We start from the raw sequence: 57671 nt of genomic DNA on the forward strand, positions 1-57671 counted from the left end.
TGCATGTGTTAAGCACGCCGCCAGCGTTCGTCCTGAGCCAGGATCAAACTCTCCATGAATGCATTCCACATCCACAAAGACCACACACCCACACACACGCGGGCATGCACAATCCTTGCCGAAAAAAATCAAAGAAACCCACCCAACCAAAAACAGGCCAGGTACGGGCATCAACAAACTTGGCGTTGACTAAATGGCACGCTGTTGAGTTCTCAAAGAACGAACGCTTCCATCGAACCCCTCCCAGGGCCCTCCGGGCGCTTCCCTCTCGGTGTCCCAGACTCTACCAGAAGATTTCCGGTGGATTTCTGGGGGCTTCTCAAGGTCTTCGGCCGAGCGAATTCCCTGCGAAGCGGAGTAGAGACTAGCTGTTGGGATCCGGTCTGTCCAACCGGGCAACTGCTCGAATCCACGAACCCTCGATATCGCGCGTCAACGCTTTTTCGAGGCGGGTGGAACAGTACCAGTCGGAGAGGGGGGCCACGCACCCGCCCCCGTGATCGTCTCCTCGTACGGCGTCAGTCGTTCGTGAAGGCCGAGGGAGGCGTCTCCAGGTCTTCCAGCTCGATGCCCGGGGCGGCGAGGACGACGTCTCCTGCGAGATGGACCGTGTGCTGCTCGCCCGTCTCCAGGTCCGCCGCACGGTAGGTGTCCACGACCAAGGGGCCGTTGTCAGTGGCGTGTGATTCGCTCTTCAGCATCGCCCAGGACTGGTCGTGTGTGCGCGGGGCGAGGACGGGGGTCGTAAACGTGACGAGGCGTACGCGGGTGGCGCCGGCTTCGGGGGCCGGGCGCAGGAGCCGGGTGAGGGCCACGAGGAAGGCCGGTGAGGGGCCGCTGAAGGCGTGGGCCGGGACGTTGTGCTCTGCGGCGTCCGTCCCTGACGGGCCTGAGCGGACCCAGGTGACGCCTTCGAGAGCTGCGCCCCTCACCTGCCAGTCGCCGTACCGCAGTTGGAGGCGTACGGGGCGGCCCAGCGCGTCCACAGTGAGATCGGTCGAGCCCAGATGCTCTCCCGTGGGGGCGGTGGTCTGGGAGAAGTACCGCCAGCCCGTCGGTCCCACCGCGCACTGGAAGTGTTCGTCGCCCAGGGGGGTTCTGTCGTGGGTGTCGTGGAGCGAGTAACGGCCGCGGGGCATCTGTGGTGTCCGGTGGGTGCGGGGACGGGGCAGGCCCCCGCCCTGAGGGGCGGGGGCCTGCCAGCAGGTCCGGCACTCGGTCGGTCGCGGTCCCGCCCGTGCGGGTCGGGCAACCGGCCGGTGACGGGAGCCGGCTCAGTACCGGTAGTGGTCCGGCTTGTACGGGCCCTCGACGGGGACGCCGATGTACGCGGCCTGGTCCGGGCGGAGCTCGGTCAGCTTCGCGCCGAGCGCGTCCAAGTGGAGACGGGCCACCTTCTCGTCGAGGTGCTTCGGGAGGACGTAGACGCCGGTCGGGTACTCCTCGGGCTTGGTGAAGAGTTCGATCTGAGCGATCGTCTGGTCCGCGAAGCTGTTGGACATCACGAAGGACGGGTGGCCCGTGGCGTTGCCCAGGTTCAGCAGACGCCCCTCGGAGAGGACGATGATCGCCTTGCCGTCGGACCACGTGTAGGTGTGGACCTGGGGCTTGATCTCGTCCTTCACCACGCCCTTGATGGACTCGAGACCGGCCATGTCGATCTCGTTGTCGAAGTGGCCGATGTTCCCGACGATGGCCTGGTGCTTCATCTTGGCCATGTCGGAGGCCATGATGATGTCCTTGTTGCCGGTCGTGGTGATGAAGATGTCGGCCGTCTCGACGACGTCCTCGAGCCTGACGACCTGGTAGCCGTCCATCGCCGCCTGGAGCGCGCAGATCGGGTCGATCTCCGTGATCATGACGCGGGCGCCCTGGCCGCGGAGGGACTCGGCGCAGCCCTTGCCGACGTCGCCGTAGCCGAAGATCACGGCGGTCTTGCCGCCGATGAGGACGTCGGTCGCACGGTTGATGCCGTCGACGAGCGAGTGGCGGCAGCCGTACTTGTTGTCGAACTTCGACTTCGTCACGGCGTCGTTGACGTTGATCGCCGGGAAGAGCAGCGCGCCTTCCTGCTGCATCTCGTAGAGGCGGTGGACGCCGGTGGTCGTCTCCTCCGTGACGCCGCGGACGTCGGAGGCGAGCTGCGTCCACTTCTGCGGGGTCTCGGCGACGGTGCGGCCGAGGAGCTCGAGGACGACGCGCTCTTCCTCGTTCTCCGCGGTGTCAGGAGCGGGCACCTTCCCGGCCTTCTCGTACTCGACGCCCTTGTGGACGAGGAGCGTGGCGTCCCCACCGTCGTCGAGGATCATGTTCGGGCCGCCGGTCGGGGCGTCGGTCCAGGTGAGTGCCTGCTGGGTGCACCACCAGTACTCGGTGAGCGTCTCGCCCTTCCAGGCGAAGACCGGGATGCCGCTGGGCTTCTCGGGGGTGCCCTTCGGACCCACGGCCACGGCGGCGGCCGCGTGGTCCTGGGTCGAGAAGATGTTGCAGGACGCCCAGCGGACCTCGGCGCCGAGCGCCACCAGGGTCTCGATCAGTACGGCGGTCTGCACCGTCATGTGCAGCGAGCCGGTGACGCGAGCGCCCTTGAGCGGCTGCTTTGCGGCGTACTCCTTGCGGATCGCCATGAGGCCGGGCATCTCGTGCTCAGCGAGCGTGATCTCCTTGCGGCCGAAGGCCGCCAGGGAGAGGTCAGCGACCTTGAAGTCCTGGCCGTCAGTGGTCATGCGAGCTACTCCTCGATGTCGAGGTACGTGGCTGGTCCTTGCTGCGGCGCGGGGATGGCCGAGGTGCGCACAACGCACGGCGTACCCGGGGTCCGGGCACACTGCTCCCCTGCTCGCAGCTCAGTCCGTCGGAGGCCCTCTCTCCCTCGGTGGCCCTTCCTCGGGCCGGCCGACCGCCATCAGCAGCGACGACTGCGCTCTACGAATCTACACCGCTCGTCCAGTCGAACGGATTGCCCCGGGAGCCATCAAGACCGCACTGCCGATGGTTTTCGGCCGCGCGCGCACTTCGGTCGACCGCCAAGTCGCAGCAAAAATAGGGACAAAGGAGGGCTTTGCCGGCCCGGAGGGTACGTGATCAGTCCCACCGGTGCACGAGTGCGACCGCCTGCGCCCCTAGCGCTCCGTCCTCGCATCCATTGCACCCCCTTCGCGAAGGATGTCCGGCTCCAGGTAGATGACGCGCGCGATCGGGACGGTCTCGCGGATGCGCTGCTCGGCCGCGTCGATGGCACGAGCGATCTCGACGGCGGTGTCGTCGTGCTGCACGGCGACCTTCGCCGCCACGAGAAGCTCCTCGGGACCGAGGTGGAGGGTGCGCATGTGGATCACCTCGGTCACGGTCTCGCCGTCGACGAGGGCCGCGTGGATCTTCTGTCGCTCCGCCGGGTCGGCGGACTCGCCCAGCAGCAGCGACTTCGTCTCGGCCGCGAGGAGCAGCGCGATCAGGACGAGCAACGTGCCGATGCAGAGGGTGCCGATGCCGTCCCAGACGCCGTTCCCCGTCAAGAGCGCGAGCCCGACGCCGCCGAGCGCGAGGACGAGGCCGACGAGGGCTCCCAAGTCCTCCAGCAGGACAACGGGCAGTTCCGGCGCCTTCGCGCGGCGGACGAACTGGCCCCAACCCAGCTTCCCTCGTACTTCGTTGGATTCCTTTATCGCCGTACGGAAGGAGAAGCTCTCCGCGACTATGGCGAAGACCAGCACGCCGACCGGCCAGTACCAGTGCTCCACCTCGTGCGGGTGCTGGATCTTCTCGTAACCCTCGTAGAGCGCGAAGACGCCGCCGACCGTGAAGAGGACGATCGAGACGAGGAAGCCGTAGATGTAGCGCTCGCGCCCGTACCCGAAGGGGTGCTCCTCGTTCGCCTCCTTCTTCGCCTTCTTCCCGCCGAGGAGGAGGAGTCCCTGGTTGCCCGAGTCCGCGAGGGAGTGGACTCCCTCGGCGAGCATGGAGGAGGAACCGCTGAAGGCGAAGGCGATGAACTTGCTCGCCGCAATGGCCAGGTTGGCGCCGAGGGCGGCCATGATGGCCCTGGTACCGCCGGATGCACTCACGCTGGGGACATCTCTCTTCCGTTCTCTGTCCGCCGCGGTAAAGCTGCGGCCGGGAAACGACCCGCCCCGTCAGCGGGCCACCGTGGCGCGGAAGAGCGTACCGTCACCGACGGCCGCCACCGGTTCGGTCGCGGGAACGTACACAGACTGTCCGCATCGCAGGGGGAGTTCGATGGGTTCGCCCTCCCTCGTGCGGCCGGAGAGCAGGGCGGTTCCTGCGGTGCAGAGGACGATCTGTGCAGCTTCGGCGGTGAGTTGACGCGCAGCAGCGCCGGGGGCGAGCAGGTGCCGGCTCAGCCGGAACTCGTCGGCAGGCGTCTCGTAGACCTCCTCGCCGTCCGGAGACGCTTCGGGCCGGAGCACGGCAGGGTCCGCGGGGGTGAATCGGACGATCCGGAGCAGCTCAGCGACATCGACGTGCTTGGAAGTGAGCCCGCACCGCAGGACGTTGTCCGAGTTGGCCATCAACTCGACGCCGAGGCCGGAGAGGTAGCAGTGCGGCACGCCGGCTCCGAGGTAAAGAGCCTCGCCCGGCTGGAGCCGCACGTAATGCAGGAGCATTGCGGCGATGACGCCGGGGTCGCCCGGGTGGTGCCGCGCGATGTCCGCGTAGGCGGCGAACTCCTCGGCGCGGGGGCCTCCTTCGGTGGCGAGGCGAGCGGCACTGGTCGACGCCTCGTCCACAGTCGCGGCGATGGCGTCGCGGTCGGCGGTGAGAACGGCGGTGAAGACCTCGCGGAGGGCGTCCTCCTCGGGGTTGGCGCGCAGGATGTCGGTGTAGGGCTGGAGGCTGTCGACGCCGAGTTCGGCGAGGAGGTCGGCGGCCCCGGCAGGGTGCCGGAAGCCGCACAGGCCTTCGAACGGCGAGAGGGCGCAGAGGAGTTCGGGTTTGTGGTCGGCGTCCTTGTAGTTGCGGTGCGGCGCGTTGCGGGGGACGCCGTCGGCCTCCTCAGCGTCGAAGCCGCTGCGCGCCTGCTCCCGGTCGGGGTGGACCTGGAGCGAGAGCGGGGAAGCGGCGGCGAGGACCTTGAGGAGGAAGGGCAGCCGGGCGCCGAAGGACGCCACCGTCCCGGCGCCGAGCTCCGCTTCCGGATCGGAGGCGATGACGTCGGGGAGCGGCGGCTCGCCGCTCCTGTCGGCGAGACGGGACGGGGCGCCCGGGTGGGCACCGAGCCAGAGTTCGGCCTGCGGTTCGCCGGTCGGCTCGGTCCCGAGAAGCTCGGGGAGCGCGGTGGTCGAGCCCCAGGGGTAGGGCCGGATGGTGTTCGCGAGGCGGTCCATGTGCGGTTCCGTTTCATGGCTTACGTGGCGCGGAAAGGTGGAGCCGAGAATTCCGGGTGGGCGCCGGGGCTCCGTCGCGGCCTGTCGGGCAGCGCGATGGGCCCACCAGCGGCTCTATGGTGCACTGCCGCCGGTGAGCGTGAGGTAGACGGTGGTGAAGTCCGCGGTGGCGATCAGCTCCCCCAAAGTCTGCAACGGGCCGAGGTCCGCCGCGGGCGCCAGTTCGCTCACGGACGTTCCCCGTTCGATGGCGAGTTGACGCGCGGCCAGGAGAACCGGAGGCGGGCCGGCCTCCGTTTCGCCGGTGTCGTGAAGCAGCACCAACCTGCTGCGTACCGGCTCCGGTTCGGTGACGCGGTCCCGGAAGAAGTCGTTTTCGGAAGTGGTGGCGCCTCGCAGCACGGGCGCCTGGGCGGCGAGGGACTCCGGAAGCCTCCCGGTGAGCGAGGGGACGCCGGGGAGGGCGGCGAGGCTCTGTGCCCAGTGGGCGGCAGCGGCATCGGCTGCGGGGCCGTGGCTCCACAACAGGGGGACGGTGCCGTCGAGTTCGAGAGCGAAGGTCTTCGCCGGGTTGTCGTGCTGGGGTACGGCAGGACCGCAGGCGCCGGCCACGGTGTCGAGTCGCTCGGCGAGGGACTCGACGGCGGAGGGTGGCGCCGCTGCGAGGCCGAGGCGGTCGGCGAGGAGGAACAGCGGGGCGGCGAGCGCCCACAGGGTGCCTGGCGCCGCCTTGGTGGCGTCCGGCTCCGGGGCCTGTTCGGCGAGGCTTCGGAGCGCGGCGGGTGCGGTTCCGGGAGCGGAGACGTACGGGACGAACAGCCCCCGGTCGCCCAACACATCGGCGAGCGGGCTGTGTTCGGGGGCGACGGCTACGACGGTGCAGCCGCGGCGGTACGCCTGATCGGCGAGGCCGCACAGGCCCGGCTCGGTGCCGTTGGGCGTGGCGACGACGAGCAGGTCGACGGGTCCGGCCCAGCCGGGCAGGGACCAGCGGAACGACGCGGGGTCCGCCGTCTCGCTTCCGGCGGTGAGACGGATGACCGGCGCGGAGCCGTTGCCGAGGGCGTCGAGGAACCGGGCGAGCGCGGCGGCCGTACTGGGCGGCCCGGCCAACAGGAGGGTGCGCGGCCTGCCTTCGGGGCGCAGCGCGAGCAGCCCGGCCTCCTCGGAGGCGCGCACCGCGCTCCGTACGCGGCCCCCGGCACCTGCCGTACTCGGCAGCAGCTCGGCCGCGTCCGCCTCCGCGAGCGCCTCCGCCGAGTCGAGGAGGAACTCGTCGAGCATGGTCGCTGGCTCCGATCGGCGGCGCGGTGGGTGTGGTGCGGTCGTGCGCGGGCCGGCTCCGGTTCTGCGGCCCCGCCGTCGTCAGTCGGAACGACGGGCCTCGTCGACGAGGAGCACGGGGATGCCGTCGCGGATCGGGTAGACCAGGCCGCATGCGCCGCCGGTGCAGTGGAGTTCGTCTGCCTCCTCGCGCAGCGGTGCGTGGCAGGCGGGGCAGGCGAGGATCTCCAGGAGGCCGGCTTCGAGCGGCATGTTCCCTCCAACTTCGGGCAGCGTGCAGTGCCGTCAGCGTACCGCCGGCCGCGGCGGGGCAGGGGGCCAGTCCCCTGCGGTCGCGGCCGGCGGTGCCCAGCGGTGCGGCGAGGGTCAGGCCCGCACGAGATCGAGGACCTCGTCCCTGATCCGCTCCACCGTGGGAGTGTCCTGCGCCTCGACGTTGAGCCTTAGGAGCGGCTCCGTGTTGGAGGGACGAAGGTTGAACCACCATCCGTCGCCGAGAACGGTGAGGCCGTCGAGCTCGTCGAGGGTGACGCCCTCGCGCCCGGCGAACGCTTCCCTCACCGCTGCCGTGCGTCCCTGCTGGTCGGCGACGGTGCTGTTGATCTCGCCGGAGGCGGGGTAACGGTCGTACTCGTGGACGAGTTCGGAGAGCGGGCGCTGCTGCTCGCCGAGGGCGGCGAGTACGTGGAGGGCGGCGAGCATGCCGGTGTCCGCGTTCCAGAAGTCGCGGAAGTAGTAGTGCGCCGAGTGCTCGCCTCCGAAGACGGCCCCGGTCTCGGCCATCTGCTGCTTGATGAACGAGTGGCCGACGCGCGTGCGTACGGGCGTCCCGCCGTTCTCCTTGACGACCTCGGGCACGGACTGCGAGGTGATGAGGTTGTGGATCACTGTGGAGCCGGGCGACTTGGCGAGTTCACGCGCGGCCACGAGTGCGGCGACGGCCGACGGCGGGACGGGCTCGCCGCGCTCGTCCACGACGAAGCATCGGTCGGCGTCGCCGTCGAAGGCGAGGCCGATGTCGGCGTCGGTTTCGCGCACGCGCTGCTGGAGGTCGACGATGTTCTTCGGGGCGAGCGGGTTCGCCTCGTGGTTCGGGAAGCTGCCGTCGAGCTCGAAGTAGAGCGCGTCGAGTTCGAGCGGGAGGCCCTCGAAGACCGTCGGGACCGTGTAACCGCCCATGCCGTTGCCGGCGTCGACGACGACCTTCAGCGGTCGGATGGCCCCGAGGTCGACGAGGGAGCGGAGGTAGCGCGCGTAGTCGGTGAGGAGCTGCCGCTCCGTGATGGTGCCCTCGCCGCTCTCGGCCGGCGGCATCGGCGTGCCCTCGGACCACTCCTCGACGAGCGCCCGGATCTCCGCGAGCCCCGTCTCCTGACCCACGGGGGCCGCGCCGGCGCGGCACATCTTGATGCCGTTGTACTGCGCGGGGTTGTGGCTCGCGGTGAACATCGCTCCCGGCAGGTCGAGGTAGCCGCTGGCGAAGTAGAGCTCGTCGGTGGAGCAGAGGCCGATCTCGGTGACGTCCGCCCCTCGGGCGGCGGCGCCGCGCCCGAAGGCGCGCGAGAGGCCGGGCGAGGAGGTGCGCATGTCGTGCCCGATGACGATCGAGGTCGCGTCGGTGACCTGCACGAACGCTGCCCCGAAGAGCTCGGCGAGCGCCTCGTCCCACTGGTCGGGCACAACGCCGCGCACGTCGTACGCCTTCACGATCTCCGACAGGTCAGCCACGTCAGCCCTCTCCTGTGTACTCGGGTTGCCGCTGCCCGTGCATGCACCGGCGGCGCCGGCGGGGCCCGGGAGGATCGGCGGGGGACCAAATCTACCCGTCAGGTCGGAGAGGCACGCGCAGGGCGGGGAGAGCTGCTGCGCAGTCAGGGGAGTTGGCGCGGCGCGGAATCGAGGGCCGCCCGTTCAGGAGTCGGGCGAGCGGAGCACCCGCAGGTGGCCGCGGCGGGCGACCTCCATCGGGTCGGCGTCGCTGCCGCGCGGGCCGGCGGCGCGCTCGCCGGCCTGGGCCGCCTGCTCCCGCCGGGGGGTGCGCGCGGCCTCGCGGACGGCGTCGGCGAGTGCTTCGAGGTCGTCGCTGCTGGGGCGTGCGGCGGCCGCGTCGATGGAGAGGCGGACGACCTCCCAGCCGCGAGGGGCGGTGAGGCGTTCCGAGTGCTCGGAGCAGAGGTCGTAGCAGTGCGGTTCCGCGTAGGTGGCCAAGGGGCCGAGGACGGCGGTGGAGTCCGCGTAGACGTACGTCAGCGTCGCTACGGCGGGACGGCCGCATGCGGTGCGCGAACAACGACGTACGGGACTCACGGTGTTGGACCGTACCGCACTCCCCAGCGGGCTGCGACGACTCCACCGGACGTCCACCCGGCCGTGTCGCCCCGCTTCATCCGGTACGCCCCGGTCTGTCGTTCGGGCCCCGGCAGGGCGGGAGGCACGGCGTGCAGGGACCGGTACCCCCCGCCTCACCGGGAGGTTCCGGGAGAGTACAGCCGCCCGCGATTCCGGGGCCGCGGAGCGGCGCCCTCGCATAACCTTTCGGTGACGAAGCCCCCGCCGCAGCCCTGCGCACCAGCACCGACAGCCAGCGGCGAGGGCGGAGGGAGGGCTAGGCTCGACTCGATGGACAGCCCCTCGCAGCCCCAGGCCGAAGGCCCGCGCGCACCCCGCCCGCACAGCAGGGACCGCCACGGCCGCGGGATGCGCGGGCCGGTCGCCCCACCCCAGGTGCCGCTCTCGGTGACCCGCTCCGACGCCTTCGACGACCTGGTCCGCGACTCCGTCAACCGTCTCGAAAGGCACTGGCCGCAGCTCGCGAGCGTGGAGTTCGCCGTCCAGGAGGTACCGAGGGGCGATCACGGCGAACTCGACGAGGGCGTGGAGGCCGTTCCGCTCGGGCAGTCGGTGCCGGGGCGGGACGGCCGGCCCGATCGCGTCGTCGTCTACCGGCGCCCGGTGGAGATCCGCACCCGCAGCCTCGACGAGCGGGCGCTGCTCGTCCACGAGGTCGTCGTGGAACAGGTCGCCGAACTCCTCGGGCTCGCACCGGAGTCGGTCGACCCGCGCTACGGGGAGGATTAGAGCGGGCGCGCCTCCAGGGTGCGCGGGATCAGTCGCCCGTGAGGATCGAGAGGTCCTCTCCCGAGTCCGGCACCCGTACCGTGCCCCGGTCGTCCGGCAGGGTCTGCACGGTGAACATCGGCACCTCGCCCTTCTTCGCCTTCTTGGAGAGCGTCCGCGCGCCGAACACCTCTCCGCCCGAAACGCGTTCGACCGTGACCGCGTAGGCGCCCGAGCCGCCCTCGGGGCGCGGCGGCGTGAACGTCTTGGTGGTGCCGCCCTTGATCTGCACCGTGGTGCTGCGCGGCTCTCCTCCCCCGCTCCCCTTCGACGCCGTCACCTTGACCTTCGCGCCCTTGCCCGGCGCTGTCAGCGAGAGGGACGAGGCGAAGGGCGAGCCGGACGCGCGGTTGTCGGCCGCCGTCGCGCGGTCGGTGATCCGCGGGGTCGAGGGGATGAAGGCGGTCTCCTGCTTCGCGCCCTTCCCCCTGGTGACCCGGGCGGCCGCGACGACCGGGGTCTCGCCGCCCTCGCCCGAGGGCGAGAGCACGAGCGAGCCCGTCTCGCCCTTGGTGAGGTCCTTGAGGTCGACCGCCGTCGTCATGCCTCCCTTGACGTGGAGGGTCTCGTAGCCGGCAGGTGTGATCGTGCCGGAGGGCCCGGCGAGGCGGACCTTGAGGTCGGCGTCCTCCTCGCCCGGTGCGAAGACGACGAGGCGCACGGAGGTCGCGTCACCCGGAATCCCCGGCAGCACCGCCTGGGGCGCCGCGTCGCCTGCCGGCGGGAGCCAGTCGCCGCCTGCTTTCTCGTCGTCCGCCTGCACCTGGGCGGCGACCCTGCCCGTACGCGAGGTCACGTGGAGCGCGACGTTGGTGACGGGTCCGCCGGTGAGGGCGGAGAGGAGCACGGGCACGGTCGTGCGCGGCGGGACGTTGATGCCCTCGCCGCCCGTTGCCGACTCGCGGCCGTCCCTGCCGTACGGCTCCAGGTCGACGACGGCGCCTGTGTCGTCGGGGTTGGTGAGGTGGACGTAGTCCTGGCGCTCGTCCGAGGTGCTGACGCCGGGGAACCAGAAGGAGGTGTCCGGCGCGGTGCATGCGAGCCCGTGGAGCCCGCGCCCGGCGCCCGCGCTGACGACGGTCGTCTGCTGCACCGTCCACCCCGGCGCGAAGCGGCCCTCCGCGTTGCCGGCGAGTGCGGGCGCGTCGCTCCGCTCGGTCGACGAGGTGACGGGGGTGCCCGGCGAGGTGAGCGGGAGGACCGGCTTGTCGGCTTCCTTTCCCTTCTCCTTGTCGTCGTCCTTCTTCTTGCCCTTGCCGTCCTCGGTGCCGTCGAGTTCGGCGAGCGCGAGCGGACGGAGCTCGGCCGTGCCCTTGCGGCTGTCGGCGCCCTCGGGCGAGTAGGCCGTGTACGCCGACTCCGCCACCTCGGAGTCGCTGGGGCGCGGGCACACGAGCGTGGTGCGCTCGACGGACTTCCGTGCGACGGAACCGCCCCGGTCGCCGCCTTCGCCGGGCGCCGCGACGGCGGCGACGCCGGTCACGGCGGCGAGCGCGACGACGGTTCCGCCGACGGTCAGGATGGTGCGGTTCACTGCTCACTCCCGTCGCGGTAGCCGGGGTGCGGGGCACCCGCTCCGCCGTGGTCTCCGTATGTTCCGGTGCCGTAGCCCTGCCCGTAGTACGGGTCGGTCTGCGGCGCGTACTGCGGCTGGGCCGGGTCGGGATACTGCTGGGGGTCGTACGCCGGGGGCGGGTAGCCCTGGTGCGCGTACTCGTCGGGGTAGCCGGTGGCGTACTCCTGCGTGTACTGCGGCTCTTCCTGCACGTACTGCGGCTGTTGGGGCACGGGCGCCGGCTCCGGTGGCGGCGTGTCGTCGGCCGGGGGCACGTCGTCGGAGGCGGCAGCGGCGCGAAGCCGCCTCGCCCTGCGGCCCTCGCCCTGCGCGGGCTCGGGCACGGCGGGCGCCTCCGGCAGGTCGTCGTCGACGGTCCTTCGGCCGCCGGGCAGCGCGAGGACGAGAACCAGGACGAGGAGGAAGCCCTGCGCGCCGACCCACGCCTTGTGCGTCAGCGGCGTCTCGTAGGTGAGGTCCAACCGGCCGCCGGATGCCGGGAGTTGGAAGCCCTGCGCCCAGTCGTCGACGGTGATGGGGGCCAGGGGCTTGCCGTCGAGCGTCGCCGACCAGCCTGCTGCTGCGGTGTCGGCGAGACGCAGCACACGGCCGTCGGGCCCTGCGGGAATCTGCGTGTGGGCCTCGACGGGGCCGGCGGCCACCGCGACCGGCGCGGCGACCGCGCCCTTCCCCTCGCCCGGGACGATCACCGCGCGCGAGACCTCGCGCTCGACGCGCCAGAGCGCGCTGCCGTCCTCCTGGCTGAGCCGCGTGAGTCCCGGCGTCGTGTCGAGCACGCGGCGCATCTCCCGCGGCGCGCCCTCGCGGACGAGGAGGTAGCGCACCGCGTAGTCGCCGAGCTGATCGCTCTGGTCGGCACCCGAGCCTGCAACGAGGTGGGAGACGACGCGGTCGAGGCGGCTCTGACCGCCGCCTGACTCGGCGAGCTCCGCGTCCCCGAGGCGGGCCCCCGAGCCGCGTACGAGGGTGTACGAGACACCCTCGCCGTGCCCGGCGAGCACCAAGGTCCGTGCCTGGTCCCGGGTGTTGCTCTCCTCCGCGACGAACGCCGGCACCTGCACCGGGTCGCGCCGCAAGAGCGGTCCGTCGGCGCCGCCGACCATCCAGCCGACGGCCGAGACCACCGGCCCTGCCGCAGCCGCCACCGCGACGAGCACGGCGGCCGGCTGCCGCCAGCCGAAGCTCTGCGAGGCGACCCGCGAGCGCGCCCCTTCGGCGCCGATCGCGGCGGCGGTGAGCAGCGCGATGCCGTAGACGAGGGTCGCGGGCCCGGCCCAGCCGGAGCCGTTGGCGAGCCCCGCGAAGAGCAGCCCGGTGAGGGCGACGCCCCAGGCCGCGCGGACCGTCGGCTGCCGCTCGCTGCGGAGCAGCGCGGCGAGCGCGGCGAGCACGATGCCGACGAGGACGACCGCGCCGGTGGTGCCTGGGCCGCCGGGGCTGAGGGTGAGGAGGTCGAGCGCAGAGGCGGAGCCCGCGCCGTGGTCGAGCCCTGCCTCGTCGAGGAAGCGGGCCGGGTCGCCGAGGAGCGAGAGCGACCACGGCGCCAACACGACCATGGGCGTCAGCAGCCAGACGGCGCACCGCGAGAGGGCCGCGCCGAGCCCCGCGCCCGTACGCCACCGCACCACCACGAGGGCGAGCGAGAGCACCAGCGCGATCGGCCACACCACGGGCGTGAACGCGGTGACGAGCGTCAGCAGCAGCGCGTACGCCCACGCCGCACGCCAGCTCGCACGCCCCCGGAGCCCGCTCGCCGCGACCGCCGCCCTCGCCAACAGCGGGAGGAGCACGGCGAGTACGGCCGTACCGATCCTCCCGGTGGCGAGCGCACCGGTCGCCGCCGGGAGGAAGGCGTAGGCGACGCTGCCCCAGGCGCGGATGAGCCGCGATCCGACGAGCGGACGCGAGGCGAAGTACGCCGCCAGCCCGGCGAGCGGGACGGAGCAGACGAGGAGGAGGGTCAGAGCGAACCCGGTGCTCCCGAAGAGGAGGGTCGCGACGGCGGCGACGAGTGCGAGGTAGGGCGGCGCCCCCTGCGTGCCGCCGACACCGACCGGGTGCCAGCCGTCGAGGTAGCGCCCCCAGAGTTCGCCCACGCTCTCCGGTGCGGGGAGGAGCGCGCCCCCGGCGAGCGCCCCGCCGCCGAGCAGCGCGCGGCAGGCGACGAGCGAGACGAGCAGCAGCACGGCGAAGAGCACGGGCGCCGGCTTCCGCGCCACCCGCTTCAACCGCGCGAACTGCTCGACCTCCAGAAAGTCGGCGTCCTCGTCCCCGGGGCCCGATTCGACGGCGCCATGCCGGCCGCCGGCCGACGCCTCGGGCGCCGCACGTCCGCCGAAGTTGCTGACCACCTGCTCGACGGTGGCCCGCACCGTCGCGCCGGGCGGCGGGAAGAGCGGACGCAGCTCCTGGTGCGGCACCTGGGGGCGCCCGCGCCGGCGCCTGGCCGCGAACAACCGGCCCGGGCGCATCAACACGGAGGCGAGACCCGCGACTTCGTCGAGTGCCTGCTTCGGGACCTTGCCGACGAGATAGGCGAGCGTCCGGAGCAGGGTGCCGAGCACCAGCCGCAGCGCGACCCAAGGAAGCTTCCTGCCGGGTGCGTTGGCGAGGAGCGTGAAGACGGCGCCCGACTTGTCCACGCGGTGCGGGCTCGCGCCTCCGCGCCCCGCCCGTCCCACGCAGTCGACGGGACGCCGCTCCCGCGAGGCGGCCTCGGCGTGCCGGAGCACGGCGTCGGGCACGACGAAGACGCGGTGCCCCGCCGCCTGCGCCCGCCAGCAGAGGTCGACGTCGTCCCGCATGAGCGGCACGTTCCGGTCGAAGCCGCCCAACTCCTCGAAGACGTCCCGCCTGATGAGCATCCCGGCGGTGGAGACGGAGAGCACGGGACGCACCTGGTCGTGCTGCCCCTGGTCCTGCTCGCGCCGCTCGACGCCCGTCCACCGGCGTCCGCTGTTGGCGATCGAGACGCCCGTCTCCAGCAGTTGCCTGCGGTCGTACCAGCTACGGAGCTTCGGCCCCGCGACGGTGATGCCCGGGTCGGAGTCGACGACGCGGAGGAGGTTCGCCAGCGCGTCGGGCTCGGGCGCGGAGTCGTCGTGGAGCAGCCAGAGCCACTGCACCGGCTCCCCGTGGGGGAGTTCGGGCATCTCGTACGCCTCGTCGTGCCAGGTCCGCGTGACGGGGTCCCAGCCGCTGGGGCGCTTGAGGTACGGCAGGTCGTCGGGGGTGAGGACGCCGGCCGTGCGTGCCGCCTCGTCGACGGCGGTACCGAACCCGGACCGCCGGGCGAGGTGGAGCACCCGCTCGGCGCCGAGGGAATCGGTGAGGATTCCGGCGGAGTCGTCCCCGCTGCCGGTGTCGGCCGCGATGACGTTCTGCACCGGACGCTCCTGGCCGAGGAGCCCCGACAGCACCTCCGGCAGCCACCTGGCGCCGTCGTGCGAGACGAGCACCGCGGTGACCACGTGCCTGGGGAACTCGGGTGTGGCCGCCTGGTGTTGGGCGGCCGCTTGGTTGTGCAGGGACATCGGGGTACGGGCCCTCCCCGGGTACGGGGCCCGGCGAAGCCGCTGGGCCCGCAGCACCGGAAGACGCTGTGGTGGACTTCGGTGAACGCACGGGTCCCGTGTGCTGGGGGTGCGCCTCGGACGGCCCCACACTAACGGCTCGGTGCACTACGGAGGTCCGCCTCCCGACGACGGACACGTCTCCCCGTGGCCTGCCCGGCGGTCGGCGGGCGGTCGTCGCTCGGCTCGTACCACTCGCCGCTTTACACGAACGAGCGGGAAACCAAAGCGCCTTCCGTCAGAGACGGAAGGCACCCATCAGATCGCGGCCTTCTTCAGGCGGCGTCGTTCACGCTCCGACAGGCCGCCCCAGATGCCGAACCGTTCGTCGTTGGCGAGTGCGTACTCGAGGCACTCGGAGCGTACTTCGCACGCGAGGCAGACCTTCTTCGCCTCGCGAGTAGAGCCGCCCTTCTCGGGGAAGAACGATTCCGGGTCGGTCTGCGCGCACAACGCGCGCTCCTGCCAGCCGAGCTCTTCGTCCGCCTCTTCGACCAGCAGTTGCTGGAACAGCTCGGTCATTCGCGCGCCCCTCGTCTGTCCTTTGCGTCCCCGTGATGCTGCCGTTACCGATCGACGCCCTATCCGGCGCCCCGGGTCACGAACAACACGGGTGAGATTACAAGTGTGGCCATCCGGGCCAGTCAAGCCGAGATCTGCTATTGGGCCCGTTATTCACTCTGCGGAACCAAGGCGACTGAGTAAGTGTACAAATCACTCAAAGATGCACGCCTAACGACCGACAAGGTCGCAATCCGGTCCATGTTGAACTCAGTCGAATCTCATTCGAACTGCTTCAAGCTTCACAGAATCACGCGTTCCGCACTTCCCGATCGCGCCACGCGGCGCCCGTCGAACCGACCCTGATCACGACGGGATCACGGAATGGCAACGACGCTTCGCCGAGCGACTGCTGGCCCATTGCACCAAGGGCGCGGGAACAAACCTTTCACTGGTGGTCGCAACCGGATGCAGTGAATCATTAGCCCCAAAGGGGACATCCTGTTGACAGGCAAGGGAGTTGAGGGCTCTCCTTGTCCGCATGCCAGCGACCCGCTCACTCCACCCGGCACACGCCCGCCGGCCGTTCGGCACCCGGTCGGACGCGGTGAAGAGCTGTTCCTGTCGCTGTCTCCCGCGCTCCTGTCCGGTGCTCTGACCTCCCGACAGTCGACCGCGCCCGTTCAACTCCTTTATTGCGCCGTGGTGTTCGCCACGCAGCGCGTCAGCCGTCCTTGTGCACCCCCGTGTTCGCCACCGGTGCGACGGGTCCGCGCGCGCCGCGACGACCGCTGACGGGCACCGGTGCACCGGCTTGCGTCCGGCCCCGAGCGGCGCGCCCCACACCTCCTCGAAGGCATCCCCACGTGAACAACGACGTCGAAATCGCCGGCGACGCCCTGGCGATCCCGCACCTGCTGCCTGCTCCCCCGAAGCACCCCGCGACGCTCTCCGCGTTCGCCGCGCTGCTGCGCACGCTCGCCGATGAGCCGGAGCGCTGGCGTCCGCTCGTCCGCTACGACGCGACGCTGCGCTGGTACCACCGGCTGGCCCAGGGGCCGGGATACGAGCTGTGGTTGTTGAGTTGGCTGCCGGGGCAGGGCAGCGGGCGGCATGACCACGGCGATTCCCGCGGGCTCTGCACCGTGCTTCAGGGGGAGCTCACCGAGCGCTCGGTGCGCCGCGGCGACGGAGGCGAGGAGAGCCGCGTGCTGCGGCCCGGTACGGCTCGCGCCTTCGCACCCGGATACGTGCACGACGTGGTCAACAGCGCGCTGACGCCAGCCGTCAGCGCACACGTCTACTATCCGGCGCTCACCGAGATGCGGATGCGCTGCTCCTCGGCGCCGGGCCGCGCCGAGCCCGCACGGCTCCCGGCGGGCGCCTGACCGGGGAGCCGCTCGGGCTGCAAGACTGGGGCGCATGCAGCGCATCGTGGTACTGGCCGGGGGCATCGGCGGTGCCCGCTTCCTGCGGGGCCTCAAGGTCGCCGCGCCGGAAGCGGAGATCACCGTCGTCGGCAACACCGGCGACGACATCCACCTCTTCGGACTCAAGGTCTGCCCCGACCTCGACACCGTGATGTACACCCTCGGCGGCGGCATCAACGAGGAGCAGGGCTGGGGGCGAACCGGCGAAACCTTCGCGGTGAAGGAGGAGTTGGGCGCGTACGGCGTCGGCCCGCAATGGTTCGGACTCGGGGACCGGGACTTCGCGACGCACATCGTGCGCACTCAGATGATCTCCGCCGGGTACCCGCTCAGCGACGTCACGCAGGCCCTGTGCAGCAGGTGGGAGCCGGGCGTCCGGCTGCTGCCGATGACCGACGACAGGGTCGAGACCCATGTGCTCGTCGACGATCCGGAGGGCGAGGGGCGCAAGGCCGTGCACTTCCAGGAGTACTGGGTGCGGATGCGCGCCGGTGTCGATGCGCACGCCGTCGTCCCCGTCGGCGCGGAGTCGGCGAAGCCGGCGCCCGGCGTGCTCGACGCGGTGGCCGACGCCGACGTGGTGCTCTTCCCCCCGTCGAACCCGGTGGTGAGCGTCGGAACCATCCTCGCCGTCCCCGGGATAAGGGAGGCGATCGCCGAGGCGGGGGTGCCGGTCGTCGGGCTGTCGCCGATCGTGGGGGACGCTCCTGTGCGCGGCATGGCGGACAAAGTCCTCGCCGCCGTCGGCGTCGAGACGACGGCCGCCGCCGTCGCCAGGCACTACGGTTCCGGGATGCTCGACGGCTGGCTCGTCGACACGGCCGACGTGTCCGCCGTGGACGAGGTCGAGGAGGCCGGCATCCGCTGCCGCGCCGTTCCGCTGATGATGACCGACGACGAGGCGACCGCGGCGATGGCACGCGAGGCGCTGGCGCTCGCCGAGGAGGTGTCGGCATGACGGAGACGGCCGGCTACCGCGTCTGGGCGCTGCCCGGCATCCCCGAAGTGAGCCCGGGTGACGACCTGGTGGCGCTCGTCGCGGAGGCGGCCGGAACCGAGGGGCTCGTCGACGGCGACGTGCTCGTCGTCACGTCGAAGATCGTCAGCAAGGCCGAGGGCCGCGTGCTCCGGGCCGACGACCGCGAGGCCGCGATCGAAGCGGAGAGCGTCCGGCTCGTCGCGCGTCGGGGGCCCGCGCGCATCGTGGAGTCGCGGCACGGGTTCGTGATGGCCGCCGCCGGTGTCGACGCCTCCAACACCCCGAAGGGCACGGTGCTGTTGCTCCCCGAGGACCCGGACGCCTCGGCGCGGCGGCTCAGGGAGGGGCTGCGCGAGGTGCTCGGGGTCGACGTGGGCGTCGTCGTCACCGACACCTTCGGACGCCCGTGGCGGGAGGGTCAGACCGATGTTGCCGTGGGCGCGGCCGGCGTGCAGGTCCTGGAGGACCTGCGCGGCGGGGTCGACACGCACGGCAACCCGCTGGGCGTCACCGTCACCGCCGTGGGTGACGAACTCGCCGCGGCCGGCGAGCTGGTGAAGGGGAAGGCGAACGGCCTCCCCGTCGCGGTGGTGCGCGGGCTCGCCCGGCATGTCGGCGGTGAAGTGGGCGGCTCCGCACGGCTGTTGGTGCGCGAGGCGGCCGACGACATGTTCCGGCTGGGGACTTCGGAAGCCGTACGCGAGGCCGTCGCGATGCGCCGCACCGTGCGCGAGTTCGACGGGCGCGAGGTGGACCCCGGCTCGGTGCGCCGCGCCGTCGACGCGGCCGTGACCGCGCCCGCACCGCACCACACGACGCCGTGGCGGTTCGTCCTGCTGGAGACGGCCGAGACGCGGACCCTGCTCCTCGACGCGATGCGGGAGGCGTGGGTCGCCGACCTGCGCGCCGACGGGAAGAGCGAGGAGTCGATCGCGCGCCGCGTGCGCCGGGGCGACGTGCTGCGGAACGCGCCCTACCTGGTGGTGCCCTGCCTCGTCGCCGAGGGTGCGCACGACTATCCCGACGCACGCAGGTCGGCGGCCGAGCGGGAGATGTTCACCGTCGCCGTGGGCGCCGGCATCCAGAACTTCCTCGTCGCCCTCGCGGCGGAGCAGCTCGGCTCGGCATGGGTCTCCTCGACGATGTTCTGCCGCGACGTCGTGCGCGAGGTGCTGCGGCTGCCGGCGGAGTGGGACCCGATGGGGGCCGTGGCCGTCGGCCATCCGGCGGGCGAGCCGCGGCCCCGACCGCCGCGCGACGGTGGGGAGTTCACCGTCGTGCGCTGATCACAGGCGGGTGATGTCGCCCGGCTGCCGGCGGGGCCGGCGGCGCGGTGGATGGAGCCCGGTGAGGGTGAGGAGGCGGGCCGCGCGGTGGCGTTGGCCGCGGTAGGGCTCGAGCAGGGCGAGCATGCCCGCGTCGTCTGTGTTCCGCTCGCCGGTGAGGGCGTAGCCGACGGTGCGGGGGAGGTGGAGGTCGCCGACGGTGACCGCGTCGGGGTCGCCGTTGCTGCGCTGGAGCGCCTCGGCGGCCGTCCACGGGCCGACACCGGGGATCGCCTGGAGCCTGGCGAGGGCCGCGGGCAGCGCCATCGCGGCGGCCTCCTCCATCCGTGAACTCCGCCCTGCCGCGCGGACGATGGCGTCGGAGCGCTTGCTGTCGACGTTGGCGCGGTGCCACTCCCAGGAGGGGATGCGCACCCAGGTGCGCGGCTCGGGGACGACGTGGAGCGAGGGGTGCGGTCCGGGTGCCGGCTCGCCGAACTTGCGGACGAGGTGCCGCCAGGAGCGGTACGCCTCGATCGAGGTGATCTTCTGCTCCAGTATCGCGGGGACGAGCGACTCCAGGACGCGGCCCGTACGCGTCAGCCGGAGACCGGGGTGCCTGCGGTGCGACTCGGCGACGACGCGGTGGCGCGGCACGAACTCCTCCGGCGCGTCTCCCTCGCCGAGCAACGCGGGGAGCCCGTCGAGCACTTCCTGCGCGCCGGCACCCCACGCCTCGGCGCGCACCCGGCTCGCAGCAGGCGTGAGACGCAGCGTGGCCGGGCCGCTCCGCAGGCGGGTGGTGCGCCAGACGGAGCCGGCGTGCACCTGGAAGGTCGGGTCGTACGGGCCGCGCGCGAGCACGGCGAGGCTGCCCGGCAGGTCGTAGGCGCCGGGCGGCGTCCAGGTACGGGTGAGGTGCACGGGAAAAGCGTAGGCGGCCCCACTGACACCCGGACCGACGGGGGCGTACCGGCCGGAAGCGGACGAACCCCCGGCGCCAACTCGTCCCCGCCTACTGGTCGGAGGAGAAGCGCACGGCGCCTGCCGGGATCTGCGCATCGCACCAGACGCGGATGCCGCTGCGCAGCTCGTTCCCCTCGCCGATCACGGCGCCGTCGCCGACCACGGCACCGTCGAGCACGGTGTGCGCCCCGATCGTGGCGCCGGCGCCGACGAGCGAGTCGCGGATCTGCGCGCCGGGGGCGATGCGGACGCCGTCGAGGAGCGTGCTGCCCTCGATCCGTGCGCCGGCGCCGATCGCGGAGCGCGCGCCGGCGACGGTGCCGCCCGTCAGCTTGGCGTCCCCCGCGACCTCGGCCGTCTCCAGGATCAGCCGCTCGCCGCACCGCCCGGGGACGGCGGGCGACGGGGCTCGGCCGAGTACGAGGTCGGCGGAGCCGCGGACGAACGCCTGCGGGGTGCCCAGGTCGAGCCAGTAGGTGGAGTCGACGAGCCCGTGGAGGTGGGCGCCGGCGTCGAGGAGGCCGGGGAAGGTCTCGCGCTCCACGGAGACGGGTCGGCCGAGCGGGATGGTGTCGATCACCGAGCGGTTGAAGACGTAGGCGCCGGCGTTGATCTGGTCGGTGACGATCTCCTCCGGCGTCTGCGGCTTCTCGAGGAACGCCGTGACCCGTCCGTCGGCGTCGGTCGGGACGAGGCCGAAGGCGCGGGGGTCGGTGACCCGGGTGAGGTGGAGGGTGACGTCGGCGCCCGAGCCGGTGTGCTCGTCGACGAGGCTGCGGATGTCGACGCCCGAGAGTATGTCGCCGTTGAAGATGAGGACGGGCTCGTCGGGCGCCGAGTGGAGGCGGTCGGCCACGTTGCGGATCGCGCCGCCGGTGCCGAGGGGTTCGCGCTCGGTGACGTACTCGAGGTGGAGGCCGAGGTGGGAGCCGTCGCCGAAGTACGGCTCGAAGACCTCCGCGAGATAGGAGGTCGCCATCACCACGTGGTCGACGCCGGCCGCGCGGGCGCGCGCCAACTGGTGGGTGAGGAAGGGCACACCGGCGGCCGGCACCATCGGCTTCGGGGTGTTCACGGTCAGCGGACGCAACCGGGTTCCCTTGCCTCCGACAAGAAGGATCGCTTCCGTCACCTGTCGTCTCCGCTTCCTGCCGGGGCCTGGCCTGACGGCCGGCGGCCAGTGTATGCATCCCCGCGCACGCCGGCGCGGGCCTTCGGACCGCCGGGTCCGCGCGGGAGCCGGCCGTCGGGCCCCGGCAGTTCACCAGCGAGGTCAGCGGCCCTGCAACTTCGCTGCCGCGGTGCGCACGTCTCCTAGCTTTGCGTAGAGCTTCGCCCCCGGGCACTCGGTGTTGTATCCGTCCCGATGGCCGGAGACCGTACGGAACTTGACCTTCTCCCCCTGCGGGTACTTCTCTCCCTCGGACACCAGAGTCGTGGTGCCGCCCGCATGGACGCCGTTGATGCCGAGCTTCCACGCCGTCAGCCGGGCGAGCGAGCCGACGGCCTCCGGCGAAGGCTGGTCGCTGGTGTAGGTGCCGAGGACGGCGACGCCCGTCGTGTCGGTGTTGAAGCCGTAAGTGTGGGCGCCTTGCACGGGCTTGGCCACACCGCCCGCACGGCCCTCGTAGATGTTTCCGCACTTGTCGACGAAGAAGTTGTAGCCGACGTCGCGCCACTTGAGGCTCTTGACGTGGTAGCGGTAGATGCTCCGGAGGATCGACGGCACCTGGCTGCACGCGTACGCGTTGTCCGTCACGGTGTGGTGGACGAAGGCGGCTTTCGTCTCCCCGGTGTAGGCGGAGTCGGGCTCCCTGAGCCGCTCGTCCGCGCCCCATCCCTTCCGGGTCGTGATCCGGGGGCGCGGGCCCGCGTGCCCGCCGCCGCCGGGGTATTCGGCCTGGGTCTGCTCGCGGCTGAGCGCGGGCAGGGAGGTGTCGTCGGTGCGGGGTTCGGCCGGGCCGCGCCCCTCGGTGGTGCGGGCCTCGCCCGCCTCGTCCGCGGGCTCGGGGCCCGGGTCGACGAGCTCGACGCGGAGGCCGTCGGGGAGTCGGCGCTGGGCCGGCGCCGTGTCTCCGCCGGTGCGCGGCGACGGCCCGCCGGGGACGACTCTGACCTGCACGCCGTCCGCCGGCCCCGTCCACAACGGTGCGGTCGCGCCCGGGAGTTGACCGGTCGTGCGCTCCCCCGCGCGTTCGTCGGGCGAGACGCCGGGGTGGACGTCGAGGGTGCGCCAGCCGCTCCAGGCGCCGTCGTCGACGGCACGGGTGCGGACCTGTGCGCGCCCGACGAGCGGCTCGTCCGCGTCGTCCCAGACGACGCCGACGAGCGAGAACGGCTCGACCGTCCGCGCGGGGAGGCCGCTCGCGCCGCGCCCCGAGCCCCTCCCGTGGTCGAGCGAGAGGGGGAGGGAGCTGGTGGCGCCGGCCGGCTTGCCGCGCGGGGCGGAGCGCGGGCCCGGGTCGGGTACGGCGGCAGCGGTGGCCGCGGGGAGGAGGGGGAGCAGGAGGACTGCCGTGCCTACGGCGCTGAGAGAAGACAGAGGTGCACGCATAGAGCGATCTTGGACATACAGGAACAGAAGTGTCTATTCATCATTTGACGGACCATCGTTCGGCGGAGTCCCCCGGCGCAGCTCCCTGACGCCCCGACGGCCGCGGGCTTCCGTACCCTTGCTGCGATGAACGCCATCGAACGCACCCCGGACGACCTGCTGCGCACCGCCCTTTCGACGGACCCGTCGGGGCCGCTGATGACCTACTACGACGACGCCACGGGCGAGCGCGTCGAGCTCTCCGCCACGACCCTCGCCAATTGGGTGGCCAAGACGGCGAACCTGCTGGAGTCGGAGCTCTCGGCCGAGCCCGGCGACCGTCTCGCCGTCCTGCTGCCGACGCACTGGCAGACCGCCGTCTGGCTGCTCGCCTGCGCGGCGACGGGCGTCGTCGCGCAGGTGGGAGGAGACCCGGCGCGCGCGGACCTCGTCGTCAGCGGTCCGGAGACGCTGGAGGAGGCGCGCGCCTGCCGCGGTGAGCGCGTGGCGCTGAGCCTGCGCCCGCTCGGCGCGCGGTTCGCCGAGCAGCCGTCCGGCTTCCTCGACTACGCGGTGGAGGCGCCGAGCCAGCCCGACGCGTACGCGCGTCACGCGCCCGTCGCGCCCGGCGCAGCGGCGCTCGTGCTCGCCGACGGCGAGGAGTTCACCGGGGGCCAGGTGGTGCAGCGGGCCGTCGCCGACGCGGAGGAGCTGGCGCTCGGCTCGGGTTCGCGGGTGCTCACCTCGGGTTCGTACGGCGGATGGCCCGGGTTGTCGGCCGGGCTCTACGCGCCGCTCGCCGCCGGGGCCTCCGTGGTGCTCTGCCCGCGCGTCGACCTTCTCGACGCCGGGGCGCTGGCGGCGCGGCAGGAGAGCGAGCGGACCACGATCACCGTCTGACAACGGACGAAGGGTCACACCGCAGCCAAGATCAACCTCACGTACAACCCTCGGCGGGTCAGGCGCGTCTGCGTACTTAACCGGCGCGCACGACGGCGTGTACGCCCCCGCGTCGCGACGTGAGGAAGCATCAGACGTGACGGAACCCGGCCCGCGAGACGCCGCAACCCCCGGCGACATACCGGGAGTTGGCCCGTCCTCGGCAGACACCGCCGAGGACGGCGGAGTCGCGGCCGGGGACGCGCAGCCCCCGGGCGACGGGGTGCAGGAGCAGGGCGACGCCCCGGGCGAGGAGTCCGCGCCCCTGGAAGCCGAGGGCGCCTCATCCGAAGCGGTGGACGCACCGTCCGCCGACGAACCGGAACCCGAACCCCCGGAGCCCGAGCCGCCGGAGCCCGAGTCGGCATCCGACGCCAACTCCCGTGCATCACGGACGAGTTCGCCCGCGACAGCCGACGAAGACCCCCCGCTCGGCGGCGCGCAGGGCCAGGCCGAGCCACCCCGGAAGCGCCGCCGCTGGCTGCGCCGGACCGCCATCGGCCTCTCGCTCCTGCTGCTCGCCGCTGCCGCCACCGGCTGGACCTTCTACCGCCAACTCGACGGCAACATCCGCACCGACACGGACACCGCGCACGAACTCGCCGAGCACGAGGAGGAGCGCCCGGCGCCCCGGCCGGGGCCCGCGCTGAACATCCTCCTCCTCGGCAGTGACAGCCGCGCCGGGGACAACGGCGACTACGGCAGGGACGAGGGCGCCGCGCGCGCCGACACCGCGATCCTGCTCCACATAGCCGGCGACCGGAAGAGCGCGACGGGCGTCTCGCTCCCGCGCGACCTCATGGTGGACATCCCGGCCTGCACGGGCCACGACGGCTCCGCGACGCGGGCGCAGTTCGCGCAGTTCAACTGGGCGTTCCAGTACGGCGGTCCGGCCTGCACGATCCGCACCGTCGAGAAGCTCACGGGCATGCGCGTCGACCACCACGCCGTCGTCGACTTCCAGGGGTTCAAGGGGCTGGTGGACGCCGTGGGCGGCGTCGAGATCTGCCTCGCCGAACCGGTGCACGACACCGACGCACGGCTCGACCTCCCGAAAGGGCGGCAGACCCTCGAAGGGGAGGACGCGCTCGGCTACGTACGCGCCCGCCACGGCATCGGCGACGGCAGCGACACCGAGCGGATGGCGCGCCAACAGGTCTTCCTCGGCTCGCTGGTGAAGAAGATCCGCAGCAACGAGGTGCTCCTCAACCCGACGCGCCTCTACCCGCTCCTCGACGCCGCGACCTCGTCCCTCACCGCGGACGACGGCCTCGACTCACTCGGGGACCTCTACGACCTCGCCCGCGACGTGCAGTCCCTTCCCGCCTCCGAGGTCCGCTTCCTGACGGTGCCCCGGCAGCCGTACGGACCCGATCCCAACCGGGACGAGCTCGCGCGGCCCGCTGCCGACCAACTCTTCGCGCAGCTCGACGAGGACCAACCGGTGCGGGTGTCAAGGGAATCGGAGGGCGAGGAGGAAGGACGCGAGGAGTCATCGGAACCGCCGGCTTCGTTGGACCCGTCGGAACTCTCCGAGCCCTCTGCACGCTCCGACCCTTCGGAGACGGGGAACGCGCAAGGAAATGAAGGAGATTCCGCGAAGGATTCGACGGTGCAGAGGCCGGACGATCCCGCTGGAACCCCTGATCCTGCGGGCTCTCCGCAGCACGAGGGAGGTGACGGGGACAGCGAGGAGGCCGAGGGGCCGTCGTACCGTGGCACGACCGCAGCGCACGACGTCTGCTCGGCGAATGACGCGGTGAATGAGGCGAATTGACCGTTTCCACGCCAGTGGAATGTGTCACGAGCGTCGCTCGCCGCCGAACCCGCCGGATAGTGTGAGCGCTCCGGTCTGGCCCGGAGCGGCAGCAGCAGCCGGTAAATGGAGGACTTACGCAATCGTGGACGCGCAAGGCCGTGGGCAGGCGGGGGATATCGACCCCGCGGATCAGTGGGTGTTCGACCCGAACACCGGCAGCTACCAACTGCGCCTGAATCCCGTAGCCGACGACTCTCCGCATTCGTACGGTGACGGCGGCTCTCCTGGGCCGGGTCGCAGAAATCCGCGCCGCTCCGCATCCTCGCCCGCCGAGCCGCGTTCCGAACGGGGCCTCGATCCGCAGGGAAGTTCCCGGGATTCCGGTGGTGAGGACGCCAAAGTACCGGCGCAGCGCAGCGGTTCGGACGGCGAAAGCAGCCACCGCTCGGGAGGGCACGGACGTCGGAAACGGAAAGCGGCGCTGAGCGGCAAGCAGAAAGCGCTGCGCTGGACGGCGGGGTCCGTCGGGGTGCTCCTCGTCGTCGGCTGCGCAGGGGGCTATTACCTCTACGAGCAGTTCAACGGCAACATCAACAAGGTCGACGTCGGGATAGACAACGCCGCCGTCACGGACGGCCCGGTCAACATCCTCATCATCGGGACCGACGCCCGCTCCGGCAAGGGCAACACCGGCTACGGCGACAACGGAAGCGTCGGCCACGCGGACACCACCTTCCTCTTCCACGTCTCCGAGGACCGCTCCAACGCGACGGCGCTCTCCATCCCGCGCGACGTCATCACGGACATCCCCGACTGCCCGACCAAGCAGGAGGACGGCTCGACCAAGAACGTCCCGGGCCAGCAGGACGTCCGCTTCAACACCAGCCTCGGGCAGAGCGAGAGGGACCCCGGCTGCACCTGGCGGACGGTGGAGGAGCTCACCGGAGTGAAGATCAACCACTTCATGATGGCCGACTTCAACGCCGTCAAGGAGCTGTCGACGGCGGTCGGCGGTGTCGAGGTCTGCGCCGCCAAGGACATCGACGACCCCAAGTCTCACCTGAAGTTGAAGGCGGGGAAGCACACCGTCGAGGGCGAGCAGGCGCTGGCGTTCGTGCGGACGAGGCACACCGTCGGCTTCGGCAGCGACCTGAGCCGCATCGAACTTCAGCAGCAGTTCCTCAGCTCGATGATCCGCAAGATCAAGTCCGGTGACACGCTCACCGATCCGTCGAAGCTCTACAAGCTCGGCAACGCCGCGACCAAGGCGCTCACCGTCGACACCGGGATCGGCAGCGTCAAGAAACTCACCGACCTCGCACAGGACCTGAAGCGCGTCAACACCGGCAACATCACCTTCGCCACGGTCCCGGTCCTCGACAACCCGCAGGACCCGGCGACGGTCATACTCGACGAGCAGAAGGCGAAGCCGCTCTTCAAGATGGTCCGCGAGGACAAGTCGCTGACGAAGAACAAGAAGAAGAAGCAGGAGAAGGCCGGCGGCGACAAGGCCAAGCCCTCTCCCCCGTCCGAGGTGAACGTCAGCGTGACCAACGGCGGCGGCCCCGCGGGCTCCGCGCAGCGCACGGCGGTCTGGCTCCTCAACGAGCAGGGCGTGGCCCGCGCCGAGAACGGCGGCAACGCACCGAAGCAGGTCGCCAAGACCCGCATAGAGTACGGACCCGAACTCGCAGGTGAGGCCGCCGCGTTGGCGAAGATGCTGAAGCTCCCGAAGTCGGCGATGAAGGAGGTCGCGGGCGACGGCGGCGACGGCGTCCAACTCACCCTGGGCCGGGACTTCACAGCCCCCGGCGAGCCCGTCTCCGCTCCCGACAAGGCGCCGGACGGCGTGCAGCGGGTGAACGCGGACGACAAGGACATCTGTGCAAAGTAGAGCTCGACGCCCGGGCGCCGTGACCAAGCAGCCCGGGTCGGCACAACCGGATACGACACGGAGGTCCCGTGCAGCAGAAAGGCGTCCCCGGCAGACGTGCGCCCAGACCGGCGCCGACAGCCGCGGAACGGGGATGGGACGACTCCATGTACCCGGATCATGACCAGGCACGGGGGGAGGGACGGGTCGCCCGGGGGAACGCCGGCGGCTCGGCCACCGGCGCTGCGCCGCCCGGCACCGACGACCCGTACGACGTGGGCTATCAGAACGGCTACGACGACGGTTACCACGACGGCACGGGCAAGGAGCCGCCCAAGAAGAAGCGGCGGTTCCTCCGCTGGTTCGTCCTCGTCCTCGCCGTCCTGATACTCGGCACCGCGGGCGCGGGCTACCTCTACTACCAGCACCTCAACGGCAACCTGGGCAAGGATTCGCTCAACCTCGGGGACAACAAGCTCGACCGCTCCAACCCCAACGCCGCGGGGCAGACGCCGCTCAACATCCTTCTGCTCGGCTCCGATTCACGGGAGTCCGACAAGAACGTGGAGCTCGGCGGCTCCAAAGGCGACCGCGACCGGCCGCCGCTCGCCGACGTCCAGATGCTGGTGCACGTCTCGGCCGACCGCAGCAACATGTCGGTGGTCTCGATACCGCGGGACACCAAGGCGACGATCCCCAGGTGCACGGACCCGAAGAGCGACGACGTCTTCCAGAAGACGACCGACAAGATCAACACCAGCCTCCAGCACGGCGGCCCGGGGTGCACCGTCGCGACGTGGGAGGAGCTCACCGGCGTCCCGATCGACCACTTCATGATGATCGACTTCGCGGGCGTCGTCTCGATGGCCGACGCGGTGGGCGGAGTCCCCGTCTGCGTCGACAACAACGTCCACGACCCGCAGTCCAAGCTCCGCCTCACCAAGGGCAAATCGACGATCAAGGGCGAGCAGGCGCTCAGTTGGCTGCGCACCCGCCACGGCTTCGGTGACGGCACCGACATAGGGCGGGCGAAGGCCCAGCACATGTACATGAGCGCGATGGTGCGGCAGCTCAAGGCCGGCACGAAGCTCACCGATCCCGGCAAGCTGCGCGCGCTCGCCGAGGCGGCGACGGAGGCGCTCACGGTCGACGACGGCCTCGGCTCCGTCAAGAAGCTCTACGACCTCGGCAACGACCTCAAGCGCGTCCCCACCAAGCGGATCACCATGGCGACGATGCCGTGGAGATACGGGCCCAACGGCTATGTGCTCCCCAAGCCGGGCGACGCGGACCGTGTCTTCTCCCTCGTCCGCAACGATGTCGCACTCGACGGCAAGGACAAGAAGGACGGCAAGGACAAGAAGCCCGCACAAACCGCCTCACCCGACCCGACCCCCTCGTCCTCGCCCAGGGCGGAGATCCCCGTACGGGTGATGAACGGCACGGGCACCGCGCTCCAGGCCCCGATCACGGGCCGCGCCGGCGTCATCGCCGGGGTCCTCACGGGGAAGGGCTACTCGCAGGCGATCGCCGACCGGACGCCCAAGTCCCAGGCCGACACGACGATCAGCTACCCGACGGAGGACGACAAGGGCAACGCGCTCGCCCTCGCGAAGTCGCTCGGCGTCCCCGAGCGCCTGGTGAAGCACTCCTCCGCGGTCCAGGGGATCACCCTCGTCGTCGGCACCGATTGGCGCGAGGGCAACGCGTACCCGAAGGACACCCGGCCGGGCGACGACAAGGGCGGGGACGACGAGAAGGAGCAGCAGGCCCCCGACAGCGCCGACGCGCTCCAGGGCGACGACGAGGACCAGTGCATGAACGTCAACCCCAACTACGTGACACAGACGCTGGGTTGACGAAAAGGGGCGCCCGGTGCACGGGCGCCCCTTCGTCCGTCCGCGGTCACGCTTCGACGCTGACCGGCTCCCTGCGGCTGGCGATCACCCTGCGGGCGAGCTTCTTCGGGCTGGTGAGGAACCCCCACCCCCAGCACATGTGCATCGTCGCCAGCGCCACCGGAATGCGCACCCGCGCGCCGACCGGCAGCCCCTTGCCCGCGGGCAGCGAGCCGGCGACTATCGCGGCGAGGTAGCCGCCGGGCACCACGAGCGCCCACGGCGTCAGGGCCGCGCCCGCGACGATCCCCGCGGCGACGGCGCAGAGCGCCACGGGCGGCGCGAGGTACCGCAGGTTGATCGAGCCCGCGTGGTAGCGCGTGACGACGTGGCGCCAACGACCGTAGTTCTTGTACTGCGTGGCGAGCGAGCGGATGCTCGGGCGGGGGCCGTACGAGACCTTCAGCTCGGGCGAGAACCAGACGAGGCCGCCCGCGCTGCGGATGCGGTAGTTCAGCTCCCAGTCCTGCGCGCGGATGAACTCCTCGTTGTAGCCGCCCTGTTGCTCCAGGACCTTCCGGCGGAAGACACCGAGGTAGACCGTGTCGGCCTCGCCGGCCTCGCCGCCCGTGTGGAAGGCGGCGTTGCCGACGCCGATCCGGGAGGTCATCGCGGCGGCGACGGCACGTTCCCAGTCGGTCTCCCCGACAGCGTGCATGATGCCGCCCACGTTCGCCGCGCCCGTCTCCTCCAGCAGCCGCACGGCCGTGGCGATGTACCCGGGCGAGAGCATGCCGTGCCCGTCGACGCGCACCACGACGGGGTGCCGCGAGGCCGCGATCGCCGCGTTGAGGGCGGCCGGGGTGCGCCCCGTCGGGTTGGGGACAGTCGCCACGCTCCGGCTGCCGCCCGCGTTCTCCGCGACGAGCTCGGCGGCGATCTCGTCGGTGCGGTCGTGGGACGGGCCGAGCGCGATCACGATCTCCAGCTCGCCCGCGTACTCCTGCGCCAGGATCTTTTCGACCGAGGTACGCAGGTACCGCTCCTCGTTGAGGACCGGCATGATCACGGAGACTGCGGGCAGTTCGGGGTCTCGGGCAGCACGTTGAGTCACGGCGCCACGTTACCGCGATCGGGGGACGCGCCCGCACGCCAGCCGAGTGCCCGGAAGCGGTGGGGGCGGCGTGTGCATCAGAGCCGGAGATCGTACGGGCATACCTTGGCAGAAATCCCGCCGTTGCCCGCCCTCCGGCTGGTATACCCGCCGGAGGCCCGCAGCGACCGGCGGGCCGCCGCCGCTCCACGACGACCCCGACCCCCGCACCGCCCGCGACCGGAGAAGGTCCCCCCTTGCCCGCACGCGCCAACTCCCCGCGCCCCTCCCGCAACGACGCCGCCCGCACCCGGCGCCGGCCCCGTTGGGGCCTGCGCCTCGCCACCGGTGCGTCCGCTCTCGTGCTCCTCACCAGCGGGGTGGGGCACGCCGTCGTCAGCGACCTCGACGCCCAGGTGCACCGGGTCGACCCCTTCAAGGGGCTCACCGACAGGCCCGACAACACCGACGGCCTCAACTTCCTCGTCGTCGGCACCGACGGTCGCGAGAAGATCACCGCGGAGCAGAAGAAGAAGTACAACCTCGGCGGGGCCGGCTGCGACTGCACGGACACCCTGATGCTCGTCCACCTCTCGGCCGGGGGCGAGCGGGCGAGCGTCGTCAGCCTGCCCAGGGACACGCTCGCCGACCTCCCCGCGCACAAGGACAAGCACACGGGCGAGGAGAAGGGCGCCACCCGGGCCAAGCTCAACTCCGCCTACACGGCCGGCGGCCCGAACCTCACGGTGCGCACCGTGGAGCAGCTCACGAAGGTGCACATCGACCACTACATGGAGGTCGACTTCACCAGCTTCATGCGGACCGTGGACGTCCTCGGTGGCGTACCCGTCTGCACGGACCGCCGGCTGCGGGACAGCCACTCGGGCCTCGACCTGCCCAAGGGGACGACCAACCTCGAAGGCGGCGAGGCGCTCCAGTACGTGCGCGCCAGGCACGTCGACGGCGGCTCCGACCTCGCCCGCATCCAGCGGCAGCAGCGGTTCCTCGGGGCGCTCGTCGCCAAGGCGACCGACAGCGGCGTGCTGATGAACCCGGTGAAGTTCAACAAGGTCGCCTCGACCGTCCTCGACTCCGTCAGCGCGGACGGGGGATTCGGCCCCGACGAAATGGTCGCGCTCGGGCGCGCACTGCGCGGATTCACGCCTGCTTCGGCCGAGTTCGCCTCGATCCCGCTCTCCGACCCCGACCACCGGGCGCCGGGGCTCGGCTCCACCGTCGTCTGGAACGAGCAGAAGGCCGACCGCCTCTTCTCCGCGCTCCGCGACGACCGCCCGCTCGCCTCCGTCACCGAGGACGGGTCCGGGGCGCGGGACGCGGAGGCCGGGGGCGGGAAGAAGAGCGGCAAGGCTCCCGCGTCGGCCGAGGTCCCGCCGAGTCAGGTCCGCGTCCAGGTCGAGAACGGCACCTCGGAGCAGGGCCTCGGCATGAGGGTCGACGCGGCGCTGCGCAAGAGCGGCTTCGCGACCACCGGGGCGCCGCGCACCGCTCCGGGCGACGGCGGGCAGAAGCGGACGACGATCGCCTACGACCCGCGCTGGGACCGCTCGGCCCGCTCCCTCGCCGCGGCCCTGCCGGGTGCCGAGTTGAAGAAGGACGAGGGGCGCGGGCCCCAGATGCGCGTCCTCCTCGGCGAGGAGCACCACACGGTGCGCAAGGTCGTCGCGGACGATCCGTCGAGCGGCGCCAAGCGGCTCCACGCCACCACGGGGGACTCCGTCGGCTGCGACTAGTACTCCTCCGGGGTTCGCGTCCGAGCTGATGCGCCGTCGGTAGCCGCAGCGCCGTGTGGTCGCTCGGCGGGGTCCGGGCCATCGGGACGCGCAGACCCACCGGGGTACCGGGCCGACTGTGCCCTGCGGTCCCCTGCCTTGGACCGGGCGCTCAGCCAAAGCGCGACCAAGGTGATCAGGGCGCAGACCGCGAGGTAGCAGGCGACCAGCCAGGGACGGCCGCCGGTGGCGGCGACCAGTGCCGAAGCGACGAAGGGGGTCGGGCCTGCGATCAGCACCCCGTTCGCCTCACGGGCCACCGCGATTCCGGTGAACCGGTACCGGGTGTCGAAGAGTTCGGCGAGGTAGGCGCCCTGTGCGCCCGCCATCGCGCCGAATCCGATGCCGTAGCCCGCCATCATCGTCAGGCACACCACCCACGGCTCGCGCGTATCGAGCAGGGCGAAGAACGGGAACGCGACGCACGCGACGAAGGCTGCGCCGAGCGCGAAGACCTTGATCCGTCCGATCCGGTCGGTCAGCGCACCGAACAGCGGGGTGGCGACAACGGCCGTCACGGACGCCAGGACCAGGGCGACCAACCCGACCGTCTCGCTCATCTCCAGCGTCTTGGTGATGTAGCTGAGCGCGAAGGTGTTGAGGACGTAGGCGTTGGCGTTGTGACCGGTGATGGTGAGGAAGGCCAGCGTCGTCTCGCGCGGCTGGCTGCGGAACAACTGGGCGACCGGGGCCTTGGAGCTCTTCGTCCCCTGCCCTGCCGCGCTGTCTCCCGACCGCTGCTGCTCGGCGAAGGCAGGCGTCTCGTCCAGCGAGCTGCGGATGACCATCGCGACGGCGAAGATCAGGATGCTGCCCAGGAACGGGAGCCGCCATCCCCAACTCATCGCGGTCCCGTCCGGCAGGCTCTCCACGGCGAGAAAGGCGAGCGTGGCGAGCAGCAGCCCGACCGCGGTGGCCGCGTTGGGAATGGAGGTGTGGAAGCCGCGGCGGCGGGCGGGCACGTACTCGGCCACCATCGTGGTGGCGCCCGCCAGTTCGGCACCCGCCCCGATCCCCTGGAGCAGCCGCAGCAGGACGAGCAGGATCGGTGCCAGCACACCGGCGGTGCTGTACGTCGGCAGCAGCCCCATCAGGACGGTGCTGGCGCCCATGAGCACGATGGTGGCAACGAGCGTGGGCTTGCGGCCGATCCGGTCGCCGTAGTGGGAGATGAACACGCCGCCGAAGGGCCGGGCGAAGAAGCCCACCGCAAAGGTGGCGAACGCGGCCAGGGCGCCCCCGGCCGACGATGCGCCGGGGAAGAACAGCGGGCCGATGAACAGGGCGGACGCCGCACCGTAGAGCGCGTAGTCGTACCACTCCATGACCGTGCCGACAGCCCCGGCCATGGTCGCGCGGCGGATCATGCGCGCGCTCGGCGCGCTCGCGGTCTCCCCGGTCGCTTCCGCGCCCTCGGCTGGTATTTCGTGCTTGTGCATGGTGGGCTCCTCGCGCCGATCCGGTTACAGCACGCCGAAGCGCTGGTAGGCGGCGGTCGCGGTGGAGCCGTCGCGGACGGCCTGCTGGAACCGGTGCTCGCCCGCGCGCTTGGCGAAGGCGTCCTCCACCACCTCTTCGGCGACCGTCTGCGGGACGACCACGACGCCGTCGCAGTCGCCGAAGACGAGATCGCCCGGCTCGATGCGCACCCCGTCGATGCTGCACGGGACCCGGTGCTCCACGATCTCGTGCCGCCCCTTGCTGTCGTAGGGGATCGTCCCGGCCGAGAAGACCGGAAAGCCGAGCTCCCGGACTTGCCGGGTGTCCCGTATCAGACCGTCCGTCAGGGCGCCTGCCGCGCCCCGTCCGGCGCTGACGCTGGACAGCAGTTCCCCCCACACCGCGAGGTCGGTGGCCCGCGCGGTGGGGGTCACGAAGACCTCGTCCTCGCCGACCGCGTCCAGCGCCGCGAGCAGGCCGCGGAAGGGTTCCGCAGGGGTGTCGTAGACGCGCTGGATCGTTACGGGGAACGCCCACCCGGCCAGTGCCTGGTCGTCCTCGAGCGGTCGGACGGGCGGGGAGAGTGCCTGGTGGCGCAGGCCGGCGTCGTCGAGGGCGTCGCAGAGCACGGCGGCGGTGAGTTCGGCGCGGACCCGGGCCAGGTCAACGGCGGGGCGGACGGGATGAGTCATGGAACAACCTTGATCGTCGACTTCAATCACCAATCGATTGGTGATTTTCGGTTATGCTCATCTTCTGATCACCGCCTGTCAACCCTTCCCCGGCCCGTCGTCCCCGAGGAGCTGCTGCCATGCCAGCCCACTCCGGCCTGTCCCAGCTCAGCAGCCTGGACGCCCCCATCGGCAACGCCCGGCTGTCCGAGCAGATCTACGAGCGTCTCAAGGCAGCCATCACCAGCGGCAAGCTCGAACCCGGGGTGCGGCTCAGGGAGCAGGAGATCGGCCATCGGCTGTCCGTAAGCCAGGCACCCGTCAGGGAAGCCCTGACACGGCTGACGCGCGAGCGCATGGTCATACAGATGCCCCGGCGCGGAAGCTTCGTGGCGGAGATAAGCCAGGAAGAAGCCCGCCACGCCTACCAGGTGCGCATCCCGCTGGAGCGGGTCGCCGCCGAGCTTGCCTGCCGCAACGGCGGCGGGGAGCTCGTCGCGGACCTCGAGGCCGACCTCGGCCGGCTGCGCGAGGCCGCTGCCGCGGACGACGTGGCAGCGATGGTCGAAGCGGATGCGTCTTTCCATCGCCGCGTCTGGCACGCGGGCGGCAACCCCTTGCTGCCGGACATCTGGGCGATGGTCGAAGGGTGCATGCGCGGCTTCACCGTCGTCAGCAACCGGCTGTACTACCCGGATCTCTCCTACATCGCCGAGACGCACATGCCGCTCGTTCAGGCCATCGCGGCGGGCGAACCCGCCCGAGCCGCCGACCTGTTCGAGGAACACGCGGTGACCGTCTGGCAGCGGATCGAGGACGCCCGTCCCTGAGCGGGCGTCCCAAGGCGTGGCTCCGGCCTGCCAGGCAGCAGAGCCACGGCGGAACCACTCGTCTAAGCGGCGCCTGGCTCGGCCCGCTGCTCCGCCGGGCGGTCGCGGAGCTCCTTGATGGCGCGGCGCCTGGCGAGGCGGTGGGTGCGGCGGATCTGCGCCTCCTGGAAGCGCCTCCGGTCCTTCTCCGTCTCGGGGAGGACCGGAGGGACGCTGCGCGGCCTGCCGCTCTCGTCGATCGCGGTGAAGACGAGGTAGGCGGAGCCGACTTGCTGCGCGGGCGTCGACTCGTTCCAGCGCTCGGCCATGATGCGGACGCCTATCTCCATCGAGGTGCGCCCCGTCCAGTTGCACTGCGCGTGGACGTGGACCAGGTCGCCGACGCGGGCGGGTTCGAGGAACGCCATCTCGTCCATGGACGCGGTGACCGCGGCTCCGCCGGAGTGCCTGCCCGCGACCGCGCCGGCGGCGTCGTCGGCGAGCTTCATGATCACGCCGCCGTGGACCGTGCCGTAGAGGTTGGTCTCGTTGCCCGTCATGATGTGCGAGAGCGTGGTCCGGGAGGCGGCGGTCGGCTTGCCGGGGAGGGGTTCCTCGGGCTCGGGGGCCGAGTCGGGGGCGAGGTGCGTCATGTGCCCACCATATGCGGGGAATGATCCGTCACCGAGCCGAGCGCTTTGCATCAGAACTGCTACAGGCGTGCCCTGAAGCGGTACCCGCCCTGTAAGGCGGCGGGGCGTAAAGGGCACACTCTCCTGCATGAATCAGTGGCCCGACGGTCGGAACGGCGGCCAGGGGTACCGGTACGGAAGCGGAAGCAACTCCCCCAACCCGGACCCCACACGTGTCATGCCCCACACCAACGGACCGGGAGTCCCGCCTCAGTCCAGAGGCCAGGATGCCGGATGGAACGAGTCCGGGTACAGCGAGGGGCAGGTCTACGGCGGAGGCGGGGGCGGCCGCGGAGGCGGTCCGTACGACGATCCGTACGGGAAGCCACCGGCCAACTGGGGCCGCCGGATCAAGATCGGGCTCATCGTACTGATCGCGGTGGTGCTCGTCTGGTCGGTGGCCACCTACTTCTGGGCCGACTCCAAGCTGCGCCGCGAGGTGGACCTCGGCATCGTCGAGGACCGTCCCGACGACGGCAAGGGCACCAACTACCTCATCGTCGGCTCGGACAGTCGCGAGGGGATGTCGGAGCAGGAGAAGAAGGACCTCCACACCGGTTCGGCCGAGGGCAAGCGGACCGACTCGATGATGATCCTGCACGTCGGCGACAACGGGAACACGATGGTCTCGCTGCCCCGCGACTCCTGGGTCGAGCGCCCGCCGTTCACCGGCTCCGAGTCCGGGAAGCACTACGAGTCCTCCAAGCTCACCAAGCTCAACGCCACCTACGCCGAGGACGGACCCGAGCTGCTGGTGCGCACCGTCGAGCACAACACGGGGCTGCCGATCGACCACTACGCGGAGATCGGCTTCGGCGGCTTCGCGAAGATCGTGGACGCGGTCGGCGGCGTCGAGATGGACATCCCGCGGGACATCAAGGACGAGAAGTCCGGCGCCGACCTGAAGAAGGGGAAGCAGACCCTCGACGGGCAGCAGGCGCTCGCCTTCGTCCGCACCCGGTACGCGCTCCCCGGCAGCGACCTGGACCGTACGAAGAACCAGCAGAAGTTCCTCGCGGCGATCGCCAACCAGGTGGCCACGCCTTCGACGGTGCTCAACCCGTTCACGCTCTACCCGACGGCCGGCGCGGGGCTCGACTCGCTCGTCGTCGACAAGGACATGAAGCTCTGGAACCTCGGTTCGATGTTCTTCGCGATGAAGGGCGTCAACAGCGGCGACGGCAAGTCGATGAACATGCCGATCAGCGGCCCGGCGCCGCAGGGGTCGCTCCAGTGGGACAAGGAGAAGTCGAAGAAGCTCATGGAGCAGCTCAAGAACGACGAGAAGGTGACGGTCAGCTCCGACCAGTGAGCCGAGCCGTACGACGTGGGGCCCGCCGGCCTGCCGGCGGGCCCCACGCGCGTCCGCTTCAGCGGATGCAGAGGCAGAAGGGGTGGCCCACCGGGTCGAGGTAGACGCGGAAGTCGCGGCTGCCGCCGAAGTCGCCCTCGGCGAGTGTCGCGCCGAGGGCGAGGACCTCCCGCTCGGCCGACTCCAACTCGGCGCGAGGGACGTCGAAATCGAGGTGGAACTGCTGCGCGTGCTCCAGGCTCGGCCACTGCGGCGGGATGAAGCCGGGGGACTTCTGGAACGCGAGGCGGCGGCCCTCGGGGGCGTGCACCTCGACCCAGTCGTCCTCGTCGCGCTCCTTCACCTCCCAACCGAGGACCGCTGCGTAGAACTCGGCCAGGCGGAGCGGGTCGGGGCAGTCGAGCACGGTGACGCCCATCGTTGCGACGGCCATGACGGGTTCCTCTCGTTGGCGGCGGAGCGGGCCGTTGGAGTATGCCCCGCCGAGGGCCTCCGCGGCAGGCTTTTTCCCCAGTCCCGCGTCCGTGTCAGAGAGTCGGGCGGCCGAGGGCGCGGAACGTCCAGCCGGCCTTGCGCCACAGCTCGTGGTCGAGGGTGTTGCGGCCGTCGAGGAGGCTGCGTACGGAGACGACCTCGCCGAGCTCGGCCGGGTCGAGCTCCTTGAAGTCGCGCCACTCGGTGAGGTGGAGGAGCACGTCGGCGCCGCGGGCCGCGTCGACCGCCGTCGGGGCGTAGCCGAGGGTGGGGAAGAGAGCGCGCGCGTTCTCCATGCCCTTGGGGTCGTACACCGTCACCTGGGCGCCCTGGAGCTGGAGTTGGCCGGCGACGTTGAGCGCCGGGGAGTCCCGGACGTCGTCGCTGTCGGGCTTGAAGGTGGCGCCGAGGACGCCGATCCGCTTGCCGAGGAGGGTGCCGCCGACGGCCTGCCGGGTGAGCTCCACCATCTGCCCGCGGCGCCGCATGTTGATCGAGTCGACCTCGCGGAGGAAGGTCAGCGCCTCGGAGGCACCGAGTTCGCCGGCGCGGGCCATGAAGGCGCGGATGTCCTTCGGCAGGCAGCCGCCGCCGAAGCCGATGCCGGCGCGGAGGAACTTCCGGCCGATCCGCTCGTCGTGGCCGATCGCCTCGGCGAGCTTGACGACGTCGCCGCCCGCCGTCTCGCAGACCTCGGCCATCGCGTTGATGAACGAGATCTTCGTGGCGAGGAAGGAGTTGGCCGAGGTCTTCACCAACTCGGCGGTGGGGTAGTCGGTGACGACGAAGGGGGAGCCCTCGGCGATCGGCCGGGCGTAGACCTCGCGCAGCAGCTCCTCGGCCCACTCGCTGCGGACGCCCGCGACGAGCCGGTCGGGGTGGAGGGTGTCGTGGACGGCGAACCCCTCGCGGAGGAACTCCGGGTTCCAGGCGAGCTCGACCTCCCGCCGGGCCGGGGCGAGTTCGGCGAGGCGCTCGGCGAGGCGCTCCGCGCTGCCGACCGGCACGGTGGACTTGCCGACGACGAGCGCGGGGCGGTCCAGGTGCGGCGCGAGGGAGTCGAGCGCGGCGTCGACGTACGACATGTCGCAGGCGTACTCGCCGTGCTTCTGCGGGGTGTTGACGCAGAGGAAGTGGACGTCGCCGAAGTCGGCGAGCTCCTCCCAGGAGTCGGTGAACCGCAGCCGCCCGCTGGCCCCCTCGACACCGGCGACATGAGCGCGGAGCAGGTCGCCGAGGCCGGGCTCATACATGGGCGGGAGCCCCTGCCGCAACTGCTCGATCTTCTCCGGGACCACGTCGAGGCCGAGCACCTCGAACCCGAGCTCGGCCATGGCCGCGGCGTGGGTGGCGCCGAGGTAGCCGAGACCGATCACGGTGACCTTGGGCGAAGCCATCGGGTACTCCTTAGTGCGCTTCACAGGGGGCGGACGCACCCTACGGGTGTGGGCGGACCGCTGCCCGCGCAGCATAACGGGGCGCCCGCTGTCGCCAACCTCACGTATCGGCGACCGCGGAGCGGCCAGTAAAATTCGGTTACTTGCCAGTAATCTGAAGCACTGCTCGGAGGAGTGAGACACCTTGGCGTCAGCGGGTACGTCAGCAGGAAGCGGAGCAGGGGAGTTCGACCTCTACCGTCCGGCGGAGGAGCACGAGATGCTCCGCGAGTCCGTACGCGCCCTCGCGGAGGCGAAGATCGCCCCGCACGCCGCCGCGGTCGACGAGGAATCCCGCTTCCCCCAGGAAGCGCTCGACGCGCTCGTCGCCAACGACCTGCACGCGGTGCACGTCCCCGAGGCGTACGGCGGCGCGGGCGCCGACGCGCTCGCCACCGTGATCGTCATCGAGGAGGTCGCGCGGGTCTGCGGCTCGTCCTCGCTGATCCCGGCCGTCAACAAGCTCGGCTCGCTCCCGGTGATCCTCTCCGGCAGCGAGGAGCTGAAGAAGAAGTACCTCGCGCCGCTCGCCAAGGGCGAGTCGATGTTCTCCTACTGCCTCTCCGAGCCGGACGCCGGCTCCGACGCGGGCGGCATGAAGACGAAGGCGGTCCGCGACGGCGACACCTGGGTGCTCGACGGCGTCAAGCGCTGGATCACCAACGCGGGCGTCTCCGACTACTACACGGTGATGGCCGTCACGGACCCCGAGAAGCGGACCAAGGGCATCTCCGCGTTCGTCGTGCACAAGGACGACGAGGGCGTCTCGTTCGGCGCCCCGGAGAAGAAGCTCGGCATCAAGGGCTCCCCGACGCGCGAGGTCTACCTCGACAACGTCCGCCTCCCCGCCGACCGCATGATCGGCGACGAGGGCACGGGGTTCGCGACCGCGATGAAGACCCTCGACCACACGCGGATCACCATCGCGGCCCAAGCGCTCGGCATCGCCCAGGGCGCCCTCGACTACGCCAAGGGCTACGTGCAGGAGCGCAAGCAGTTCGGCAAGCCGATCGGCGACTTCCAGGGCGTGCAGTTCATGCTCGCCGACATGGCGATGAAGGTGGAGGCCGCACGGCAGCTCACCTACTCGGCCGCCGCCCGCTCCGAGCGCGTCTCCCTCGGCAGCACCGCGGACAAGGAGGACCTCACCTTCCACGGCGCCGCGGCCAAGGCGTTCGCCTCCGACGCCGCGATGGAGATCACCACCGACGCCGTCCAACTCCTCGGCGGCTACGGCTACACCCGCGACTACCCGGTCGAGCGCATGATGCGGGACGCGAAGATCACGCAGATTTACGAAGGCACGAACCAGGTCCAGCGGATCGTGATGGCGAGGAACCTGCCGTAGCAGGGTTTCGCAGGTCAGCGGCGGTTCCTGCTGGCTCGCCCGCTGTCCTCGGCCACCGGTCCGTTCGGGCCTCTCGCCTGCACGAACACTACGGCCTCCGGCACGACGCCGGGGGCCGTAGCGCCTGCTCAGTGACGACTCAGACGGGGCTGATTCCGGCCTGAGCCCTGATGGTGTCCACGGCTTCCTCGGTGAGCCAGCGAAGGGGAACGACGGTCCACTTGTCGTTTCGGCGCATGACCACGGCGTTACCGTCTCTGGTGCGTCCGACGTGAACGAAACCGTGATCACGTCGCAAGTCCTGCGCCAGGTTCTCGCCGTGGATCACGGGCATTACTTCCCTTCGCGGTCCTCGTCATCAGCCACGCTGCTGTGCTCGTCCCCGTTCTGGGACACACCGGTATGGGGATCGGTCACCTGCTCCCGATCAGCATGCGGGTCCCAGTCGTCCTCGCCCTTCTTACCCATTCTCAGCCATTCCTTCTGTCGAACACTGAACAACCTGGGGAGCCTGTCCCCGGGCCGTGGTGCACCCCGGTGCGGCGGGGTCCTCGCAATTTGGGATCACGTCACGGAGGATGCCGACCCTTCTCGATCCGCTCGCCAAAATCCTCAGCCGTGGCCATCAGTGCCCCTCCGGATGCCGCCGCAGGAAGACGTTGCAGTCCGACACCGTGGTCCAGTCGCCACCGGCACGCGCCCGATCCCGCACGTTCGCCAGCTCCCTGCAACCGGCACAGCCCTGAACTGGTTTTGGTTCGAGGTCCATGCTCAGCGGAAGCTCTACCGGCCCACCTGGGCACGTCCTCGGTTCGCTCATACCGACACCCCTTTGAGCAGGCACACCGCGAACTCCCAGTTCCGTTCCGTGGAACTCGTGCTGTTCACCATTGAGGCAACCTCCCAGCAATCCGTGAGATTCGATGATCCCCCGGAACGGAGTGGGTTCCTCGCATTATTTGCGTTGTTGGGTAGACGATCATGCGCGGCAGTCTGCGGCCCACTGTCCGATCAGTGCTCTGCCTTCCTCGCCGAACAATGCGTGATGCTCATACATGCGGAACACTGCGAGGTGTTCCGCAATATCCCTGGCGTCCTGGAAGATGATACGCCCGGTGAATGTCTCGACAGTTGCCAGCCGTTGATCGTAGACGGTGAAGATGTTCATTGGTCCGCGACCGACAACCGTCCCTGTGGGGATGATCCCGATACGCACGTTGGGCAGATGGGAGATTGAGACGAGCCGGTCCATCTGGACGGCCATCGCTGCACGCGGGACCACGGCCCATCTGACGGCTTGTTCCGTGAGCAAGAACGTGAAGCGTTTCGTGCCGTCGTAGAGGACTGCTTGCCGCTCCAGCTTCCTCGCGACCGTCTTGGTTGTGTCCCCTGGGGAGTGGCTGAGGCTGGCCCTAATGTATTCAGGCGTGGCCAAAAGTCCCGTCATCATCGCAGGCAAGAAGTAGCGAAGTGTTGTGGCTTCCCCTTCGAGGACCGCCAGCTCGGCTTGTCGTTTTTCCAGCCCTCTTCGCCAAGATGCCCGCTTGCCTTGCCACTCCGTGTTGGCAAGGCGCGCGAGGGCTGTAACTTCCGCCAGGAGTTCCGCAGGCGCATCGAGGGCTCCAAGGATCAACTCAACATCGAAAAGGCCGGGGGTGACTCGCCCCGTTTCAATGTTGCTCAGCTTGGTCTGAGAAATATTGCAGCGCCGAGCGAGCCAGACCTGGGTACGCCTTGCTCGCTTGCGCATGCTGCGGAGTGTTTCTGCCAGATCAGCTTTCGACTGGCCCAGCCGGTCAGGGTCGAGCGTCAAGGCCCTTCACATACTCCTCGAAAGGGACTGCGTGCTCCAGGACGACCCGCTTCCACTCCCGATAAGGTCCCGCATCACCTTCGTACGTTTCGCGGTTGATCTGCGTTCCGTCCGGACGAAAGTTCAGGTGCGCGATGCGGGCATCATCGAATATCCACCAGTCACGACCCGAGAGCGGCAACCCGAAGTCATCTCGTGTCACATCCAAAATGCGGATGTCTTCCCCTGCCGCAATGTTTCCAGGGATGCCCCAGGCGAATTGGTACCGCTGGTAGTCGGTGAGCGGCTGCCGCACGATGCGGACACGGCCGATAGTCTTGCCGGATTCGACATATGCTCGTACCCGTTCGTGCCAACGGGAATTGTGGTCGGTGGGCTTGTCCTCGCCGCGCAGGAAGCGGGCTACGTTTTCCTGCTCCTTGGGCATGGTGTACGTGGGCTGCGCCTCGAACCGCCACGCCTCGTAATCAAAGGCGTCGAAGAACCGACGCCAGTCGTCACCATCCAAGAGCACGGACAGCCTCCCTCAGAACATGCTCGGGGATCTCCACCAATCCCTCGCCAGTGGGCGGCGTGAACACGTCGGACACGTCGCCCTGGACGACGAATGAACCGCTCTTGGCCCGGTAGACGTTCGGGCAATCGTCGTCGTCGCAGTCCGGTCCGCCGACGCTGCCGGTAAGGCGGGTCAGTTCCTCACGCGCCATGGTTCCCCTCCTCAGCCACAGGGCCGTTCCCTGCCGCCATGAGGACGGTAGGACGGACCTGGGGGCCGGTCTACGGCACATTGCAAATATTTGCGATGTCGGGTAGACGATCATGGGGGAATGCCTGGGGAGGCACTCCACGAAGAGGTGTTCGTGCAGATCAGAGCCCTACCTTCGGTAGTGTCGCCGCCCCCGAGGCGCACCTCGGCCCGATCAGCGGCCCGACTCCGTGCCCTCCGCGAGCTTTCGCAGCGCGGCGTTGAGCGTCGGACGGTGCCCGGGGCAGGGTCTTCGCGGGCGGTAGGTGTCCGCGCTGCCGTGCGCGGGAGCGCGCGCACGTGCCTCACCCCTCCTCCCCCACCCCCGGCACATGCACCCGTGCCACCGCCACGTACTCGTAGACGGCCTCGCGCGAGACCGTGCGCAGTTCCGCGAGGTGGGAGCGTTCGGTGTCGGAGCCGAGGGCGTCGACCGCCTTGAGGGCCCGGCGGCCGGTCTCGGCCAAGTGGTGGGAGGCGGTGAGGAGTTCGGCGCGGAACATGGCCTCCATGGCGGTGGCGCGGAGGCGTTGGGCCTCGCGGCGCATCTCGTGGAGCTCGGCGTCCGTGGCGCCGCGGTCGTCGTTGCGCGCGAACCAATGGTCCATGCGGCCGCGGCGGTAGTCGGCGAGGGCGCCGGCGAACACCGCGTAGGCGTCTATGCGTTCGTCGCGCAGCCGCTCGACGCGGGCGAAGCGCTCGGCCCGCCGGGCCGCGCGGAGCTGGAAGAGGTGGGTGGTGCCCGCCCCCAGGAGGGTGCCGACGACGGCGATGACGCTCGCTGCTACTGCCTCCATGCACCACAGCCAACCACATCGCCAACTTCCGCCAGGCCAGGAGGTGTTGAGTACTCCTCCACCGCTGAACGGAGCCCTCCGATTGCCACGCCCACCAGCCTGCGAAACACGTTATTAACCGGTCTTTACCGGTGAGAAACAGCACCGTTCCGACGCCCGACGACGACTGGCGCACTCGCCACCGAGAAGCGCATGGTATGTACATCTACCCGCTCGCGAGGGAAGGTCGATCGCCTGTGTGCGGCATCACCGGATGGGTCTCGTACCGTCGGGACCTCAACGAACACCAGCAGACCCTGGACGCCATGACGGAGACGATGGCGTGCCGAGGTCCCGACGCGCGCGGTGCCTGGATCGCACCGCACGCGGCGCTGGGCCACCGCCGTCTCGCCGTCATCGACCTGCCGGGCGGGGCGCAGCCGATGCGGATCGCCACCGACGACGGCGAGGTGGCGATGGTGTACAGCGGCGAGGCGTACAACTACACCGAGCTGCGAGGTGAACTCCGCAGCCGCGGCCACCGGTTCACCACCGACTCGGACACCGAGGTCGTCCTCCGCGGCTACCTGGAGTGGGGCGAGGCGCTCGCCGAGCGGCTCAACGGCATGTACGCCTTCGCCATCTGGGACGCGCGCACCGAGAAGCTGCTGATGCTCCGCGACCGGATGGGGATCAAGCCCTTCTACTTCTACGAGACCGAGGACGGCGTCCTCTTCGGCTCGGAGCCCAAGGCGATCCTCGCCAACCCGCTCTGCCCCGCCGAGGTCGGCCTCGACGGCCTGCGCGAGCTCTTCTCCTTCGCCAAGACGCCGGGCCACGCCGTCTGGGAGGGGATGCGGGAGCTGCGCCCCGGGCACCTCGCCGTCGCCGACCGCAACGGCGTGCGCGAGCAGGCGTACTGGCGGCTGGGCACCACCGACGCCAGGCCGGACCGCGAGACGGCCGTGGCGCACGTCCGCGAGCTGCTGGAGGACATCACGGCGCGCCAGCTCGTCGCCGACGTGCCGCGGTGCACCCTGCTCTCCGGGGGCCTCGACTCCTCGGCGCTCACCGCCCTCGCCGCGCGCCAACTCGCGGAGAAGGGCGAGACGGTGCGCAGCTTCGCGGTCGACTTCCCGCACCAGGCGGAGAACTTCCGCGCCATCGACGTCAGCCCCACCCAGGACACCCCTTACGTGCACGCGGTCGCCGAGCACGTGCACTGCGACCACAGGGACATCGTCCTCGACGGCTCCTCGCTCTCGGACCCGTCCGTCAGGCGCGCCGTAGTCGGGGCCCGCGACCTGCCCATGGGCCTCGGGGACCGCGACAACTCGCTCTACCTGCTCTTCAAGGCGGTGCGCGAGGAGTCGACGGTCGCGCTCTCCGGCGAATCGGCCGACGAGGTCTTCGGCGGCTACCCCTGGTTCCACGACGAGCGCGCACAGACCGACACGTTCCCCTGGCTCGCGGGCGGCCAGCGCCTCTTCGGCAACGCGCTCGAACCCGGCCTCGCCCGCCGACTCGACCTCGACGCCTACGTCGCCGACCACTACGCGTCCGCCGTACGGGAGACGCCGTCGAAGGAGGGCGAGAGCGCGGCGGAGGCGCGGATGCGGCAGGTCTGCTACCTCCACCTGACCCGCATGGTGCAGACGCTCCTCGACCGCAAGGACCGGATGAGCATGGCCGTCGGTCTGGAGGTGCGCGTGCCCTTCTGCGACCACCGGCTCGTCGAGTACGTCTTCGACACCCCCTGGTCGCTGAAGACCTTCGACGGCCGGGAGAAGAGCCTGCTGCGCGCCGCCACCCGCGACCTGCTCCCGCAGTCGGTCGCCGACCGGAAGAAGAGCGGCTACCCGGGCAGCTTCGACCCGGACTACCTCGCCGCCGTGCAGTCGCAGACCGCCGGCCTCCTCTCCGACGACCACCCGGCGCTCGCCCTCTGCGACCCCGCGGCGCTCCGCACGGCCACCGAGGCGACGGGCGACGCCGTCACTCAGGAGCAGCGCTCCGCGATGGAGCGCACGCTCGACCTCGCCGTCTGGTTCGATCTCCACAAGCCGACGCTGAAGCTCAACTGACCCGCCGGGAAGGCGACTCGAAGGCGAAGGCCAGGTGCCGCACGGCCGGGCGACCGGCCGTGCGGCACCGGCCGCTCAGCCGTCGAGCTGCTCGATCGTGGCGATCGAAGGGCCCCGGCGGGTGCGGATGTCGCGCGCCGCGGCCTCCGCGTCGCGGAGGACGCGGACGGCGTTGCCCCAGGTGAGCTTGGCGAGGTCGGCCTCGGACCAGCGGCGGTCGAGGAGTTCGGCGACGAGGTTCGGGTAGCCGGCGACGTCGGCGAGGTCGGTGGGGGTGAAGGCGGTGCCGTCGTAGTCGCCGCCGATGCCCAGGTGGTCGATGCCGGCGACCTCGCGCATGTGGTCGAGGTGGTCGGCGACGGTCGAGGCGGTCGCCGACGGGCGCGGGTTCGCCTCCTCGAACTCGGCCTGCACCTGCTTGCCGCGGGCGCTGAGGTCGAGCGGCCGGAGCCCGTGCGCGCGCATGTTCTCGTCCGCACGGGTCGTCCACTCGACGGCTGCGGGGAGGACGAACTTCGGCACGAAGGTCGCCATCGCCACGCCGCCGTTGGCGGGGAGTTGGGCGAGCACGTCGTCCGGGATGTTCCGCGGGTGGTCGCAGACGGCGCGCGCCGAGGAGTGCGAGAAGAGCACCGGCGCCTCGGTGACCCGCAGCGCGTCGCGCATGGTGTCGGCCGAGACGTGCGAGAGGTCGACGAGCATCCCGAGGCGGTTCATCTCGCGCACGACCTCCTCGCCGAAGCGGGTGAGCCCGCCGTGGACGGGATCGTCGGTCGCGGAGTCGGCCCACGCCAGGTTGTCGTTGTGCGTGAGCGTCATGTAGCGGACGCCGAGGCGGTGGAGAGCGCGGAGGGTGGCGAGGGAGTTGTCGATCGAGTGGCCGCCCTCGGCCCCCATGAGCGACGCGATCCTGCCGTCGGCGCGCGCCGCCTCCATCTCTTCCGCCGTGAAGGCGAGTCGGAGGACGTCGGGGTAGCGGTCGACGAGCCTGCGCACGACGTCGATCTGCTCCATCGTGGCGCTGACCGCGCGGTCCCCCGCGAGCTCGGCCGTGACGTAGACCGACCAGAACTGCCCCCCGACGCCGCCCTGCCGCAGCCGGGGCAGGTCGGTGTGGAGGTGGGCGTGCTGGTCCTCGGCGATGTCGCGGCGGTCGAGATCGTAGTCGACCTGCTCGCGCAGCGCCCAGGGGAGGTCGTTGTGCCCGTCGACGACGGGGTGCTCGGCGAGGAGTTCGTGCGCGCGCTCCAGCGCGGGACGCATTCCGGTCGTCATCACTTGCCTCCGAATCCAAAGCCGGTCTCGCCCGAGACCTTGCCGCGCAGCCGCCGGCCCTTCTCCGCCGCCTGCTCCTCCAACTCGCCCTGGAACCGCACCATCCGCTCCTGCAGCCGCTCGTCGGCGGCGGCGAGGATGCGTACGGCGAGCAGCCCCGCGTTGCGTGCACCGCCGACCGAGACGGTGGCGACGGGGACGCCCGCCGGCATCTGCACGATCGAGAGGAGCGAGTCCATACCGTCGAGATGCTTGAGCGGGACGGGGACACCGATCACCGGGAGCGGCGTCACGGAGGCGAGCATGCCGGGAAGGTGCGCGGCACCGCCGGCGCCGGCGATGATCGCCTTCAGGCCGCGGTCGGCTGCCCGCTCGCCGTACTCCAGCATCGCGCGCGGCATGCGGTGCGCCGAGACGACGTCGGCCTCGTAGCCGATGTCGAACTCGTCGAGCGCGGTGGCCGCCGCCTCCATCACGGGCCAGTCCGAGTCGGAGCCCATCACGATGCCGACTGACGGGTGTTGGGGCGTACTGCTCATACCGGCGCTCCTCGCAGACTGACGGTGCTCACTCCCGACGCGGCCCGCGAGGGGCCGCCGCTCACTCGGTGACGGTACCCCTGAGGTACCCGGCGGCGTGCGCCGCGCGCTCCCGTACGTCGTCGAGGTCGTCACCGAAGGTGTTGACGTGGCCCACCTTGCGGCCCGGCTTCACGTCCTTGCCGTACATGTGGATCTTCAACTGCGGGTCCCCCGCCATGCAGTGGAGGTACGCCGCGTACATGTCGGGGTAGTCGCCGCCGAGGACGTTCGCCATCACGGTCCACGGGGCGCGGGGGTGCGGGTCGCCGAGCGGCAGGTCGAGGACGGCGCGGAGGTGGTTGGCGAACTGCGAGGTGACGGCGCCGTCCTGGGTCCAGTGGCCGGAGTTGTGCGGGCGCATCGCCAGCTCGTTGACGAGGACGCGGCCGTCCTCCGTCTCGAAGAGTTCGACCGCCAGGTGTCCGACGACGCCCAGCTCCTTCGCGATCCGCAGCGCCAACTCCTGCGCCTGCACGGCCGTTTCCTCGGCGAGGCCGGGCGCGGGCGCGATCACCGTGTCGCAGACGCCGTTCACCTGGATCGACTCGACCACCGGGTAGGCGACGGCCTGGCCGTGCGGCGAGCGCACCACGTCGGCTGCGAGCTCCCTGACGAAGGGGACCTTCTCCTCAGCCAGCACCGGCACCCCGGCGAGAAACGGTTCAGCGGCCTCCTCCGCGCTGCGGACGACCCAGACGCCCTTGCCGTCGTACCCGCCGCGGACCGTCTTGAGGACCACGGGGAAGCCGCCGGCCTCGGCGGCGAAAGCGGCGACGTCCGCCTCGTCGCGCACGATGCGGTGGCGCGGGCTGGGGACGCCGAGGTCGCTGAGACGGCTCCGCATCACGCCCTTGTCCTGGGCGTGCGCGAGCGCCTCGGGGCCCGGGCGCACCACGACGCCCTCCGCCTCCAGGGCGCGCAGATGCGCGGCCGGCACGTGCTCGTGGTCGAAGGTGACCACGTCGCAGCCGCGGGCGAAGGAGAGGAGCGTCGGCAGATCGCGGTAGTCGCCCACGACGACGTCGTTGACGACCTGCGCCGCCGAGTCCTGCGCGGTGTCCGCGAGGAGTCTGAACCTGATGCCGAGCGGGATGCCCGCCTCGTGCGTCATACGCGCGAGCTGACCGCCGCCGACCATACCGACCAGGGGATACGTCACGTACTTCAGCCTAACCCGCGACCCCGCTCCCACCTGCGGCGCCCGTCTGCACGGTGCAGCGAAGCGGCGGCACTTCGGCGTAGCCGCGCCCGGCCGCGACGGCTGCTGGTTAGCATGGCCCGGTCGGCACGGCCGCGGGGCGCGCTCCGCCGCCGGCGAGGTCGCGCAGCGCGGCGGCGGCTGCTGGTCAGCATGACCCGGCCGAACCGCGGCGCGGGGGACGGCCGGCAGACCAAGGCAGGCAGAGCGGCCGCCCCCGGGCGGTCGCGGACGGGGGTCGCCCGAGGGGCGGCCGCAGGACGGGGCGCAGCGACGACCATGGCTCAATGGCGCGGAGTCGGCGGAAGGCTGCGTGGACTCGTCCGTGAGGCGGCCAAGTTCGGCGCCGTGGGGGCCGTGGGGTTCCTCGTCAACGTCGTCGTCTTCAACGTCTGCATGCACAGCTTCCAACTCGCGCCGATCCGCTCCGGCATCCTCGCGCAGACGCTCGCAATCGCCACCAACTACGTCGGCAACCGCTACTGGACCTACCGGCACGCGGACAAGCACCGCATTCCGCGGGAGACGTCGCTCTTCTTCCTCTTCAGCGGCATCGCGCTGGTGCTGGAGAACGGCGTCCTCGCGCTCTCGCACTACGGCCTCGGCTACACCTCGGCGCTCGCCGACAACGTCGCGAAGAACGTGATCGGCCTGGGGCTCGGCACCGCGTTCCGCTTCTGGTCGTACCGCACCTGGGTTTTCCGGGACAGGCGGCGGGCGCCCGCGTCAGGAGCGGTCGGTCTCGCGGCTGAGGAACAGGCCGAAGACGGGCGGCAGTTGCTGTAGCAGCTCCAGCCGGCCGCCGTCGGCCTCGGCCCAGTCCCTGGCCACGGCGAGCCCGAGCCCCGTGGAGTTGCGCCCGCTCACGCTCCGCTCGAAGACCCGCGAGCCGAGCTGCGGGTCGACGCCCGGCCCTTCGTCGCTCACCTCGACCACCGCCTGGTTGCCGGTGACCCGGGTGCGCAGCGCCACCGTGCCCTCGCCGTGCATCAGCGAGTTCTCGATGAGCGTCGACAGGACCTGCGCGACGGCCCCCGGCGTGCCGACGGCGTGCAGGCCCCGCTTCCCCGAGCGGACGAGCGCCCTGCCCTCGCTGCGGTAGGCCGGCTTCCACTCCTCGATCTGCTGCTTGACGACCTCGTCGAGGTCGAAGGTGATCGCCGAACCGTCCCTGGGATCACGGGAGTTGGTCAGGAGCCGTTGGACGACGTCGGTGAGGCGCTCCACCTGGGCGAGCGCGATCGTCGCCTCCTCCTTGACGAGGGCGCGGTCCTCGGGGGTGTCCGCCTCGGCGGTCGCGATGATCTCCTCGAGGCGCATGGAGAGCGCCGTGAGCGGCGTGCGGAGCTGGTGCGAGGCGTCGGCGGCGAGGCGCCGCTCGGCGGTGAGCATGCGGCCGATGCGGTCGGCGCTGGAGTCGAGGACGTCGGCGACGCGGTCCAACTCCGGTACGCCGTAGCGCCGGTGGCGCGGGCGCGGGTCGCCCGAGCCGAGGCGCTCGGCGGTCTCGGCGAGGTCGGTGAGCGGCGCCCCGACCCGGTGGGCCTGGCGCACGGCGAGGATCGCCGCCGAGGCGACCGCGAGGAGCGCGACCGCGAGGATGATCATCAGGGTCCGCACCACCTCGGCGCGGACGACGGAGCGCGGCTCCTGGACGAGGACCTCCTCGCCCTGCGAGCCCTTCTCCGTTGCCGTGACCGCGTCGCTGGAGGGCTCCTCACCGAGCTCGATCGGCTTCCGTCCGGGGACGTCGATGCGGACGTAGCGGTCGTCGGACGCGGTGATGCCGATCGACTTCGGCGTCACCCGCTCCCCCGCCACCAGCCGGCTCTCCACGGTGCCGACGAGCCGCGCCGCCTCCGAGCGGACGCCGTCCTTCGCGCTCGCCTCGATCGTCCTCGACTCGACGATCACGAGCGAGATCCCGAAGACGGCGACGACGACGAGGACCACGGAGAGCGTGGAGGAGATGAGTTGGCGTCTCACCGGTCACCTGGATCGGGTCGCGGGGCGTCCGTGCCCCTTCTTGCGGTCTTCCTGGCGGTTCCTTCAGCTCTTCTCGAAGCGGAAGCCGACCCCTCGGACGGTGGCGATGTACCTCGGGTTGGCGGCGTCGTCGCCGAGCTTCTTGCGGAGCCAGGAGATGTGCATGTCGAGGGTCTTCGTCGAGGACCACCAAGTGGTGTCCCAGACCTCGCGCATGAGCTGGTCCCTCGTGACGACGCGGCCCGCGTCCCGTACGAGGACCCTGAGGAGGTCGAACTCCTTCGCCGTGAGCTGGAGTTCGTCCTCGCCCATCCAGGCGCGGTGGGACTCGACGTCGATCCGCACGCCGTGCGTCGCGGGGCTCACTGCGGGCTCCTGCGGGGTGCCGCGGCGCAGCAGCGCGCGTACCCGCGCGAGGAGTTCGGCGAGGCGGAAGGGCTTGGTGACGTAGTCGTCGGCGCCGGCGTCGAGCCCGACGACGGTGTCCACCTCGTCGGCGCGGGCGGTGAGGACGAGGACGGGGAACGTGTGCCCCTCGGTGCGCAGCCGGCGGCAGACCTCCAGGCCGTCGATCCCCGGGAGGCCGAGGTCGAGGACGACGAGGTCGATGCCCTCGCGGAGTCCGGCGTCGAGCGCCGTGGGGCCGTCCTCACGCACCTCGACCTCGTAGCCCTCCCTGCGGAGGGCGCGGGCGAGCGGTTCCGAGATCGAGGCGTCGTCCTCGGCCAGCAGTACTCGGGTCATGGCCCGATGGTAATCCTCGTCGCCGACGGTAGCCGCGGGTACCGAGGTTCTGACGCGCCCCCTTCGCGGAGGCACGGAGGGTGAGCGACTCGCTGCGGAGACGGGTCGAACACCCTGCGCCTACTGTGATGTGTCTCGCAGACCCTTTTCGTCCCCCCGCGGTGGTGACGTAAGGTGAGAGCACTACTTGTAGTGACGTTCGCGTAGTTGAAAGTCGGCGTAGTCAACGTCAAGGACTCTCGGCCACCCAGCACCACATGGCCAGGGTCCTTTTGCGTGTGAGTCCCGCGTTCGCAGCGGGTCGGTCTCGCGCACCCCCCACACCGGACGCGTTCACGCCTCTCGTACGGCGCAGTGCGGGCTTCGCGTTCCGGAAGAGTCCGAAAAAAGCAAGGAATACGCACTATGGCGCCCAGCCCGACGCAGGCAGCCGCCGGCGAACCCGGGGGCAAGACCTTCTTCGGCCACCCACGCGGCCTGGCCACTCTCTTCATGACGGAGATGTGGGAGCGCTTCAGCTTCTACGGCATGCGCGCCCTCCTCGTCGTCTACCTCATCGCGGGCGGGCCCGACGCGGACTCCTCCGCCGTCGGCGGCGGCCTCGCCATGGACCTCGCCACGGCGACGGCCATCTACTCCGTCTACAACGCCATGGTCTACCTGCTGACCATGCCCGGCGGCTGGTTCGGCGACCGCGTCTGGGGACCGCGCAAGACGGTCGCCATCGCCGCCGGCGTCATCATGGTCGGCCACCTGTGCCTCGCACTGCCGGGTCAGAGCATCTTCTTCGTCGGCCTCGCGTTCGTCGCGATCGGCTCCGGGCTGCTGAAGGCGAACATCTCGGCGATGGTCGGCGACCTCTACAACGGTCCCGACGACCCGCGCAGGGACGGCGGGTTCACCGTCTTCTACATGGGGATCAACCTCGGCTCCTTCTGCGCACCGCTGGTGATCGGCACCATCGGCCAGACCGTCAACTGGCACCTGGGCTTCGCGCTCGCCGCCGTCGGCATGGGGCTCGGCCTCGTCCAGTTCCTGCTCGGCTCGCGCCACCTGGGCGAGCGCAGCAACCTCGTGCCGTCGCCGCTGAGCGACGAGGAGCGCAGCTCGGTGCTGCGCAAGGGGCTGATCTGGCTCGCGGTCGCGGCCGTCTTCTACGGCATCGTCGTGGGCACCGGGCACTTCACGCTCAACTGGGCGATGGTGCCGCTCACCGTCCTCGGCCTGGTGCTCCCCGTCGGCATGCTGGTGCGGATCAAGCGGGACAAGGACCTCTCGCACGCCGAGCAGGGCAAGATGAGCGGTTACATCTGGTTCTTCGCCGCCGCCGCGATCTTCTGGATGATCTACGACCAGGGCGCCTCCACGGTGCAGGCGTTCGGCGACACCAAGACCGACACCTCGATCCTCGGCTGGTCGTTCCCCTCCACCTGGTTCCAGTCGATCAACCCGCTCCTCATCATCCTGCTCGCGCCGGTCTTCGCAGCGATATGGGTGGCGCTGGCACGGCGGAGCAAGGAGCCCTCGACGACAGGGAAGTTCTCCTTCGCGCTCGTCGTCACGGGGCTGTCGTTCTTCGTCTTCCTCGTCCCCATGGCGATGGCCCAGGACGGCAAGGTGAGCCCGATGTGGCTGGTGCTCATCTTCCTGCTGCACACCATCGCCGAGCTCTGCCTCTCACCCGTCGGCCTCTCGGTCACGACGAAGCTGGCACCGGCGAAGTACGCGAGCCAGCTCATGGGGGTCTGGTTCCTCGCGGTGACCGCGGGCGACAGCATCACCGGGCTCCTCGCCATCGGCGGGGCCGACCTCAGCGGCAGGGGCATCGTCGCGATGGAGGCAACCCTCGCGGTGCTCGCCGGCTTCGCGGTGTACATGTACCGCAAGAAGATCGCGGCGCAGATGGAGACCGCGGACTGAGCCCCGTGCCGCCCCTGCCGAGCGCGGGGGCGGCGCACCATACGCCTTGGCCCCGGCCGGAGTTGTCCGGCCGGGGCCAAGGCGTATGCAGGGGGTGTACGGGTGTCAGTTGGGAGCGGGGAGCTCGGCCCAGACGGTCTTGCCCGTGCCCTGGGGGCTGCGGACGACGCCCCAGTCGAGGCAGAGCCGCTGCACGATGAACATGCCGTGCCCGCCCGGACGGCCCACGCGGTGCGGCGTACGCGGCGAGGGCGAGCCGCTCCCCGCGTCGACGACCTCGACCCGCAGCACCTTGGCGCCGTTGCCGAGCCGCAGCTCTTCCGGCCCTTCGGCGTGCAGGCAGGCGTTGGTCACCAGTTCCGAGACGACGAGCAACGCGTCCTCGGCCGCGGCCCGTTGGTCGGCTGTGGCGGCGGGGAGCCAGCTCCAGTCGTGGAGCGCCTGCCGGGTGAAGTCGCGGGCCCGCGCGACCGCTCCGCCCGCCCCGGCGAGCCGGAGCCGGCGCACCTGGCGCAGGGCGGGGGTCGTGGCCGTGGACGTCCCGCCGGCGTCACCGGCCGGTTGCGCTGCGCCGCATGCTGCCGCGGCGCCCTCGGCGGCGTTACGCACGGTGCCGCCCCCTCCCTCGGTGCCCGCAGCACCGGCTCCGGCGACCGGCGGCTCCTCGAGACCACCGTCAGCAGCCGCGGCCTCCGGCGCGGCGGCGGCAGGGAAGCTCTCGGGCTCCTGGCCGCCGTCGCCAGCCGGTTGGGGCCGGGTGGTGCTCATCAGTGGTTCACCTCACCGATCACCGTTTACCGATTCGTCTGCTGGCGCCAGTCTGGTCGCGCTGTTAACGAATGCCTGACAGATTCAGAGGTCTCCTGCCCTGCCGCACCGTGGGAACACCCACGGATTCGGCCGGACTGGTGTGATGCGTGCAACGCGAGGATGTCGGTTCGGCATACCCCTGCCGGGGGTCCGCCGACACATCACCCCGGTGACCTGCGACGTTTCAACTCCCCTCGCGCGGGGGGAAGTTATGTGCCCGGTGCCCCGGCGAGGGCGGATTCGAGGTCCTCGTGGACGGTGAACACCGCCGTCGCGCCGGTGATTTCGAAGACCCTGGCGACGACGGGAAGCATCCCCGCGAGGTGGACCCCGCCTCCGGCGGCCTCGGCTTTCAGCCGCGCGCCCAGCAGCACGTTCAGTCCGGTGGAATCGCAGAACTCGAGCCGCGAGCAGTCCACCACGAGGCGGGACCTGCCCTCCTCGACGCAGCGCTCCAACGGCTCGCGCAGCACCTCGGCGGTATGGTGATCGAGCTCACCCTCGGGGGTCACCACGGCACTGGCGCCCGCGTACCGTACGTCGACCGTCAGCCGGCCCCGGCTCGTGCTGCCGGGCACTCCGCGGTCCATGCACACCCCTTCTGATTGCGTGAGGGTTTCGTGACGCTGCGACGCCTCCGCCCTCGTCGAGCGGTTAGAACCCTACGCCCTCCCGGGCACGACCGGTACCCGAACAACCAACAGACTTGAACAAAGCGGACATTACGCGCTTGCCAGGGCCACACAGAAGCAGGTAGGGCTAGTAGTGACATCCGTAGAACACGTCGGCTTTGGAGGCGCCGCACCTCGTAGTGCACGTCACGGCTCCGGCAGCCATATGCCGAGAAAGATGGAGGACACCATGTCACCCCGGCTCGACCACGGGATATCGGAGTTCACCGACCCGGCCGTTCCGGAAGACCACGCCCCGGAACGGGATGCGGACCACACGAGCCCGGACTCGGTGGAGGAACTCCTCGACCAGCTCCAGATCCCCGAGATCCCACCGTACGACCAGGTGGGGCCCGTTGATGCACGGGCTCTCTCCAAGACCCTCTTCGGTCGGTTGGAGAACCTCGAAGAAGGCACGCACGAGTACGCGTACGTCCGGAACACCCTTGTCGAACTCAACCTCGCGCTCGTCAAGTTCGCGGCCTCCAGGTTCCGCTCGCGGAGCGAGCCGATGGAGGACATCATCCAGGTCGGCACGATCGGCCTGATCAAGGCGATCGACCGCTTCGAGCTGGGCCGCGGGGTGGAGTTCCCCACCTTTGCGATGCCGACGATCGTCGGCGAGATCAAGCGCTTCTTCCGCGACACCTCCTGGTCCGTCCGCGTACCGCGGCGCCTCCAGGAGCTCCGGCTCGACCTCGCCAAGGCGGGCGACGAGCTGGCGCAGCACCTCGACCGCGCCCCCACCGTCGACGAGCTCGCCGAGCGCCTCAACATCTCCACGGAGGAGGTCGTCGAGGGCATGGCGGCGAGCAACGCGTACACCGCGAGCTCGCTCGACGCGCAGCCCGAGGAGGACGACACCGAGGGGACTCTCGCCGACCGCATCGGCTACGAGGACCACGGCCTCGAGGGCATCGAGTACATCGAGTCGCTGAAGCCGCTCATCGCGGACCTGCCGCCGCGCGACCGCAAGATCCTCTCGCTCCGCTTCGTCGCCGGGATGACGCAGTCGGAGATCGGCGAGGAGCTGGGCATCTCGCAGATGCACGTCTCCCGGCTCCTCTCCAGGACCCTCCGCCGCCTGCGTGCGGGGCTGACCCTGGAGGAGTGACGCGCCGAACGCGTACGTGCGTGGGCCGTCCCGGTGCACACCGGGGCGGCCCACTGCGTTGCGCCCGACTGCCCCGCGCCGCGCGGGAGTTGGTTCAGACCCTCCGCACTCCGCCCTCCCAGACCGCCGCCACCAGCGGGACGCCCGGACGGTAGGCGAGGTGGACGTGCGAGGGCGCGTCGAGGAGGACGGCGTCGGCGCGGGCGCCGGGGCGCAGGGTGCCCACGTCGGTGCGGCGGAGGGCGCGGGCGCCGCCCGCGGTGGCGGACCAGAGCGCCTCGTCGGGCGTCATGTGCATCTCTCGGACGGCGAGCGCGAGGCAGAACGGCATCGAAGAGGTGTAGGAAGAGCCGGGGTTGCAGTCGGTGGAGAGGGCCACCGTCGCACCCGCGTCGAGCAGGGCGCGCGCGTCGGGGTAGCGGGAGCGGGTGGAGAACTCGCAGCCGGGCAGGAGCGTGGCGACCGTGTCCCCCTCGGCGAGCGCCTCGATGTCGGCGGGCGCGAGGTGGGTGCAGTGGTCGGCAGAGGCGGCGTCGAGCTCCACGGCGAGCCGCACGCCCGGGCCCGTGCCGAGTTGGTTGGCGTGGACGCGTGCGCCCAGGCCGCGCGCCTGCCCCGCGGTGAGGACCGCCCGCGCCTGGTCGCCGTCGAACGCTCCCTCCTCGCAGAAGACGTCGACCCAACGCGCGTACGGGGCGCAGGAGTCGAGCATCTCGCCGGTGACGAGCGCGACGTAGCCGGCCGGGTCGTCCGCGAACTTGGCGGGGACGACGTGCGCGCCGAGGTAGGTGGTCTCGTCCGTGTGGCGCGCCGCGACGCGCAGCGCGCGGGACTCGTCCCTGGGTGTGAGCCCGTAGCCCGACTTGGTCTCCACGGTGGTGGTGCCCTGCCGCAGCATTTCGCCGAGGTGGGCGGTGAGGGTCGCCGCGAGGCTCTCGTCGTCGGCCTCGCGGGTGGCGGCGACGGTGGTGCGGATGCCGCCCGCCGAGTAACTCACGCCGGACATGCGGGCGTTGAACTCGGCCGTGCGGTCGCCCGCGTAGAGCAGATGGGAGTGCGAGTCGACGAAGCCGGGGACGACGGCGCGGCCGTCGGCGCGGAACTCCTCGTCCGCGGGGGGTGCCTGCGCGTCGGGGCCGACCCAGGCGACCTCGCCGTCCTGGAGGACGAGCGCCGCGTCGTGGACGAGCCCGAGCGGGCCCTCGCCCAGCTCGGGCGCGTTGGTGGCCAGGGTGCCGATGCCGGTGACGACGGTCGACGGCGTACGGGGTTCTGCTGCGGTCATCTGGCGGCTCCGGGTCGAACGTCGGTCGGGCGGCGGGTCACGGCGTCACGGCCCCGACCGCGGCAGCGAGCGCGCCACCCACGTCGCCCACCCGCAGGTGGACACCGTCCCGCACGATGTGCCTTCCGGCCACCACCGTATGGCGGACGTCGGCCGCGGTGGCGGCGAACACGGCGGTCTCGGCGGCGGTTTCGGCGGGCGGTCCCGCGGTGCGCACGGTGTCGAGCGCGACGGTGGTGAAGTCGGCGAGGCGGCCCGGTTCGAGTGCGCCGGCGTCGGGCCAGCCGAGTGCCGCGTGTCCGGCGGCCGTTGCCGCGTCGAGGAGTTCGGCGGCGGTGAAGTGGCCGCGTACGCCCGTCGCAAGGCGCTGGTCGAGTTCAAGGGAGCGGGCCTCGGCGAGCAGGTCGACGCGGGCGTGGCTGTCGGTTCCGAGCGACAACCGCACGTTCTCGGCGGCCAGTTGGGGCGCGGGACCGATGCCGTCCGCGAGGTCGCGTTCCGTGGTGGGGCAGAAGCAGGCGCCCGTGCGGGTGCCGCCGAGGAGGCCGATGTCCTCGGGCGTCAGGTGCGTCGCGTGCACGGCCGTGGTCAGTGGGCCCAGGACGCCGTGGTCGCCGAGGAGCCGTG

Annotated in this window: 51 protein-coding genes and 1 rRNA gene (1 of these 52 running past the window's edge); 16 read left to right on the forward strand and 36 right to left on the reverse strand. The window is 71.0% G+C overall.

The window, feature by feature from the left end; genetic code table 11:
* The 9 genes from F603_RS0115365 to F603_RS0115405 all read right to left on the reverse strand — a co-directional run.
* Positions 1–59 (reverse strand): 16S ribosomal RNA (locus F603_RS0115365); the annotation flags it as partial.
* 459 nt (positions 60–518) lie between these two features.
* Complete coding sequence (locus tag F603_RS0115370) at positions 519–1139, reverse strand: hypothetical protein (RefSeq protein WP_019546895.1); 621 nt, start codon at positions 1137–1139, stop codon at positions 519–521.
* Between the two features lie 135 nt (positions 1140–1274).
* On the reverse strand, positions 1275–2726 hold the full coding sequence (gene ahcY / locus F603_RS0115375) for an adenosylhomocysteinase (RefSeq protein WP_019546896.1): 1452 nt from the start codon (positions 2724–2726) through the stop codon (positions 1275–1277).
* A 396-nt stretch (positions 2727–3122) separates the two neighbouring features.
* Complete coding sequence (locus F603_RS0115380; RefSeq protein WP_037956167.1) at positions 3123–4064, reverse strand: cation diffusion facilitator family transporter; 942 nt, start codon at positions 4062–4064, stop codon at positions 3123–3125.
* Between the two features lie 69 nt (positions 4065–4133).
* On the reverse strand, positions 4134–5345 hold the full coding sequence (gene manA / locus F603_RS0115385; protein WP_019546898.1) for a mannose-6-phosphate isomerase, class I: 1212 nt from the start codon (positions 5343–5345) through the stop codon (positions 4134–4136).
* Positions 5346–5459: 114 nt separating this feature from the next.
* Complete coding sequence (locus F603_RS0115390) at positions 5460–6629, reverse strand: SIS domain-containing protein (RefSeq protein ID WP_019546899.1); 1170 nt, start codon at positions 6627–6629, stop codon at positions 5460–5462.
* 81 nt (positions 6630–6710) lie between these two features.
* Positions 6711–6881: a Trm112 family protein gene (locus F603_RS34100; RefSeq protein ID WP_019546900.1), complete on the reverse strand. Its 171-nt coding sequence runs from the start codon at positions 6879–6881 to the stop codon at positions 6711–6713.
* A gap of 114 nt (positions 6882–6995) precedes the next feature.
* Positions 6996–8357 (reverse strand): phosphomannomutase/phosphoglucomutase, encoded by a 1362-nt coding sequence (locus F603_RS0115400; protein ID WP_019546901.1) that lies wholly within the window; start codon positions 8355–8357, stop codon positions 6996–6998.
* A gap of 183 nt (positions 8358–8540) precedes the next feature.
* Complete coding sequence (locus F603_RS0115405) at positions 8541–8936, reverse strand: DUF3499 domain-containing protein (protein WP_019546902.1); 396 nt, start codon at positions 8934–8936, stop codon at positions 8541–8543.
* Positions 8937–9248: 312 nt separating this feature from the next.
* Here F603_RS0115405 and F603_RS0115410 point away from each other — a divergent pair, with 312 nt between their 5' ends.
* Positions 9249–9707, forward strand: coding sequence for a metallopeptidase family protein (locus tag F603_RS0115410; RefSeq protein ID WP_019546903.1), 459 nt, complete (start codon positions 9249–9251; stop codon positions 9705–9707).
* 28 nt (positions 9708–9735) lie between these two features.
* Here the strand turns inward: F603_RS0115410 and F603_RS0115415 are convergent, their stop codons facing one another.
* From F603_RS0115415 to F603_RS0115425, 3 genes are all read right to left on the reverse strand, one after another.
* Positions 9736–11280, reverse strand: coding sequence for a DUF5719 family protein (locus F603_RS0115415; RefSeq protein ID WP_019546904.1), 1545 nt, complete (start codon positions 11278–11280; stop codon positions 9736–9738).
* Positions 11277–14855, reverse strand: a complete 3579-nt coding sequence (locus F603_RS0115420; RefSeq protein WP_019546905.1) for a glycosyltransferase family 2 protein — start codon at positions 14853–14855, stop codon at positions 11277–11279. The genes F603_RS0115415 and F603_RS0115420 overlap by 4 nt, the downstream gene beginning before the upstream one ends.
* A 297-nt stretch (positions 14856–15152) precedes the next feature.
* On the reverse strand, positions 15153–15416 hold the full coding sequence (locus F603_RS0115425; protein WP_016910644.1) for a WhiB family transcriptional regulator: 264 nt from the start codon (positions 15414–15416) through the stop codon (positions 15153–15155).
* Positions 15417–16261: 845 nt separating this feature from the next.
* On the opposite strand from F603_RS0115425, the gene F603_RS32250 reads away from it, so the two are divergent.
* From F603_RS32250 to F603_RS0115440, 3 genes are read left to right on the forward strand one after another with little or no spacing between them, the layout of a single operon-like run.
* Positions 16262–16783, forward strand: a complete 522-nt coding sequence (locus tag F603_RS32250) for a cysteine dioxygenase (protein ID WP_019546906.1) — start codon at positions 16262–16264, stop codon at positions 16781–16783.
* Between the two features lie 34 nt (positions 16784–16817).
* Entirely contained in the window at positions 16818–17783 is a 966-nt protein-coding gene (gene cofD / locus F603_RS0115435) for a 2-phospho-L-lactate transferase (protein WP_019546907.1), read from the forward strand.
* The gene (locus tag F603_RS0115440) at positions 17780–19090 is read left to right on the forward strand and encodes a coenzyme F420-0:L-glutamate ligase (RefSeq protein ID WP_019546908.1); all 1311 of its coding nucleotides are present in this window, start codon (positions 17780–17782) and stop codon (positions 19088–19090) included. The genes cofD and F603_RS0115440 overlap by 4 nt, the downstream gene beginning before the upstream one ends.
* On the opposite strand, the gene F603_RS0115445 is transcribed toward F603_RS0115440, so the two are convergent.
* From F603_RS0115445 to F603_RS0115455, 3 genes are all read right to left on the reverse strand, one after another.
* On the reverse strand, positions 19091–19993 hold the full coding sequence (locus F603_RS0115445) for a DNA-3-methyladenine glycosylase family protein (RefSeq protein ID WP_019546909.1): 903 nt from the start codon (positions 19991–19993) through the stop codon (positions 19091–19093).
* A 91-nt stretch (positions 19994–20084) separates the two neighbouring features.
* On the reverse strand, positions 20085–21167 hold the full coding sequence (manB, locus tag F603_RS0115450; protein WP_019546910.1) for a mannose-1-phosphate guanylyltransferase: 1083 nt from the start codon (positions 21165–21167) through the stop codon (positions 20085–20087).
* A 141-nt stretch (positions 21168–21308) separates the two neighbouring features.
* A complete protein-coding gene (locus tag F603_RS0115455; protein WP_019546911.1) occupies positions 21309–22589 on the reverse strand; it encodes a peptidoglycan recognition protein family protein in 1281 nt (426 codons plus the stop codon).
* A 126-nt stretch (positions 22590–22715) separates the two neighbouring features.
* On the opposite strand from F603_RS0115455, the gene F603_RS0115460 reads away from it, so the two are divergent.
* The 4 genes from F603_RS0115460 (at position 22716) to F603_RS0115475 (ending at position 28998) form a co-directional block, all read left to right on the forward strand.
* A complete protein-coding gene (locus F603_RS0115460) occupies positions 22716–23468 on the forward strand; it encodes a TIGR03089 family protein (RefSeq protein ID WP_019546912.1) in 753 nt (250 codons plus the stop codon).
* Between the two features lie 136 nt (positions 23469–23604).
* On the forward strand, positions 23605–25284 hold the full coding sequence (locus tag F603_RS32255) for an LCP family protein (RefSeq protein ID WP_019546913.1): 1680 nt from the start codon (positions 23605–23607) through the stop codon (positions 25282–25284).
* 124 nt (positions 25285–25408) lie between these two features.
* Entirely contained in the window at positions 25409–27160 is a 1752-nt protein-coding gene (locus F603_RS0115470; RefSeq protein ID WP_026328438.1) for an LCP family protein, read from the forward strand.
* 146 nt (positions 27161–27306) lie between these two features.
* Positions 27307–28998 carry an LCP family protein gene (locus tag F603_RS0115475; RefSeq protein ID WP_019546915.1) on the forward strand — a complete coding sequence of 564 codons (1692 nt, stop codon included), beginning with the start codon at positions 27307–27309 and terminating at the stop codon, positions 28996–28998.
* A gap of 46 nt (positions 28999–29044) precedes the next feature.
* On the opposite strand, the gene F603_RS0115480 is transcribed toward F603_RS0115475, so the two are convergent.
* Entirely contained in the window at positions 29045–30046 is a 1002-nt protein-coding gene (locus F603_RS0115480; RefSeq protein WP_019546916.1) for a glycosyltransferase family 2 protein, read from the reverse strand.
* Positions 30047–30327: 281 nt separating this feature from the next.
* Between F603_RS0115480 and F603_RS0115485 the strand changes: the two genes are divergently transcribed.
* Complete coding sequence (locus F603_RS0115485; protein ID WP_019546917.1) at positions 30328–31821, forward strand: LCP family protein; 1494 nt, start codon at positions 30328–30330, stop codon at positions 31819–31821.
* On the opposite strand, the gene F603_RS0115490 is transcribed toward F603_RS0115485, so the two are convergent.
* Both F603_RS0115490 and F603_RS0115495 read right to left on the reverse strand, forming a co-directional pair.
* Positions 31818–33299, reverse strand: coding sequence for an MFS transporter (locus F603_RS0115490; RefSeq protein ID WP_019546918.1), 1482 nt, complete (start codon positions 33297–33299; stop codon positions 31818–31820). The genes F603_RS0115485 and F603_RS0115490 overlap by 4 nt on opposite strands.
* Before the next feature lie 24 nt (positions 33300–33323).
* Positions 33324–33992 carry an RraA family protein gene (locus F603_RS0115495; protein WP_019546919.1) on the reverse strand — a complete coding sequence of 223 codons (669 nt, stop codon included), beginning with the start codon at positions 33990–33992 and terminating at the stop codon, positions 33324–33326.
* Positions 33993–34111: 119 nt separating this feature from the next.
* Here F603_RS0115495 and F603_RS0115500 point away from each other — a divergent pair, with 119 nt between their 5' ends.
* Positions 34112–34801 (forward strand): GntR family transcriptional regulator, encoded by a 690-nt coding sequence (locus F603_RS0115500; RefSeq protein ID WP_019546920.1) that lies wholly within the window; start codon positions 34112–34114, stop codon positions 34799–34801.
* A 62-nt stretch (positions 34802–34863) separates the two neighbouring features.
* Here the strand turns inward: F603_RS0115500 and F603_RS0115505 are convergent, their stop codons facing one another.
* A complete protein-coding gene (locus F603_RS0115505) occupies positions 34864–35433 on the reverse strand; it encodes an acyl-CoA thioesterase (protein WP_019546921.1) in 570 nt (189 codons plus the stop codon).
* Between the two features lie 127 nt (positions 35434–35560).
* Here F603_RS0115505 and F603_RS0115510 point away from each other — a divergent pair, with 127 nt between their 5' ends.
* A complete protein-coding gene (locus F603_RS0115510; protein WP_026328444.1) occupies positions 35561–36784 on the forward strand; it encodes an LCP family protein in 1224 nt (407 codons plus the stop codon).
* 58 nt (positions 36785–36842) lie between these two features.
* Here F603_RS0115510 and F603_RS0115515 read toward each other — a convergent pair whose 3' ends face one another.
* Positions 36843–37217 (reverse strand): VOC family protein, encoded by a 375-nt coding sequence (locus F603_RS0115515; RefSeq protein WP_019546923.1) that lies wholly within the window; start codon positions 37215–37217, stop codon positions 36843–36845.
* 94 nt (positions 37218–37311) lie between these two features.
* On the reverse strand, positions 37312–38655 hold the full coding sequence (locus F603_RS0115520; RefSeq protein WP_019546924.1) for a UDP-glucose dehydrogenase family protein: 1344 nt from the start codon (positions 38653–38655) through the stop codon (positions 37312–37314).
* 259 nt (positions 38656–38914) lie between these two features.
* Between F603_RS0115520 and F603_RS0115525 the strand changes: the two genes are divergently transcribed.
* Positions 38915–40042 carry an acyl-CoA dehydrogenase family protein gene (locus tag F603_RS0115525; protein WP_016910662.1) on the forward strand — a complete coding sequence of 376 codons (1128 nt, stop codon included), beginning with the start codon at positions 38915–38917 and terminating at the stop codon, positions 40040–40042.
* A 333-nt stretch (positions 40043–40375) separates the two neighbouring features.
* Here F603_RS0115525 and F603_RS36255 read toward each other — a convergent pair whose 3' ends face one another.
* The 6 genes from F603_RS36255 to F603_RS0115555 form a co-directional block, all read right to left on the reverse strand.
* Positions 40376–40510: a hypothetical protein gene (locus F603_RS36255; protein WP_019546926.1), complete on the reverse strand. Its 135-nt coding sequence runs from the start codon at positions 40508–40510 to the stop codon at positions 40376–40378.
* A gap of 157 nt (positions 40511–40667) precedes the next feature.
* Complete coding sequence (locus tag F603_RS35885) at positions 40668–40862, reverse strand: hypothetical protein (protein ID WP_078503677.1); 195 nt, start codon at positions 40860–40862, stop codon at positions 40668–40670.
* Between the two features lie 159 nt (positions 40863–41021).
* Positions 41022–41855, reverse strand: a complete 834-nt coding sequence (locus F603_RS0115540; RefSeq protein WP_078503678.1) for a helix-turn-helix domain-containing protein — start codon at positions 41853–41855, stop codon at positions 41022–41024.
* A complete protein-coding gene (locus F603_RS0115545; protein ID WP_019546928.1) occupies positions 41839–42369 on the reverse strand; it encodes a DUF6879 family protein in 531 nt (176 codons plus the stop codon). Before F603_RS0115545 ends, F603_RS0115540 begins: the two co-directional genes overlap by 17 nt.
* On the reverse strand, positions 42353–42562 hold the full coding sequence (locus tag F603_RS0115550; protein ID WP_019546929.1) for a hypothetical protein: 210 nt from the start codon (positions 42560–42562) through the stop codon (positions 42353–42355). Before F603_RS0115550 ends, F603_RS0115545 begins: the two co-directional genes overlap by 17 nt.
* A 343-nt stretch (positions 42563–42905) precedes the next feature.
* Positions 42906–43397 carry a hypothetical protein gene (locus F603_RS0115555; protein WP_019546930.1) on the reverse strand — a complete coding sequence of 164 codons (492 nt, stop codon included), beginning with the start codon at positions 43395–43397 and terminating at the stop codon, positions 42906–42908.
* A 236-nt stretch (positions 43398–43633) separates the two neighbouring features.
* On the opposite strand from F603_RS0115555, the gene asnB reads away from it, so the two are divergent.
* Entirely contained in the window at positions 43634–45460 is a 1827-nt protein-coding gene (gene asnB, locus F603_RS0115560) for an asparagine synthase (glutamine-hydrolyzing) (RefSeq protein WP_019546931.1), read from the forward strand.
* 75 nt (positions 45461–45535) lie between these two features.
* Here the strand turns inward: asnB and F603_RS0115565 are convergent, their stop codons facing one another.
* The 3 genes from F603_RS0115565 to F603_RS0115575 form a co-directional block, all read right to left on the reverse strand.
* The gene (locus F603_RS0115565) at positions 45536–46735 is read right to left on the reverse strand and encodes a dipeptidase (RefSeq protein ID WP_019546932.1); all 1200 of its coding nucleotides are present in this window, start codon (positions 46733–46735) and stop codon (positions 45536–45538) included.
* A complete protein-coding gene (gene purE, locus F603_RS0115570; RefSeq protein ID WP_019546933.1) occupies positions 46735–47274 on the reverse strand; it encodes a 5-(carboxyamino)imidazole ribonucleotide mutase in 540 nt (179 codons plus the stop codon). The genes F603_RS0115565 and purE overlap by 1 nt, the downstream gene beginning before the upstream one ends.
* 61 nt (positions 47275–47335) lie before the next feature.
* Positions 47336–48475 carry a 5-(carboxyamino)imidazole ribonucleotide synthase gene (locus tag F603_RS0115575; RefSeq protein ID WP_026328449.1) on the reverse strand — a complete coding sequence of 380 codons (1140 nt, stop codon included), beginning with the start codon at positions 48473–48475 and terminating at the stop codon, positions 47336–47338.
* Between the two features lie 318 nt (positions 48476–48793).
* Here F603_RS0115575 and F603_RS0115580 point away from each other — a divergent pair, with 318 nt between their 5' ends.
* The gene (locus F603_RS0115580; RefSeq protein ID WP_019546935.1) at positions 48794–49300 is read left to right on the forward strand and encodes a GtrA family protein; all 507 of its coding nucleotides are present in this window, start codon (positions 48794–48796) and stop codon (positions 49298–49300) included.
* On the opposite strand, the gene F603_RS0115585 is transcribed toward F603_RS0115580, so the two are convergent.
* Both F603_RS0115585 and F603_RS0115590 read right to left on the reverse strand, forming a co-directional pair.
* Positions 49241–50500 (reverse strand): ATP-binding protein, encoded by a 1260-nt coding sequence (locus tag F603_RS0115585; protein ID WP_019546936.1) that lies wholly within the window; start codon positions 50498–50500, stop codon positions 49241–49243. The genes F603_RS0115580 and F603_RS0115585 overlap by 60 nt on opposite strands.
* A 63-nt stretch (positions 50501–50563) precedes the next feature.
* Entirely contained in the window at positions 50564–51244 is a 681-nt protein-coding gene (locus tag F603_RS0115590) for a response regulator transcription factor (RefSeq protein WP_019546937.1), read from the reverse strand.
* Positions 51245–51649: 405 nt separating this feature from the next.
* Between F603_RS0115590 and F603_RS0115595 the strand changes: the two genes are divergently transcribed.
* The gene (locus F603_RS0115595) at positions 51650–53164 is read left to right on the forward strand and encodes a peptide MFS transporter (protein WP_019546938.1); all 1515 of its coding nucleotides are present in this window, start codon (positions 51650–51652) and stop codon (positions 53162–53164) included.
* A gap of 105 nt (positions 53165–53269) precedes the next feature.
* Here F603_RS0115595 and F603_RS0115600 read toward each other — a convergent pair whose 3' ends face one another.
* Positions 53270–53932, reverse strand: a complete 663-nt coding sequence (locus tag F603_RS0115600) for an ATP-binding protein (RefSeq protein ID WP_019546939.1) — start codon at positions 53930–53932, stop codon at positions 53270–53272.
* 251 nt (positions 53933–54183) lie between these two features.
* On the reverse strand, positions 54184–54564 hold the full coding sequence (locus F603_RS0115605; protein WP_019546940.1) for an STAS domain-containing protein: 381 nt from the start codon (positions 54562–54564) through the stop codon (positions 54184–54186).
* A gap of 259 nt (positions 54565–54823) precedes the next feature.
* On the opposite strand from F603_RS0115605, the gene F603_RS0115610 reads away from it, so the two are divergent.
* Positions 54824–55759, forward strand: coding sequence for an RNA polymerase sigma factor SigF (locus F603_RS0115610; RefSeq protein WP_019546941.1), 936 nt, complete (start codon positions 54824–54826; stop codon positions 55757–55759).
* A gap of 94 nt (positions 55760–55853) precedes the next feature.
* On the opposite strand, the gene hutI is transcribed toward F603_RS0115610, so the two are convergent.
* Both hutI and F603_RS0115620 read right to left on the reverse strand, forming a co-directional pair.
* Positions 55854–57044, reverse strand: coding sequence for an imidazolonepropionase (gene hutI, locus F603_RS0115615; RefSeq protein ID WP_019546942.1), 1191 nt, complete (start codon positions 57042–57044; stop codon positions 55854–55856).
* 37 nt (positions 57045–57081) lie between these two features.
* A protein-coding gene (locus F603_RS0115620; protein WP_019546943.1) for a formimidoylglutamate deiminase crosses the window boundary here: on the reverse strand, positions 57082–57671 show its 3' portion. 766 nt of this gene lie beyond the right edge of the window; the window shows 590 of its 1356 coding nt (coding positions 767–1356); its start codon lies beyond the right edge, outside the window; its stop codon occupies positions 57082–57084.

This window comes from Streptomyces sulphureus DSM 40104 (assembly GCF_000381025.1).
Lineage (GTDB): Bacteria > Actinomycetota > Actinomycetes > Streptomycetales > Streptomycetaceae > Streptomyces > Streptomyces sulphureus.

Coding starts and splice junctions, on each gene's coding strand:
- F603_RS36255 (WP_019546926.1), bottom strand. CDS start 40,510: ATGGGTAAGAAGGGCGAGGACGACTGGGACCCGCATGCTGATCGGGAG.
- manA (WP_019546898.1), bottom strand. CDS start 5,345: ATGGACCGCCTCGCGAACACCATCCGGCCCTACCCCTGGGGCTCGACC.
- F603_RS0115595 (WP_019546938.1), top strand. CDS start 51,650: ATGGCGCCCAGCCCGACGCAGGCAGCCGCCGGCGAACCCGGGGGCAAG.
- F603_RS0115605 (WP_019546940.1), bottom strand. CDS start 54,564: ATGGACCGCGGAGTGCCCGGCAGCACGAGCCGGGGCCGGCTGACGGTC.
- F603_RS0115460 (WP_019546912.1), top strand. CDS start 22,716: ATGAACGCCATCGAACGCACCCCGGACGACCTGCTGCGCACCGCCCTT.
- F603_RS0115610 (WP_019546941.1), top strand. CDS start 54,824: ATGGAGGACACCATGTCACCCCGGCTCGACCACGGGATATCGGAGTTC.
- F603_RS0115370 (WP_019546895.1), bottom strand. CDS start 1,139: ATGCCCCGCGGCCGTTACTCGCTCCACGACACCCACGACAGAACCCCC.
- F603_RS0115580 (WP_019546935.1), top strand. CDS start 48,794: ATGGCTCAATGGCGCGGAGTCGGCGGAAGGCTGCGTGGACTCGTCCGT.
- F603_RS0115495 (WP_019546919.1), bottom strand. CDS start 33,992: ATGACTCATCCCGTCCGCCCCGCCGTTGACCTGGCCCGGGTCCGCGCC.
- F603_RS0115565 (WP_019546932.1), bottom strand. CDS start 46,735: ATGACGACCGGAATGCGTCCCGCGCTGGAGCGCGCGCACGAACTCCTC.
- F603_RS0115525 (WP_016910662.1), top strand. CDS start 38,915: ATGCTCCGCGAGTCCGTACGCGCCCTCGCGGAGGCGAAGATCGCCCCG.
- F603_RS0115475 (WP_019546915.1), top strand. CDS start 27,307: ATGTACCCGGATCATGACCAGGCACGGGGGGAGGGACGGGTCGCCCGG.
- F603_RS0115455 (WP_019546911.1), bottom strand. CDS start 22,589: ATGCGTGCACCTCTGTCTTCTCTCAGCGCCGTAGGCACGGCAGTCCTC.
- F603_RS0115555 (WP_019546930.1), bottom strand. CDS start 43,397: ATGGAGGCAGTAGCAGCGAGCGTCATCGCCGTCGTCGGCACCCTCCTG.
- F603_RS35885 (WP_078503677.1), bottom strand. CDS start 40,862: ATGAGCGAACCGAGGACGTGCCCAGGTGGGCCGGTAGAGCTTCCGCTG.
- F603_RS0115390 (WP_019546899.1), bottom strand. CDS start 6,629: ATGCTCGACGAGTTCCTCCTCGACTCGGCGGAGGCGCTCGCGGAGGCG.
- F603_RS0115590 (WP_019546937.1), bottom strand. CDS start 51,244: ATGACCCGAGTACTGCTGGCCGAGGACGACGCCTCGATCTCGGAACCG.
- F603_RS0115425 (WP_016910644.1), bottom strand. CDS start 15,416: ATGACCGAGCTGTTCCAGCAACTGCTGGTCGAAGAGGCGGACGAAGAG.
- F603_RS0115520 (WP_019546924.1), bottom strand. CDS start 38,655: ATGGCTTCGCCCAAGGTCACCGTGATCGGTCTCGGCTACCTCGGCGCC.
- purE (WP_019546933.1), bottom strand. CDS start 47,274: ATGAGCAGTACGCCCCAACACCCGTCAGTCGGCATCGTGATGGGCTCC.
- F603_RS34100 (WP_019546900.1), bottom strand. CDS start 6,881: ATGCCGCTCGAAGCCGGCCTCCTGGAGATCCTCGCCTGCCCCGCCTGC.
- F603_RS0115505 (WP_019546921.1), bottom strand. CDS start 35,433: ATGACGCACCTCGCCCCCGACTCGGCCCCCGAGCCCGAGGAACCCCTC.
- F603_RS0115490 (WP_019546918.1), bottom strand. CDS start 33,299: ATGCACAAGCACGAAATACCAGCCGAGGGCGCGGAAGCGACCGGGGAG.
- F603_RS0115500 (WP_019546920.1), top strand. CDS start 34,112: ATGCCAGCCCACTCCGGCCTGTCCCAGCTCAGCAGCCTGGACGCCCCC.
- cofD (WP_019546907.1), top strand. CDS start 16,818: ATGCAGCGCATCGTGGTACTGGCCGGGGGCATCGGCGGTGCCCGCTTC.
- F603_RS0115440 (WP_019546908.1), top strand. CDS start 17,780: ATGACGGAGACGGCCGGCTACCGCGTCTGGGCGCTGCCCGGCATCCCC.
- F603_RS0115515 (WP_019546923.1), bottom strand. CDS start 37,217: ATGGCCGTCGCAACGATGGGCGTCACCGTGCTCGACTGCCCCGACCCG.
- F603_RS0115410 (WP_019546903.1), top strand. CDS start 9,249: ATGGACAGCCCCTCGCAGCCCCAGGCCGAAGGCCCGCGCGCACCCCGC.
- F603_RS0115550 (WP_019546929.1), bottom strand. CDS start 42,562: ATGGCGCGTGAGGAACTGACCCGCCTTACCGGCAGCGTCGGCGGACCG.
- ahcY (WP_019546896.1), bottom strand. CDS start 2,726: ATGACCACTGACGGCCAGGACTTCAAGGTCGCTGACCTCTCCCTGGCG.
- hutI (WP_019546942.1), bottom strand. CDS start 57,044: ATGACCGCAGCAGAACCCCGTACGCCGTCGACCGTCGTCACCGGCATC.
- F603_RS0115600 (WP_019546939.1), bottom strand. CDS start 53,932: ATGAGCACCACCCGGCCCCAACCGGCTGGCGACGGCGGCCAGGAGCCC.
- F603_RS0115510 (WP_026328444.1), top strand. CDS start 35,561: ATGAATCAGTGGCCCGACGGTCGGAACGGCGGCCAGGGGTACCGGTAC.
- F603_RS0115420 (WP_019546905.1), bottom strand. CDS start 14,855: ATGTCCCTGCACAACCAAGCGGCCGCCCAACACCAGGCGGCCACACCC.